Source organism: Nonomuraea sp. NPDC048892 (assembly GCF_040649735.1).
GTDB lineage: Bacteria > Actinomycetota > Actinomycetes > Streptosporangiales > Streptosporangiaceae > Nonomuraea > Nonomuraea maheshkhaliensis.
On sequence record NZ_JBEZFZ010000006.1, the window covers coordinates 553,644 to 598,242 of the forward strand.

The 44,599-nt window shown below is 70.3% G+C and carries 51 protein-coding genes (1 of these 51 running past the window's edge); 24 read left to right on the forward strand and 27 right to left on the reverse strand.

All coding sequences use genetic code 11. From position 1 onward, the window contains the following. The 3 genes in view from AB0C28_RS23760 to AB0C28_RS23770 are tightly spaced (at most 31 nt apart) and all read left to right on the forward strand, a layout consistent with a single transcriptional unit that may run on beyond the window. Positions 1-39, forward strand: the end of a protein-coding gene (locus AB0C28_RS23760) for a family 2B encapsulin nanocompartment shell protein (RefSeq protein ID WP_357846525.1). The gene continues 1,371 nt to the left of window position 1, outside the view; the window shows 39 of its 1,410 coding nt (coding positions 1,372-1,410); the start codon falls outside the window, past its left edge; its stop codon occupies positions 37-39. A gap of 31 nt (positions 40-70) precedes the next feature. Then, on the forward strand, positions 71-1,447 hold the full coding sequence (locus tag AB0C28_RS23765; protein ID WP_358077301.1) for a family 2B encapsulin nanocompartment shell protein: 1,377 nt from the start codon (positions 71-73) through the stop codon (positions 1,445-1,447). Positions 1,448-1,466: 19 nt separating this feature from the next. Next, positions 1,467-3,707, forward strand: coding sequence for a terpene synthase family protein (locus AB0C28_RS23770; protein WP_358077304.1), 2,241 nt, complete (start codon positions 1,467-1,469; stop codon positions 3,705-3,707). On the opposite strand, the gene AB0C28_RS23775 is transcribed toward AB0C28_RS23770, so the two are convergent. Both AB0C28_RS23775 and AB0C28_RS23780 read right to left on the reverse strand, forming a co-directional pair. Then, on the reverse strand, positions 3,634-4,011 hold the full coding sequence (locus AB0C28_RS23775; protein ID WP_358077306.1) for an STAS domain-containing protein: 378 nt from the start codon (positions 4,009-4,011) through the stop codon (positions 3,634-3,636). The two genes, AB0C28_RS23770 and AB0C28_RS23775, sit on opposite strands and share 74 nt — an antisense overlap. Before the next feature lie 363 nt (positions 4,012-4,374). Further along, positions 4,375-4,641, reverse strand: a complete 267-nt coding sequence (locus tag AB0C28_RS23780; RefSeq protein WP_346100866.1) for a hypothetical protein — start codon at positions 4,639-4,641, stop codon at positions 4,375-4,377. A gap of 364 nt (positions 4,642-5,005) precedes the next feature. Here AB0C28_RS23780 and AB0C28_RS23785 point away from each other — a divergent pair, with 364 nt between their 5' ends. Further along, positions 5,006-5,569 carry a C40 family peptidase gene (locus AB0C28_RS23785; RefSeq protein ID WP_358077309.1) on the forward strand — a complete coding sequence of 188 codons (564 nt, stop codon included), beginning with the start codon at positions 5,006-5,008 and terminating at the stop codon, positions 5,567-5,569. A 303-nt stretch (positions 5,570-5,872) separates the two neighbouring features. On the opposite strand, the gene AB0C28_RS23790 is transcribed toward AB0C28_RS23785, so the two are convergent. Further along, positions 5,873-6,139, reverse strand: coding sequence for a hypothetical protein (locus AB0C28_RS23790; RefSeq protein WP_106246008.1), 267 nt, complete (start codon positions 6,137-6,139; stop codon positions 5,873-5,875). 414 nt (positions 6,140-6,553) lie between these two features. Here AB0C28_RS23790 and AB0C28_RS23795 point away from each other — a divergent pair, with 414 nt between their 5' ends. Beyond that, positions 6,554-7,054: a hypothetical protein gene (locus AB0C28_RS23795; protein WP_358077312.1), complete on the forward strand. Its 501-nt coding sequence runs from the start codon at positions 6,554-6,556 to the stop codon at positions 7,052-7,054. Here AB0C28_RS23795 and AB0C28_RS23800 read toward each other — a convergent pair. Beyond that, on the reverse strand, positions 7,019-7,465 hold the full coding sequence (locus AB0C28_RS23800) for a helix-turn-helix domain-containing protein (RefSeq protein WP_357846536.1): 447 nt from the start codon (positions 7,463-7,465) through the stop codon (positions 7,019-7,021). The genes AB0C28_RS23795 and AB0C28_RS23800 overlap by 36 nt on opposite strands. After that, positions 7,462-8,079, reverse strand: a complete 618-nt coding sequence (locus AB0C28_RS23805) for a DJ-1/PfpI family protein (protein WP_358077316.1) — start codon at positions 8,077-8,079, stop codon at positions 7,462-7,464. Before AB0C28_RS23805 ends, AB0C28_RS23800 begins: the two co-directional genes overlap by 4 nt. Before the next feature lie 61 nt (positions 8,080-8,140). Here AB0C28_RS23805 and AB0C28_RS23810 point away from each other — a divergent pair, with 61 nt between their 5' ends. After that, positions 8,141-9,493: an NERD domain-containing protein kinase family protein gene (locus AB0C28_RS23810; RefSeq protein ID WP_346100861.1), complete on the forward strand. Its 1,353-nt coding sequence runs from the start codon at positions 8,141-8,143 to the stop codon at positions 9,491-9,493. A gap of 79 nt (positions 9,494-9,572) precedes the next feature. On the opposite strand, the gene AB0C28_RS23815 is transcribed toward AB0C28_RS23810, so the two are convergent. Then, the gene (locus AB0C28_RS23815) at positions 9,573-10,376 is read right to left on the reverse strand and encodes an FKBP-type peptidyl-prolyl cis-trans isomerase (protein ID WP_357846542.1); all 804 of its coding nucleotides are present in this window, start codon (positions 10,374-10,376) and stop codon (positions 9,573-9,575) included. Between the two features lie 145 nt (positions 10,377-10,521). Here AB0C28_RS23815 and AB0C28_RS23820 point away from each other — a divergent pair, with 145 nt between their 5' ends. From AB0C28_RS23820 to AB0C28_RS23835, 4 genes are all read left to right on the forward strand, one after another. Next, positions 10,522-11,565, forward strand: coding sequence for a DUF2293 domain-containing protein (locus tag AB0C28_RS23820; protein ID WP_357846544.1), 1,044 nt, complete (start codon positions 10,522-10,524; stop codon positions 11,563-11,565). Between the two features lie 10 nt (positions 11,566-11,575). Further along, positions 11,576-11,947 (forward strand): MmcQ/YjbR family DNA-binding protein, encoded by a 372-nt coding sequence (locus tag AB0C28_RS23825; RefSeq protein ID WP_346100858.1) that lies wholly within the window; start codon positions 11,576-11,578, stop codon positions 11,945-11,947. Positions 11,948-12,028: 81 nt separating this feature from the next. Next, positions 12,029-13,132 carry a serine hydrolase domain-containing protein gene (locus AB0C28_RS23830; RefSeq protein WP_358077319.1) on the forward strand — a complete coding sequence of 368 codons (1,104 nt, stop codon included), beginning with the start codon at positions 12,029-12,031 and terminating at the stop codon, positions 13,130-13,132. 128 nt (positions 13,133-13,260) lie between these two features. Then, entirely contained in the window at positions 13,261-13,794 is a 534-nt protein-coding gene (locus tag AB0C28_RS23835; RefSeq protein WP_358077322.1) for a pyridoxamine 5'-phosphate oxidase family protein, read from the forward strand. A gap of 25 nt (positions 13,795-13,819) precedes the next feature. Here the strand turns inward: AB0C28_RS23835 and AB0C28_RS23840 are convergent, their stop codons facing one another. Genes AB0C28_RS23840 through AB0C28_RS23865 form a run of 6 tightly spaced genes read right to left on the reverse strand, consistent with a single transcriptional unit; the run spans position 13,820 to position 19,263 of the window. Next, a complete protein-coding gene (locus AB0C28_RS23840; protein WP_357846550.1) occupies positions 13,820-15,109 on the reverse strand; it encodes an aminotransferase class V-fold PLP-dependent enzyme in 1,290 nt (429 codons plus the stop codon). Between the two features lie 32 nt (positions 15,110-15,141). Then, the gene (locus AB0C28_RS23845) at positions 15,142-16,119 is read right to left on the reverse strand and encodes an amidohydrolase family protein (RefSeq protein ID WP_358077325.1); all 978 of its coding nucleotides are present in this window, start codon (positions 16,117-16,119) and stop codon (positions 15,142-15,144) included. Between the two features lie 10 nt (positions 16,120-16,129). Further along, a complete protein-coding gene (locus AB0C28_RS23850; protein ID WP_358077328.1) occupies positions 16,130-16,645 on the reverse strand; it encodes a 3-hydroxyanthranilate 3,4-dioxygenase in 516 nt (171 codons plus the stop codon). Then, complete coding sequence (locus tag AB0C28_RS23855) at positions 16,642-17,067, reverse strand: RidA family protein (protein WP_357846556.1); 426 nt, start codon at positions 17,065-17,067, stop codon at positions 16,642-16,644. Before AB0C28_RS23855 ends, AB0C28_RS23850 begins: the two co-directional genes overlap by 4 nt. After that, on the reverse strand, positions 17,064-17,861 hold the full coding sequence (locus AB0C28_RS23860) for a fumarylacetoacetate hydrolase family protein (RefSeq protein WP_357846558.1): 798 nt from the start codon (positions 17,859-17,861) through the stop codon (positions 17,064-17,066). The genes AB0C28_RS23855 and AB0C28_RS23860 overlap by 4 nt, the downstream gene beginning before the upstream one ends. Beyond that, positions 17,854-19,263 carry an aldehyde dehydrogenase family protein gene (locus tag AB0C28_RS23865; RefSeq protein WP_357846560.1) on the reverse strand — a complete coding sequence of 470 codons (1,410 nt, stop codon included), beginning with the start codon at positions 19,261-19,263 and terminating at the stop codon, positions 17,854-17,856. Before AB0C28_RS23865 ends, AB0C28_RS23860 begins: the two co-directional genes overlap by 8 nt. Positions 19,264-19,404: 141 nt before the next feature. Here AB0C28_RS23865 and AB0C28_RS23870 point away from each other — a divergent pair, with 141 nt between their 5' ends. From AB0C28_RS23870 to AB0C28_RS23885, 4 genes are all read left to right on the forward strand, one after another. Next, on the forward strand, positions 19,405-20,109 hold the full coding sequence (locus tag AB0C28_RS23870; protein WP_357846562.1) for a dienelactone hydrolase family protein: 705 nt from the start codon (positions 19,405-19,407) through the stop codon (positions 20,107-20,109). A 56-nt stretch (positions 20,110-20,165) separates the two neighbouring features. After that, entirely contained in the window at positions 20,166-20,708 is a 543-nt protein-coding gene (locus AB0C28_RS23875; protein WP_358077331.1) for a VanZ family protein, read from the forward strand. Between the two features lie 152 nt (positions 20,709-20,860). Beyond that, positions 20,861-21,613, forward strand: a complete 753-nt coding sequence (locus AB0C28_RS23880) for a GntR family transcriptional regulator (protein ID WP_357846566.1) — start codon at positions 20,861-20,863, stop codon at positions 21,611-21,613. Positions 21,614-21,736: 123 nt separating this feature from the next. Continuing rightward, positions 21,737-21,979: a hypothetical protein gene (locus AB0C28_RS23885; RefSeq protein ID WP_357846568.1), complete on the forward strand. Its 243-nt coding sequence runs from the start codon at positions 21,737-21,739 to the stop codon at positions 21,977-21,979. A 189-nt stretch (positions 21,980-22,168) separates the two neighbouring features. Here the strand turns inward: AB0C28_RS23885 and AB0C28_RS23890 are convergent, their stop codons facing one another. Beyond that, a complete protein-coding gene (locus AB0C28_RS23890) occupies positions 22,169-23,272 on the reverse strand; it encodes a hypothetical protein (protein WP_358077334.1) in 1,104 nt (367 codons plus the stop codon). Between the two features lie 141 nt (positions 23,273-23,413). Here AB0C28_RS23890 and AB0C28_RS23895 point away from each other — a divergent pair, with 141 nt between their 5' ends. Further along, the gene (locus tag AB0C28_RS23895) at positions 23,414-23,944 is read left to right on the forward strand and encodes a gamma carbonic anhydrase family protein (protein WP_346100845.1); all 531 of its coding nucleotides are present in this window, start codon (positions 23,414-23,416) and stop codon (positions 23,942-23,944) included. On the opposite strand, the gene AB0C28_RS23900 is transcribed toward AB0C28_RS23895, so the two are convergent. Beyond that, positions 23,916-24,680, reverse strand: coding sequence for a hypothetical protein (locus tag AB0C28_RS23900; RefSeq protein WP_358077337.1), 765 nt, complete (start codon positions 24,678-24,680; stop codon positions 23,916-23,918). The genes AB0C28_RS23895 and AB0C28_RS23900 overlap by 29 nt on opposite strands. Before the next feature lie 194 nt (positions 24,681-24,874). On the opposite strand from AB0C28_RS23900, the gene AB0C28_RS23905 reads away from it, so the two are divergent. Further along, a complete protein-coding gene (locus tag AB0C28_RS23905; RefSeq protein WP_358077340.1) occupies positions 24,875-26,320 on the forward strand; it encodes a hypothetical protein in 1,446 nt (481 codons plus the stop codon). Positions 26,321-26,826: 506 nt separating this feature from the next. Here the strand turns inward: AB0C28_RS23905 and AB0C28_RS23910 are convergent. The 7 genes from AB0C28_RS23910 to AB0C28_RS23940 all read right to left on the reverse strand — a co-directional run bounded on the left by AB0C28_RS23910 (position 26,827) and on the right by AB0C28_RS23940 (position 33,686). Further along, positions 26,827-27,108 (reverse strand): metal-sensitive transcriptional regulator, encoded by a 282-nt coding sequence (locus AB0C28_RS23910; RefSeq protein ID WP_080044376.1) that lies wholly within the window; start codon positions 27,106-27,108, stop codon positions 26,827-26,829. A 29-nt stretch (positions 27,109-27,137) separates the two neighbouring features. After that, positions 27,138-28,217, reverse strand: a complete 1,080-nt coding sequence (locus AB0C28_RS23915; protein ID WP_358077343.1) for a glycosyltransferase — start codon at positions 28,215-28,217, stop codon at positions 27,138-27,140. Next, positions 28,214-29,017 carry a hypothetical protein gene (locus AB0C28_RS23920; RefSeq protein ID WP_358077346.1) on the reverse strand — a complete coding sequence of 268 codons (804 nt, stop codon included), beginning with the start codon at positions 29,015-29,017 and terminating at the stop codon, positions 28,214-28,216. Before AB0C28_RS23920 ends, AB0C28_RS23915 begins: the two co-directional genes overlap by 4 nt. Before the next feature lie 148 nt (positions 29,018-29,165). Next, positions 29,166-31,271 carry a (Fe-S)-binding protein gene (locus tag AB0C28_RS23925; RefSeq protein WP_358077349.1) on the reverse strand — a complete coding sequence of 702 codons (2,106 nt, stop codon included), beginning with the start codon at positions 31,269-31,271 and terminating at the stop codon, positions 29,166-29,168. A 138-nt stretch (positions 31,272-31,409) separates the two neighbouring features. Further along, positions 31,410-32,012: a TetR family transcriptional regulator gene (locus tag AB0C28_RS23930; RefSeq protein ID WP_357846583.1), complete on the reverse strand. Its 603-nt coding sequence runs from the start codon at positions 32,010-32,012 to the stop codon at positions 31,410-31,412. After that, positions 32,009-32,842, reverse strand: coding sequence for a class I SAM-dependent methyltransferase (locus AB0C28_RS23935; protein ID WP_358077352.1), 834 nt, complete (start codon positions 32,840-32,842; stop codon positions 32,009-32,011). The genes AB0C28_RS23930 and AB0C28_RS23935 overlap by 4 nt, the downstream gene beginning before the upstream one ends. A gap of 34 nt (positions 32,843-32,876) precedes the next feature. After that, positions 32,877-33,686, reverse strand: a complete 810-nt coding sequence (locus AB0C28_RS23940; RefSeq protein ID WP_346100837.1) for a sugar phosphate isomerase/epimerase — start codon at positions 33,684-33,686, stop codon at positions 32,877-32,879. Positions 33,687-33,892: 206 nt separating this feature from the next. On the opposite strand from AB0C28_RS23940, the gene AB0C28_RS23945 reads away from it, so the two are divergent. The 5 genes from AB0C28_RS23945 to disA all read left to right on the forward strand — a co-directional run bounded on the left by AB0C28_RS23945 (position 33,893) and on the right by disA (position 37,934). Next, complete coding sequence (locus AB0C28_RS23945) at positions 33,893-34,591, forward strand: class I SAM-dependent methyltransferase (RefSeq protein ID WP_357846588.1); 699 nt, start codon at positions 33,893-33,895, stop codon at positions 34,589-34,591. Between the two features lie 66 nt (positions 34,592-34,657). Next, positions 34,658-35,026, forward strand: a complete 369-nt coding sequence (locus AB0C28_RS23950) for a MerR family transcriptional regulator (protein WP_346100835.1) — start codon at positions 34,658-34,660, stop codon at positions 35,024-35,026. 2 nt (positions 35,027-35,028) lie between these two features. Next, positions 35,029-35,334: a thioredoxin gene (gene trxA, locus AB0C28_RS23955; protein ID WP_357846590.1), complete on the forward strand. Its 306-nt coding sequence runs from the start codon at positions 35,029-35,031 to the stop codon at positions 35,332-35,334. 76 nt (positions 35,335-35,410) lie between these two features. Then, complete coding sequence (gene radA / locus AB0C28_RS23960; protein ID WP_357846592.1) at positions 35,411-36,817, forward strand: DNA repair protein RadA; 1,407 nt, start codon at positions 35,411-35,413, stop codon at positions 36,815-36,817. A gap of 40 nt (positions 36,818-36,857) precedes the next feature. After that, complete coding sequence (disA, locus tag AB0C28_RS23965) at positions 36,858-37,934, forward strand: DNA integrity scanning diadenylate cyclase DisA (protein ID WP_357846594.1); 1,077 nt, start codon at positions 36,858-36,860, stop codon at positions 37,932-37,934. Positions 37,935-37,951: 17 nt separating this feature from the next. On the opposite strand, the gene AB0C28_RS23970 is transcribed toward disA, so the two are convergent. Further along, on the reverse strand, positions 37,952-38,635 hold the full coding sequence (locus AB0C28_RS23970; protein ID WP_357846596.1) for a hypothetical protein: 684 nt from the start codon (positions 38,633-38,635) through the stop codon (positions 37,952-37,954). A 79-nt stretch (positions 38,636-38,714) separates the two neighbouring features. On the opposite strand from AB0C28_RS23970, the gene AB0C28_RS23975 reads away from it, so the two are divergent. Continuing rightward, on the forward strand, positions 38,715-39,590 hold the full coding sequence (locus AB0C28_RS23975; protein ID WP_357846598.1) for an A/G-specific adenine glycosylase: 876 nt from the start codon (positions 38,715-38,717) through the stop codon (positions 39,588-39,590). A 49-nt stretch (positions 39,591-39,639) separates the two neighbouring features. On the opposite strand, the gene AB0C28_RS23980 is transcribed toward AB0C28_RS23975, so the two are convergent. Further along, positions 39,640-39,789 (reverse strand): hypothetical protein, encoded by a 150-nt coding sequence (locus AB0C28_RS23980; protein ID WP_358077355.1) that lies wholly within the window; start codon positions 39,787-39,789, stop codon positions 39,640-39,642. Then, positions 39,786-40,163: a cupin domain-containing protein gene (locus tag AB0C28_RS23985; RefSeq protein ID WP_346100830.1), complete on the reverse strand. Its 378-nt coding sequence runs from the start codon at positions 40,161-40,163 to the stop codon at positions 39,786-39,788. Before AB0C28_RS23985 ends, AB0C28_RS23980 begins: the two co-directional genes overlap by 4 nt. A gap of 60 nt (positions 40,164-40,223) precedes the next feature. Between AB0C28_RS23985 and AB0C28_RS23990 the strand changes: the two genes are divergently transcribed. After that, a complete protein-coding gene (locus AB0C28_RS23990; protein WP_358077357.1) occupies positions 40,224-40,688 on the forward strand; it encodes a MarR family transcriptional regulator in 465 nt (154 codons plus the stop codon). A gap of 35 nt (positions 40,689-40,723) precedes the next feature. Here the strand turns inward: AB0C28_RS23990 and AB0C28_RS23995 are convergent, their stop codons facing one another. The 3 genes from AB0C28_RS23995 to AB0C28_RS24005 all read right to left on the reverse strand — a co-directional run bounded on the left by AB0C28_RS23995 (position 40,724) and on the right by AB0C28_RS24005 (position 43,468). After that, the gene (locus AB0C28_RS23995) at positions 40,724-41,764 is read right to left on the reverse strand and encodes an ABC transporter ATP-binding protein (protein ID WP_358077360.1); all 1,041 of its coding nucleotides are present in this window, start codon (positions 41,762-41,764) and stop codon (positions 40,724-40,726) included. A gap of 92 nt (positions 41,765-41,856) precedes the next feature. Continuing rightward, a complete protein-coding gene (locus AB0C28_RS24000; RefSeq protein WP_357846606.1) occupies positions 41,857-42,558 on the reverse strand; it encodes an ABC transporter permease in 702 nt (233 codons plus the stop codon). Positions 42,559-42,580: 22 nt separating this feature from the next. Continuing rightward, a complete protein-coding gene (locus AB0C28_RS24005; RefSeq protein WP_358077363.1) occupies positions 42,581-43,468 on the reverse strand; it encodes a substrate-binding domain-containing protein in 888 nt (295 codons plus the stop codon). A gap of 55 nt (positions 43,469-43,523) precedes the next feature. Between AB0C28_RS24005 and AB0C28_RS24010 the strand changes: the two genes are divergently transcribed. Next, on the forward strand, positions 43,524-44,599 hold a 1,076-nt coding region (locus AB0C28_RS24010; RefSeq protein ID WP_358077366.1), incomplete at its 3' end, for a substrate-binding domain-containing protein.

Here is a 44,599-nt window from a genome sequence, read left to right on the forward strand (position 1 = left end):
GGCGTGCTGGAGGACGTCGAGCTCGGCAGGAACGGCTAACCGCTCTCATTTCTCGTCAGGAGTTGGTGTGATGACAGCGGAGCCCGGCCAGAGGTCGAGCCTTGACACCTCGGCGGCGCGCAACCTGGCCACGACGACCAAGACGTCACCCCAGATGCGGGAGATCTCCCCGCGCTGGCTGCTGCGGGTGCTCCCGTGGGTGGACGTCGCGGGCGGGGTCTACCGGGTGAACCGGCGGCTCACCTATCCGGTGGGCGGCGGCCGGGTGAGCTTCGCCAACACCGGGGCCAGGATCCACGTCGTCCCACCGACCCTGGCCGAGCTGCCGCCGCTGCACGGCCTGGCAGGCGACCAGGTGCTCGACCTGGTCGCCGAGCGGTTCGAGCAGCGCGAGTACGAGCCTGGCGACACGATCGTGCGGGCCGGGCGGCCGGCGGACGAGCTGGTCGTCGTCGCGCGCGGGCGGGTGCGGAGGTTCCGGGCGGGCGCGTACGGCGCCCGGACCTTCGCCGGTGTCCTGGCCGGCGGCGACCACGCCAGCGCCGACGAGCCCGCCCAGGGCGAGCCGTGGGACTGCACGCTGGCGGCCGACACCGCCTGCACGGTGCTGTTCCTGCGCTGGGAGGAGCTCCACGCGCTGGCCGAGCGGTCACCGGCGCTGCGCGACCGGCTCGCCGCCCACCGCGCGAGCAGGGCCGCGCCGCAGAACAAGCAGGGCGAGGCCGAGATCGCCACCGCCGCCGGGCACCGCGGCGAGGTGACGCTGCCCGGCACGTTCGCCGACTACGACCCGGGGCCGCGCGAGTACGAGCTGAGCGTGTCGCAGACCGTGCTGCGCGTCCACAACCGGGTCACCGACCTGTACAACCAGCCGATGGACCAGAAGGAGGAGCAGCTGCGCCTGACCATCCAGGCGGTACGCGAGTCGCAGGAGCGCGAGATGATCGTCAACCGCGACTTCGGGCTGCTCCACCAGGCCCACCCCGGCCAGCGCGTGCACACCCGCACCGGCCCGCCCACCCCCGACGACCTCGACGAGCTGCTGTGCCGCAGGAAGAAGTCCCGCTTCTACCTGGCCCATCCGCGCGCCGTCGCCGCCTTCCACCGCGAGTGCACCGCCAGGGGTCTCTATCCCGACAGCGTCGAGATCGACGGCGCGCGCATGACCGCGTGGCGCGGCGTGCCCATCCTGCCCTGCGACAAGATCCCGATCAGCGGGCAGGGCACGACCTCGATCCTCGTCCTGCGCACCGGCGAGGAGGATCAGGGCGTCGTCGGCCTCCACCGCCGCGGCGTCCCCGGCGAGCGCGAGCCGGGGCTGAGCGTGCGCTTCACCGGCATCGACGCCAGAGCCATCGCGTCCTACCAGGTCAGCGCCTACTACTCGGTCGCCGTCCTGGTGCCTGACGCGCTCGGCGTGCTGGAGAACGTCGAGGTGACGCGCTGACCGTTCACGTGAAGGAGCGATGATGTCCCAGCCGTTCGAACTGCCGGACTTCTACCAGCCGTATCCGGCCCGGCTCAACCCGCACCTCGACGAGGCCCGCGCGCACTCCACGCAGTGGGCGCGCGACATGGGCATGCTCGAGGGCTCGGGCGTCTGGGAGGAGGCCGACCTCGACGCCCACGACTATCCGCTGATGTGCGCCTACACCCATCCCGACTGCGACGGCGCCGAGCTGAGTCTGATCACCGACTGGTACGTGTGGGTCTTCTTCTTCGACGATCACTTCCTGGAGGTCTTCAAGCGCACGGGTGACCTCAAGGGCGGCAAGCGGTATCTCGACCGGCTGGCCGCCTTCATGCCGATGGGCCTGGACCTGACGGTGCCCGAGCCGGCCGGTCCGGTGGAGGCCGGGCTGGCCGACCTGTGGCCGCGTACGGTGCCGGGCATGTCCGCCGACTGGCGGGCGCGGTTCGCGGAGAGCACTCGCAACCTGCTCGACGAGTCTTTGTGGGAGCTGGCCAACATCAACAGGGGCCGGGTGGCCAACCCGGTCGAGTACATCGAGATGCGGCGCAAGGTCGGCGGCGCCCCCTGGTCGGCCGGGCTGGTCGAGCACGCGGTGGCGGCCGAGGTGCCGGCCAGGATCGCGGCCTCGCGGCCGATGCGGGTGCTGCGCGACTCCTTCTCCGACGCCGTGCACCTGCGTAACGACCTGTTCTCCTATGAGCGTGAGGTCCGTGACGAGGGCGAGCTGAGCAACGGCGTGCTGGTGCTGGAGACGTTCCTCGGCTGCGGCACGCAGGAGGCCGCCGAGGCGGTCAACGATCTGCTGACCTCGCGGATGCAGCAGTTCGAGCACACGGCGGCGTTCGAGCTGGGGCCGCTGTTCGCGGAGCACGCCATCGACCCGATCGGCGCGGCCGAGGTGCTGGCGTACGTGAAGGGGCTGCAGGACTGGCAGTCGGGCGGGCACGAGTGGCACCTGCGCTCCAGCCGCTACATGAACGCGCGGGCCAGGGCGAGCCGGCCGCTCGGCATGTCGTCGGCGATCGACGTGCTGGGCGCCAAGCGGCTGCGGAACTTCGCGCACGTGCCGTACCCGCGCGTGGGTCCTTCGCGCATTCCCGACCTGTACGTGCCCTTCGACCTGAGGCTGTCGCCGCACCTCGACCGGTCACGCCGCCACACCGTGGACTGGTGCCGGGAGACGGGCATGCTGGAGCCGCAGAACGGGGTGGTCGGCACGGCGGTGTGGGACGAGGCGAAGGTGATCGACTACGACCTGCCGTTGTGCGCGGCGGGCCTGCATCCGGACGCCGCACCGGAGGAGCTCGACCTGGCCTCGTTCTGGCTGGCCTGGGGCACGTACGGCGACGACTACTTCCCCGCCGTGTTCGGCAGGACCCGTAACCTGTCGGCGGCCAAGGTGTGCGTGGACCGGCTCAAGGAGCTCATGCCGCTCGACTGCTCCGCCCCGCCGCCGCCGGTCGGCGCGCTGGAGCGGGGGCTGGCCGACATCTGGGCCAGGACGGCCGGGCCGATGCCGGTCGAGGACCGCCGGGAGCTGCGCGTGTCGGTCGAGGACATGTGCGCGTCCTGGCTCTGGGAGCTGGCCGGCGAGATCGCCCACCACATTCCCGACCCGGTGGACTACCTGGAGATGCGCCGGCACACCTTCGGCTCGAAGCTGACGATGAGCCTGTGCCGGTTGCGGCGCTCGAAGGCGATCCCGAGGGAGCTCTACGCGACCGGCCCGATGGTGGCGCTGCAGAACGCGATCATGGACGCCGGGATGCTGATCAACGACGTCTTCTCGTACCAGAAGGAGATCGAGTTCGACGGCGAGGTGCACAACGGCGTCCTGGTAGTGCAGAACTTCTTCGACTGCGACTACCCGGCCGCGCTGGAGATCGTCAACGATCTGATGGCCTCGCGGGTGCGGCAGTTCGAGCACATCGTGGCGCATGAGTTGCCGATCGTCTGCGCCGACTTCGGCCTCGACGCCGACGCGCGGCAGGACCTCGACGCCTTCGTGGCCGAGCTCCGCGACTGGCTGGCGGGCGTCGCCCACTGGCACCGCCAGTGCTCGCGCTACGACGAGCCGTCGCTCCTCCGCCACCACCGCGCGACGCAGTGGCGGATCGGCGGGCCCACGGGGCTGGGCACCTCGGCCGCGCTGATCGAGCTCACAGGGGCGCGTGGACCGTGGGCTGGTAGTACCACCCCATCATGCGCAGGAGCCGCCGCTGAGCCGGCGTGACGTTGTGCAATCGGATCCAGCGCTGCCCTGCGGGCAGCGCGGGCATGACCAGCACCCGCAGTCCTGAGACGTCGATGAAGGTCAGCGCCCCGGTGTCGACGTCGACGTAAGGGCAGGGGTCAGGTCGGACGACGGCGTTCTCGCCGGTGTTCTGGCGGCAACTCGCCAGGACGCCGGCCAGCGCCGGACTGTTGGTGGCGTCGATCTCGCCGGTCAGTGTGACGACCGGAGCCGCGGACGCCATCACCACGGTGATGCTCAGCTGCTCGTCCTGATAGAGCAGTCGCTGCTGGACGCTACACACTCCCCGCACCCCCCAACACACACTCTGGGGGTCATATTGCCGAATTTCCTGAAATACAGGCTACACGAGGAATTAATTAATAGGTATTCTTCGCCGTGTTATGACCGTTTTTAGGGTGAATGTTGGCAGGCAGCGCTTTCCGAACAGGCGGGCCGTACCCGCGCCGGCTGCGGGCTTGACGGACACCTGCCTGTTCGGATGCGCGATCTACCGAGGACGGTGACCGGCCGCGCCCGGCTCCGCGTACGCGACCGGCGGGGAGACACTCCGGCAAGGTGCCGCCACGAGGGGTTCGTGGCTGCCGGAGCGCCGTCACACCGGGGAACGCGGACCTGGGCGTCGAGCCGCCCCGCCCTCGGGCGATCAGTTGTTGTCGCCCACGTTCTCCAGGTTGCTGAGAGCGTTGAGGTCGATGTCCTGCAGGTGCAGGAAGGTGCCGAGGTCGATGTACTTCACGGAGTCGTTGAGGACGTCGTTGGCCACCGTGGCGTCGTCGAGGATGCTCAGCTGGCTGAGGATCTGCTTGCCCTTGTTGAACGCGTTGGGACCGACGTCGGCCGAGGCGCTCGTGGCCGACATCCCGAACATGCAGCCCGCGATCGCTGCACCAGCGAGAATGCGACGGATCATTTGTTTGTTTCTCCTTCGTCGGAATCGGCGCGGGATGCGCGTCATCGTGAATCACTCGCACAGCGCTGTGAGATTCGCTGAATAACAATCTCGCGACCTGTCGGCGCGCCGCAACCCGGCCACGCTAAGTCGAAGTCAAATACGCGCACCAATTCCTTGGCTGCCGATCATCCCCAGTCGGGATATGTGCCGAGTGGTCCCGCTTTGCCCCGGGCGGCATGACGGCAATATTTCATCTTATGGCCATACGCGCACCCCACCTGACCAAAGGGCGTTTTATCCGCATAGGCAGGGCGGAATGTTAACGGCAGAACGCCGTGACCACGGGCTCGGCATAAACGAGTCGAGGAGCGCTGAACATGCCATGAACGGAATAAGGACGGCGCTGTCGGCGGTGCTGGCGGGCACACTTGTCAACGCGTTTCCCGCCACTGCCGCGGCGGCCGTCGACGGCTGTCCCGCGCAAATATGCCGGCCCGTCTCGGCGCTGCGCTCAGGGGCCGGGGCCATCGCGGCGCGGGCGGCGATGGAGATGATCGGAATTCCTTATTCGTGGGGTGGCGGCGGGGTGCGCGGGCCCGGATTCGGGATCGGGAAAGGCGCCAGGACGCTCGGTTTCGACTGCTCGGGCCTGACGGAGTACGCCTGGGCGCGGGCGGGGGTGCTCATCGGCACGACCACGCACGAGCAGTGGCGCTCGGGGATCCGCGTGGCCAAGGAGCAGGTGGAGCCGGGGGATCTGGTCTTCTACGACAACGACCCCGGCAGTCCAGGGCCCGAGCACGTCGCCGTGGCGGTGGACGCGACGCGGATGGTGCACGCGCCGCAGACCGGGCAGTTCGTCCGGGTGGATCCGCTGGATCGGCCGACCTTCATGGGAGTCGTACGGCCGAGCGAGACCGCGGCGAACCTCGATCCGCCGGCGTGAGGCGGGGCGCCGGCAGGTGCGACCGGCGGGCGCCGGTCGGGCAGCCGGTCGGGCAGCCGGTCGGGCAGCGTGCGTCCGGTGGAAACGACGATCGCGCGGCCCGGGGTCGTCCTGCAGTGATCGACCCGGACCGCGCGATGCGCGTAGCTCGGTGCGCACCAAGCCAGTGCCGTGGTCGCGATGTCCACGGCCCGTACATTCGGCCTACCTCAAGGCACCAGAAAGACGATCTTGGCCGGGCGGGCTCTCCGCATGTTCGGAAAGTCGCCGATCACCTTCCTGCCTACGCCATGTGAGGAGTCGTCAGTTGTTGTCGCCGGAGTTCTCCACGTTGCTCAGGACGTCGGCGTCGATGTCCTGCAGGTGGGCGATGGTCAGCACGTCCACGTACTTGACGGAGTCGTTGAGGACGTCGTTCAGCGCGGTCAGGTCGTCCAGGATGCTGAACTGGCTCAGAATGCTCTGCCCGCTGTTGTGCGGGTTGGGGCCGACGTCGGCCGAGGCCGCGGACGCGGAGAAACCGAGTGCGACGGCCGCGATTGCGGCACCGGCGAGAATGCGACGGATCATGTGTGCTTTCCTCCATGGATCGGCGCGGAAATCCCGACGCCATAGTCGTTTGTGCAGGGCTGTGAGGTGCCGCCAATAACAATCGCGGCAGGCGGCGAGAACCGCAACTCGTTTGGCCCTGCTGGGAGTCAAGCCGGAACCTCTGTTTCTTGGCACGGTGTTTTCACGCCCGTCGACCGCGCCCGGCATTTACGCTCCATCAGAAGGCCGGAAATCGGCATCCGTTTTGGCTCTCCGCGAGAATACCCGCGTATTAGTTCACCACCGGTTAGACAAGGATCGCCCGAAACTTGAATATCGCGTACGCCCGGTGGCGTATCCGGGCGTGCGCCCGAGGGGGGACGTCGTGGCCGGACGGAACGGTGAGGATGGCCGCCTGGGCAGGGAAAGGAGGCGGGTGAGATGCGACCACGAATGAGGAAGACGATCGTGGTAATCCACGTCATCGCTTCGGTCGCGCTGGTCGGGGAGGTGTGGGGCCTGGTCGTGCTGAATACGGCGGCGAGGCTGGCAAAGGATCCCGCGCTGACCCACTCGGCCTATCAGCTGATGGCGCCACTGGTGTTCGCGGGCGGGATACCGCTCAGCCTCATCGCATTGATCAGCGGCATAACACTGGGCCTGACCAGCCATTGGGGGCTGTTTCGCCATTACTGGGTGGCGGCCAAGCTGGTGCTGCTGCTGGCCGTGGTCGGCGTGGGCATGTTCCTGGTCGATCCGGAGGGAATGGCCGCCGCCACCTCGGGCGGCCGGTCCGTGACGGAGGCACGGCAGTGGGCTCAGGTGGCGGCGCTGGGCCTCCAGATCGCCATGCTGATGACGGCCACGGCGCTGTCGGTCTTCAAACCGCGCCGCGGAATTCGCGCCGCGACGTGGCCGTCAGGGGTGGTCGCCGATCCGGTCGAGAGCCGCTGACAGACGGTGGAGTGCCTCCAGGCAGTCACGGGCCGTCTCGACCCCCAGCTCGCCCACGAGCCGGTCGGCGAACTCCTGATGGCCGGGGGTGATCTCGTCGATGGCCGCCCGCCCCTCGGCCGTGGGCCGCAGCAGCTTGGCCCGCCGGTGCGCGGGGTTGGGCCGGTATTCGGCCAGCCCCCGCTCGACCAGCAGGTCCGCGATCCGCTGCACGCCCTGCCTGGTCATCCCCATGACGCGGGCGATCCCGGCGACGGGCAGAGGCTCGGCGAGTACGGCTCCGAGCACCTGCCACCACGCCGCCGTCATCCCCGCAGGGCGGGCCAGTTCCTCGGCCACGTGCAGGAACTGCCCGTTGAGCCGGAACGACCCCAGAGCCATTCCGGACAGCAGCTCGGCGCTCTCGCTCATGCGGCCGCCAGCACCTCGAACGCCGTGGCGTCGCTGTGCGCGAACAGCCGGAACCAGGCGTCCAACACCTCCGGCCGGTAGACGTCGAGCCGCCGGAAGATCTCCCTGGCGAAGGCCACCGGCTCGGTCGGCCCGGCCGTGATGAGGTCGCCCCCGAGCACCGCGTCCCGGTCGAGGTAGCGCCCGGCTCCCGTGTAACCCGGCTGCGCCTGGAGGTAGTGCACCACGGCGCTGGTGTGGTCGCGTTCGTCGAGCAGCCCTTCGCGGGCCAACCCGGCCGTGGCGCCGCAGATGGCCGCCACCGGCACGCCCGCGTCGAGGAACTCCCCCGCCTTGCGTGCGAACGGCGCGAGCTCGTCGCCCGCGTCCCACAGGTCGGCGCCGGGCAGGATGAGCAGCGCGCTTTCGGCCGGCGACAGGTCGGCGAGCGCGAGGTCGGGCGTGAGACGCACGCCGCCCATGGTGACGACGGGGTCGCGGGTCAGGCCGACCGTGACGATCTCGTAGCCCTCAGGCTCGCGCATGTAGCGGCCGTTGCGCAGGTGCGCGGTCGCGTGACCGGTCTCCCAGTCGGCGAGGGTGTCGTAGACGGCGTGGTGTGCGATTCGCTTCATGACAACATCTTGTCATTTCGACAGTATGTTGTCAATGCGATCCCATGCGAGGATAGTGGTCATGGCAGAGATCGTCGGCGGCGGACGCCCGGTGAACGACGCGGAGCGGCGTGTGATCGCCTATCTGCGCGACCACGCGCCCGGCGACTGGCTGCTGCTGCACAACGTCGAGGTCCCGCGCGGCCACGACGTGTTCGAGGTCGACCTGATCGTGCTGACCGGCCACTCGCTCGTCGTGGTCGACGTCAAGGGCACCAGGGGCCGCATCGAGGTGTCGGGCACTCGCTGGTTCCCACCCCGCAGGGAGGCGTTCGGCTCGCCCGTGGCCAAGCTGCGCGGCACCGCGAAGGCGCTCAAGGGCCTGCTGGTGTCCAGGGCCACCCAGCTCGAACGGGTCTACGTCGACAGCCTGGTCGTGCTCACCTCGCCCGACGCCGAGCTGATCGACCCGGCCGGGCGCGACGCGGTCAACGTCACCGACCTGCCGGGCCTGCTGGCCACGCTGAGCGACGTCTCGCGGGTCAGGCGCGGGTGCAGCCCCGACGCGAAGCCGTACCTGACGGCGATCCTCGACGCGCTCAACCAGACCGTGCGCCGCAGCACCGCGCCGCCCAGGTTCGGCAACTGGGAGGTCGAGGAGCAGCTCGGCGGCGACGCCAAGGTCACCGAATACCGCGCGTTCAACGCCACGCTGCCGGGCAGCGAGACCGTGCTGCTGCGGGTCTACCAGGCCGATCCGCTGGCCGACCACGAGGCGCGGGCGGCCGAGCGGCAGCGCATCGCCAACGCCTACCAGTCGCTGGCCCGCATCCCGCCCCACCCGTGCGTGGTGCGCTCGCGCGACTTCTTCGCCATCGACGACGAGAGCCGGTTCGTGCTGGTGCTCGACGACGTCCACGGCCAGGCGCTGCACCTGGCGATGGGCAAGGGCGCCGCCCCGATGGCGGTGATCCAGGACCTGCTGCGCGGGCTGGCGCACGCCCACGCCAACGGCGTCGTGCACCGTGCCCTGACCCCGGCCTCGCTCCTGGTCACCGACGCCGGGCACGCCGTGCTGACCGGGTTCGACTACGCCAAGCCAGGGCCGCGCAACTACACCGTGGCCCACGAGCTGGGCAACGTGCTCGACGCCCACTACGTGGCGCCCGAGTGCCAGGAGCGGCCCGACCAGATGACGACCGCCTCCGACGTCTACGCGGCCGGCGCCATCGCCTACCAGGTCCTCACCGGCCAGCTGCCGACCAGCGCCGACGCCCACGGCGGCCCCGAGGTGCCCGAGGTGGTCCGCCGGATGCTCGACCACTCGCCCGCCAAGCGGCCCACGGCCGAGCAGGCGCTGGAGGCACTGCGCAGCACGCCGCAGCAGGGCTCGAAGATCAGGCGTCTCGTCCGCCGCATCGTCTCCGGCTCCTGACGACCGGCCCCGGCCGTGCCTGCGCCGTGCCCCCGCCGTCCCCCCGCCGGGCCTGCGGCGGCTCCGCGGCGGCTCCTGGCTAGGCGGTGGTGATCATGTCGAGGATGTCGATCACGTACAGCATGGGCAGCTCGCCCGGCGACGGCACCGCCACTCGGCTGCCGACGTGCTGCCCGGTGAGCGCGTTCACCCAGGACATGGGCGCGGCGCCGGCCTCCAGCGTGTACGCGCTCGGCCCGCCCCGCCGGTAGGAGGAGTCCACCACGGTCCGCGACGGCCAGGACGCGGCCACGTACTGGACGACCACCTTCGCGCCGGGCTCGACCCGGGGCCCCGACCCGTCGATGAGCGTACGGGCGGGCTCCGAGGGCGTGAGGTCGGCCGGGACCACCGGCAGCGCGCGCCCGACGAGCCGGGCGTCGGGCGGGTAGCCGCCCAGGATGTCGAAGACGAGCACCAGCGTGTCGGCGGGCGACAGGCCGCCCAGCGGCACGTTCGGGCCCTTCGCCTCGCCGGCCGGGCTGACCAGCATGACCCGGCTGCCCGCCGGCCGCCCGATGAGGGCCTGCCGCCAGGTCTCCGACACCTGCCTGCCGTCGAAGACGACCGTGGTGGGCTGGTTGCCGTCCCAGGTGCTCAGGTAGGGACGGTTGCCCGACCAGCGCCGGATGTCCACGTCGGCGAGCACCACGTCACCGGGCACCGTACGCCGCCCGCTGCCCGTCGACAGCACCGTGATCCGCGGCGTGCGCCCCGGCTGGCCCAGGGGTATGGAGACGTTCGGCTTGCTGCCGAACCGACCCGTGACGACGGGTTGCGTGCCCTCTTCCGCCACCCCGCACGTGGTGGCGAGCATGAGGAGAGCAGGCCAGAACAGACGCACGATTTTCCTCCCGGACCAGATCCGAAGGAGTACTTGCCGTAAGTGTTCAAAGGAAAGCTTCGGGGCGCACCATCTCACGACAAACTTGGGACCGTGGGACGACGAGACGCGACGGCCCGCGTTCGGGTCGGCGTAAGGAGAGCATGTGAGCAAGCCCAACCTCGCGCGGCGGGTCGCCGAGGCGGCCGAGATCGCGTTGACCACCCGTAAGTACGTGACGTTCATCGACGTGGTGACCGCGCTGCGCTGGCTGCACTCCCGGCACGTGGACACCTGGCGGCAGGGCAGGGTGGCCACGCTGGCCGAGCTGGCGGCGGTCGACGAGGACCGCCTGCTGACCACGGCCGGGCTGCTGCGCGACTGGGCGCGGGCCAAGGGGCTCAAACCGGTCGACACCCCGTACGTCGCGGGCACGCGCGATCGCCGCGAGCTGCGCTTCACCACCGCGCACGCGCAGGAGCCGTTCCGGGTGCACTGGTTGTCGCCCGACCTCAGCGAAGCCAGGGTGCGCCGGCTCACCGAGGCGCAGAGCAAGGCGCCCGACCTGGTGGCGGTGGCCCCGCTCGACGAGTGGACGTGCGCGTCCTGCGCCGGCACCGGCCCCTACCTGATCATGGAGGACGACGCGCCGCACTGCCTGACCTGCGCGGACATGGACCACCTGGTGTTCCTGCCGTCGGGGAACGCCGCGCTCAGCCGCCGCGCCAAGCAGGAGAGCGGCCTGTCGGCGGTGGTGGTCCGCTACAACCGGCGGCGCCGGCTCTACCAGCGCCAGGGCCTGCTGGTGGAGGAGGCCGCGCTGGCCGCGGCCGAGGACCGGTGCCTGGCCGACGAGGAGGTACGGCTGCGCCGCCGCGAGCGCGACCGCGAGCGCAGGGCGGATCAGGACGTCGAGTTCCAGGCGCGGATGGCGGCCGAGATCGCCCGGCTGTTCCCCGGCTGCCCGGAGGAGCGGGCGCGGGAGATCGCCGAGCACGCGGGCCTGCGCGGCAGCGGCCGGGTCGGCAGGTCGGCGGCGGCCAGGGCGCTCGACGAGAACGCCATCACGCTCGCCGTCATCGCCTCGGTCCGGCACCTCGACACCGACTACGACAGCCTGCTCATGTCCGGCGTGCCGCGGATGGAGGCCCGCGAGCGGATCAGAGGGGCCATCGAGCGCAAGCTCGAAGAGTTCCGCGCCCCGCGCTAATGTCGAAAACATGAGCGATTGGCACGACGTGAGGCAGGAGCTGCGCGCGTTCGCGCTCGGTCTGCCCGAGAGCCACGAGGATCATCCCTGGGGCGAGACGGTCATCAAGGTCAACAAGAAGGTCTTCCTGTTTCTCGGGATCGACGAGCAGACCGAGAAGTGGGATCCGACCTTCGGGGTGAAGCTGCTGTCGGAGGCCCACGGCCACGCGCTGACCGTCGAGGGGGCCGGGCCGAGCGGTTACGGGCTGGGCAAGGCCGGGTGGGTGACCGTGCCGTTCCTGTCCGCGCTGCCCGAGACCGAGGTGCTGCTCGACTGGGTCGAGGAGAGCTACCGCGCCATCGCGCCCAAGCGCGCGGTCAAGGAACTCGACCTCAGGTGACGCCCGCGCATGCCGATGAGCCCCAGGTGACGCCCGGACGGAGCCGCAACACGGGGCCGGAGACAGGGGCCGGGAACCGCGATGAGTGATCTACAGGACCGGATCCAGCGTCACCTCGACGCGCTCGTCGGCGGCGGCTTGGAGGCCGGGCTGCAGGTCGCCGTCTACCAGAACGGCGCGCTGATCGTGGACGTGGTGGCCGGCCCGGCCGATCCGGCCACCGGGCGGCCGCTCACGTCCGGCACACCGATCTTCGGCTTCTCCACCGGCAAGAACATCGCCGCGACGCTCGCGCACATGCTCGTCGCGCGGGGGTTCCTCGGCTACGACAGCCTGGTCACGGACCATTGGCCCGAGTACGGGGTACGCGGCAAGGCCACGACGACGCTGCGCCACGTACTGACCCACACGACCGGCCTGCCTGCCATGCCGCGCGAGATCACTCCGGCCGAGCTGCCCGACTGGTCCAGGGTGTGCGCGGCGCTGGCGGCGGCCGAGCCGCGCCGGCCGCCCGGCGCCGCCATGGGTTATCACGCCTACACCTTCGGCTATCTGGTCGGTGAGCTGGCCCGCCGTACGACCGGGCGGCCGATGCGCGAGCTGCTGCGTGAGTGGATCACCGCGCCGCTCGGCATCGAGCGGCAGCTCTACTTCGCCGCCCCGCCGGAGTCGCTGCCGGGGCTGGCCCGGCTGGAGCAGCGGGCGGAGCAGTGGCCCGCCGTCCCGGCCTCCGGTGACGCGATCCTCGCGCCGTGGGAGAGCGGGCCTCGGGCGGATTTCGGCAACGACCGAGAGATCCTGTGTGCCGACATCCCGTCGGTGGGCATCGCCACCGCGCGCGGCCTCGCCGCGATGTTCGACGCCCTGCTGCGGGGCGAGCTCGTGGGCTCCGCCCGGGTGGGGGAACTGTCCGCGCTCGCGTACGAGGGCGTGGACCAGGTCTTCGGCACTCCGGCGCGGATGGCGCTGGGCTTCCCGCTCGGCCGGATCGGCGCGCCCCCCAAAGACAACGCCGAAGAGAGCTCTTTGGCGTTCGGGTGGCCGGGCGGGGGCGGAAGCTACGCCTACGCGGACCCCGCACGCGGGATCGCCTTCGCGCTGACGAAGACCCGGCTCGTCCCGAACTTCGACACCGCGCTCTCGGTCACCACGATTCTGTCGGACCACCTCGCCAGAATGGCCTGAGCCGTCCACACCCGAGCACGCACCCGCCCGAGCCACCCGTCTCCGAGCTGTCCCTGTCTGTGTGCCGGGGTCCGTGTGCCGGGGTCCGTGTGCCGGGGCCGGATCCACCACGATCACCAGGAGAGATCATGTCCACTCCCACCACCGGCGAGCCGGCCACGCCGCAGACGAGCCTGGGCCCTTTCTCCGCACCAGGCGCCAGCCCGACGCCGTGGGAGGAGACGGAGTGGGCCCTGCGCCGGATCCAGAAGTTCCAGCTCTGCACGGTGCGCAGGGACGGCCGCCCACACGTGACACCGCTGCTGGCGATCTGGGCGTTCGGCGCGATGTGGTTCATCACCGGCGAGAACGAGCAGAAGGCCGTCAATCTCAGCACCAACCAGCACTGCGCACTGACCGGCGGCACCGACACCCTGACCGGCACCGACTACGTCATCGAAGGCACGGCGAGCCTGGTCACCGACGAGGCCACCCGGCATTCCGTGACGACCGCGTTCGAGCAGGCCTATGGCTGGCAGTTCACCCGTGAAGACGGAACCTGGCACCAGGTGGGCGACGCCGTCAGGTCCGGAACCGTCCACCTCTACCGGGTCCAGCCGGACAAGGCGTTCGCCTTCGCCGGCGGGACCCGGTCGTCCCAGACGCGTTACCTGTGGCGGTGAGCGCTCTCCCGGGCTGCCGGCGAGCTCAGGTGACGGCCAGGCGGGTGACGTAGGCGGGGTCGCGCCAGAGCTCCTTGTCCAGCACCTCCAGCAGGGTCGTGGCTGCGTCGTGCACGTCGGCGTAGCCGATGTAGAGCGGCGCGAAGCCGAACCTGAGGATGTCGGGCGCGCGGAAGTCCCCGTGCACGCCGCGGTCGATCAGCGCCCGCATCACCGGGTAGCCGTCAGGGTGGCGCAGGCTGACCTGGCTGCCCCGTTCCCTGGGGTCCGCCGGTGAGACCAGCTCCAGCGCGTCGCCGACCAGATCGATGAAGAGCGAGGTCAGCGCCATGCTCTTGGCCCGCACCTGGGCCAGGTCCACCCGCTCCCAGATGTCCAGCGTCGCCTCAAGCGCGGCGAACGACAGCACGTGCGGGGTGCTCACCGCGAACCGCCTGATGCCCTCGGCCGGCCGGAAGTCCTCCTCGAACGCGAACGGCTCGGCGTGACCGTGCCAGCCGGACAGCACGTTCTCGGCGTCGGCCTGGTGCCGCGGGCTGACGTAGAGGAACGCGGGCGCACCGGGACCGGCGTTCAGGTACTTGTACGTACATCCCACCGCGAAGTCGGCTCCTGCGAAGTCGGCTCCAGCGAAATCGGCCCCATTGGCCCCGGCGCCCCCGAAGTCGGCCCCAGCGGCGCCCACGCCCGAGACGTCCACCTCCATCGCGCCCACGCTGTGGCACAGGTCCCACACGATGAGCGCCCCCGCCGCGTGCGCCTCGGCGGTGATCGATCGCATGTCGCGCCGGGCGCCGGTGCGGTAGTCCACTTCCGACAGCAGCACCACGGCCGCGTCGTCGAAGCGTCCCTCGGCCAGGTCGCGCACCTCGTAACGATCATCGCCCAGCAGCCGGGTCAGCCCCTGCACGATGTAGTGGTCAGTCGGGAAGTTCCGCACCTCGGAGACGATCACCCGGCGTTCAGGACGCAGTCTCAGCGCCGCCGCCACCGCCTGGAAGATGGCGATCGAGGTCGTGTTGCCCACCACGACCTGCCCCGGCCCGGCGCCGATCAGGGGTGCCAGCCGGTCGCCGGTGGTCAGGGGCTGGGCGTACCAGCCGGCGTGGTTCCAGCCGCCGACGAGCTGCGCGCCCCACTCGTCCTCGACCGCCTGCCGCATCCGCTCGGAGGTGCGCCGGGGCAGCGCGCCGAGCGAGTTGCCGACGAGGTAGATCACACCGTCCGGCAGCACGAACTCGTCCTTGAAGGCCCGCAGCGGATCCTCGGCGTCGAGGGCGAGACACTGGTCGCGGTCCACGGCCACTCCTGTCATGACGAAATAGTGAATATCACCCTATTTCGCCATTATGGGACCAGACCCAGGAACGCCTCCGCGTTACCCCCGAGCAGCTTCGCGCGGGCCGTACCGGACAGGAAGCCGGCCCGCCTGATCAGGGCGCCCGACGGCGACTCCCCCAGCGGATAGGGAAAATCGCTGCCGAGCAGCACTCCGTCCTCCCCGAACGTGTCGACGAGCAGGCGCAGCGCCCGCTCGTCGAAGACGGCGGAGTCGACGGCGAACCTGCCGAGATAGCGGGACGGCGGCCGCTCGGAGCCGCCAACCACGTCGTGCCTGCGGTGCCAGGCGTTCTCCACCCGCCCGAGCCAGAAGGCGAACGAGCCGCCCCCGTGCGCGAAGCAGATCCGCAGCGTGTCCGGCACCCGGTCGAACACGCCGCCGAGGATCATCGCCAGGATGGACAGGTGGGTCTCGGCCGGCATCCCGACCAGCCACTGCGCCATCCAGCGGGCCACCCGAGGGCCCGCCGGCAGGTCCCACGGGTGCGCGAAGACGGGCACGTCCCGATGGGCGCAGTGCCGCAGGAACTCCACCACGCCGGGATCGTCGAGGTCGCGGTCGCCGACGTGGTTGCCGATCTCGACGCCCCGGTGACCGGCGGCCAGGCAACGATCGAGCTCGGCGCAGGCCAGCTCGGGGTCCTGCAGCGGCACCTGACAGAACGGGATCAACCGCTCGTCGGAGCAGATCTCCAGCGCCAGGTCGTTGAAGATCCGCGCGATCCGCACGCCCTGCGCGGCCGGCCGGTCGTAGCCGAAGAAGACCGGCGTGGGCGAGACGACCTGAAGGTCCACGCCGTCCGCGTCCATGCGCTCCAGCCGGACCCGCGGGTCCCAGCAGTCGTCCTGGACCGTGCGGAAACTGCGGTCGCCGACGAGGATCGTCGCCTCGCGCTCCGAGTCGATCCGGAGCCGGGGCGCCCCGGGCCAGCCCAGGTCGGGCCAGCCCTTGGGCACGTGGTGCGTGTGGACGTCGATGACCATGGAGGACCGGCTACCCCTTGCCCGGATGCAGGGCGCCGCACCGGCCGCAGGTGCGGGCCCGCTCGTTGGCGTAGTACGCCTCGAAGACCGGCGGCAGGTCCTTGACGATGTCGCGTACCTGCAGCTCGACCTCGTGGACGAGGCCGCCGCAGCGCTCGCAGTACCACTGGAACCTCTCCGGTTCGCCCTCGGGGCGGATGCGCTCCACCACCAGCCCGACCGACCCGGCCTCCGGCCGCTGCGGCGAGTGCGGCACGCGCGGCGGCAGCAGCCACATCTGCCCCTCGCGGATGTGCACGGTCTCGGGGCCGTCCGCGGTGACGACGTTGACGTGCATGTTTCCGCGGATCTGGTAGAAGAGCTCCTCGTACGGGTCCACGTGGAAGTCAGTCCTGGAATTGGGCCCGCCGACCACCATCACGATGAAGTCGTTCGCCTCCTCGAAGACCACCTTGTTGCCGACCGGCGGCTTGAGCAGGTGGGCGTGCTCGTCGATCCACTTCGTGAAGTCGATGGGGACGATCATGATCGCTCCTGTGGATGGTAGGCGACGGCCTGCATCTCGATGAGGAGGTGGGGGTGCGGGAGCTGGTGCACCGCGACCGTGGTCCTGGTGGGCCCCTCCTCGTCGAAGAACTCCGCGTAGACCTCGTTGTAACCCCTGAAGTCGTTCATGTTGACCAGGTACGTGGTGATCTGCACGAGGTCGGCCAGGGATCCGCCGGCGGCCTTGAGGATGTCGCCGATGTTCTCGATGACCGCCCTGGTCTGGGCCCTGATGTCGAGGTTCGTCGTGCCGTGCTTGTCCACCTCCACGCCCACGAACGTGTCGTCGAGGCGCCGGCAGCTCGTGCCGGAGACGTACAGGAAGTCACCCGCCCTCTTGACGTGCGGGAACCTGCCTCGCGGCGCGGCCTTGCCCGGAACGCGGATGGCCTTGGGCCTCACTTCCCGAACACCGCCCGCACCGATCCCAGCCCCTCGACGCTCGCCTCGAACACGTCTCCGGGCCCGATGGACACCACGGGGCCGAGGGCGCCGGTCAGCACCACGTCGCCGGCCCGCAGCGCGTAGCCGGTGCGGCCGAGCCGGGTGGCCAGCCAGACGGCGGCGTTGAGCGGGTGGCCCAGGCACGACTCGCCCGACCCCGTCGAGACCTCTTCGCCGCCGCGCGTCATCGTCATCTTGGCCGCCCGCAGGTCCAGCCCCATGAGCGAGACGGGCGTGCTGCCCAGCACGAACGCGCCGGCCGAGGCGTTGTCGGCGACCGTGTCGGCCAGCGTGATGTCCCAGTCGGCGATCCGGGAGTCGGCGATCTCGATCGCCGGCAGCACGAAGTCGACCGCCCTGATCACGTCGGCCACCGTGAAGGGGCCGCCCTCCAGGTCCGCGCCGAGCACCAGCGCGACCTCCGCCTCGGCCTTGGGCTGCAGGAACGGCTCCAGCGGGATCGGCAGCCCGTCGCGGTGGTACATGTCCGCGAACAACATGCCGAAGTCGGGCTGGTCGATGCCGAACTGCTGCTGCAGCAGCGGGTTGGTGACGCCGATCTTCCGGCCGATCAGCCGCCGCCCTGCGGCCAGCGCCCGCTTCGTGCCGATCTCCTGTACGGCGTACGCGTCGGCGGCGGTGCTGACCAGGTCCCTGATCGGCGCACAGGGCTTGCCGGAGAGTGCGGCCTCGGCCAGCCGGTCGGCGGCCTGGGCGTGCGCGTTCACTGCCTGGGACCATTCGTCATGCATCGGACTGCTCCAGTTTGATGGTGATCGTGGTGGGTTCGGAGTAGAAGTCGAGCGATCGGGTGCCGCCCTCGCGGCCGATGCCCGACAGCTTCACGCCGCCGAACGGCGTCCGCAGGTCGCGCAGGTACCAGGTGTTCACCCAGACGAGCCCCGCCTCCAGGCGCTGCGCCACCCGGTGCGCGCGGTCGAGACTGGTGGTCCACAGCGTGGCGGCCAGGCCGTAGTCGCTGCCGTTGGCCAGGTCGATCGCCTCGGCCTCGCTGTCGAAGGGGGCGACGTGACACACGGGGCCGAAGATCTCCTCCCTGTTGAACCTTGACCATTCCGACAAGCCTGTCACTACCGTCGGTTCCACGAAATATCCGGAATCGCGGTGGTCGCCGAACAGGGGGACACCGCCTCCCGCCAGCACCTTGGCTCCCTCCGAGCGGGCCAGGGCGTAGTAGGAGAGCACCTTCTCGCGATGTTCGGCCGAGATCATCGGCTGGAGATCGACCTCCTGGGCGCGCACGGCCAGCCGGGCGCAGAACTCCTCGAAGATCGAGCGTTGCACGTAGAGCCGCTCGGTGCACAGGCAGACCTGGCCGCCGTTGGTGAAGACCGACTTCACCGCGCCCTCGACCGCCCGGTCGAGATCGCAGTCCTCGAAGATCAGCCCGGCGTTCTTGCCGCCCAGCTCGAACGAGATCGGCTTGACCCGCTCGGCCGCCGTGATCATGATCGCCGTGCCGGTCCTGGTGGACCCGGTGAACGTCACCCCGTTCACGCCCGGATGCTCGACCAGCAGTTGCCCGACAGGCCCGTGCCCGAAGATGATGTTGACCACGCCCGGCGGCAGCCCGGTGTCGGCGCAGATCTCGGCGAACACCGCCGCCGAGCCGGGCGTCTGCTCCGACGGCTTGACCACCACGGTGTTGCCCGAGACGAGGGCGGGGGCGAGCTTCCAGGTCATGAGCAGGAACGGCAGGTTCCACGGCACGATCACCCCGACCACGCCGAGCGGTCTGCGTACGGTGTAGCTGAGCGTCCCCGACAGGTGGAAGGCGTCGTCGGGACGCTGGGCCGCGATCTCGGCGAACGCGCGGAAGTTCGCGATGCCGCGCGGGATGTCGAGCGTGCGGGTCTGGTCGAACGACTTGCCCGTGTCGGCGATCTCCGCGGCCACCAGGTCGTCGAAGCGCGCCTCGACGCCCTCGGCCAGGCGCCGCATCCATCCGGCGCGCTCGCCGACGGGCAGCGCAGCCCAGTCGCGGGCCGCCTCCCTGGCCGCGCGCACCGCCCGGTCGACGACCTCGGGATCGGCCTCGTGCACCTGCCTGACCACCGCGCCCGTCACCGGATCGTGCACGGGGAACGCCTTGCCCGCGGCCACCGGCTCGCCACCGATGAAATGGGTCAGCACAACACTCTCCTCATCTCTCCCTCGCCTTTCGGTCTGGACGGATGTGCGGCTCGTGGACCTTCGAGCGTCCCGGGGACACGGAACCTCTGATCGCATCGTCTCGCCGGATCGCGGCGCGCGCTATGAGCGATGCTGGTGAACATGCAGATCCGAACAGACAGCATCGCCGCCCATGACGGCTCCTTCGACGTACGCGTGTGGCTTCCCGACGGCGGGAGCGGCCCGGGGATCCTGCTCGTCCAGGAGATCTACGGCGTCGGCCCCTACATCGAGAAGGTCGCCGCCGACCTGGCTTCACGCGGTTACGTGGTGGCCGCGCCCGATCTGTTCTGGCGGTTGCAGCCGCACTGGGTCGGCGAGCACACGCCCGAGGGCACGCAGACCTCCATCGCGCTGGCCGAGGGGTTCGACTTCGCCCAGGGCGTGGCCGACTGCGCGCTCACGGTCGCCCATCTGGCCGCGCTGCCCGAGGTGCGCGGCGGCGTCGGCGCGGTCGGGTTCTGCCTGGGCGGCTCGCTCGCGTACATGCTGGCCACCCAGGTCGAGCTGGCCGCGGTGCTGTCGTTCTACGGCTCGGCCGTGCCCGAGGGCACCGGCCTGATGGAGCGCATCCAGGCGCCGCTCCTGCTGGTCTTCGGCGGTGCAGACCCCTTCATCGCCCGCGAGCGGGTGGCCGTGGTCGAGAAGGCCGCGGAGTCCAGGCCGAACGTGACCATGCATGTGGAGGAGGAGGCCGGCCACGCCTTCCACAACAGCGAGGCGCCGATGTTCTACCGGCCGGAGGCGGCGGAGCGTACGTGGGGGGTCGCCATGGCCTTCCTCGACGAGCATCTGCCCGCCCGATGAGACCTGTCCAGATGGACATCTTCCGGTACCCCTAGATCAATCGCCATGATGGTCGGATGGCGCGGACGTGGGAATTGTGGGGAAACGTCATTATTGCTGGTACGTTTGCACTCCCTGTCGCCTTGCTAGCAATCTTGGTTCTCCGCCGCCACCGCGCTCGCGCCGGCCGTCCGGCACCCCTGCGCACCTCGATCGCCAACGTCGGCATCGTGGCCCGGACCGCACCCTGGATCTGGATGATCCTCACGCCCTCCGACGGCGAGCCGGGAGTCGGGCTCGTCCCGTTCGCCGACCTCGCGGACCTGGTGACGGCACCGTGGGAAGCGGTGTCGGTGCAGGTGGGAGGCAATCTGCTGGTTTTCGCCGCGCTGGGCGCGCTGCTGCCGGTACGCAGCGCGGCGATGTCCTCTCCCGCCCGCGTTGCGGCCGTCGCGGCGGCATTTTCGGTCCTGGTCGAGGTGCTCCAGTACGTGCTGCGACTGGGGCGTTTCTCGTCCGTGGACGACGTCATCCTCAATACGGCCGGCGCCGTGATCTTCTCTTTGGTTACTCGCCGCTGGTGGGCCGATCGAATACCGGCCGGGACCGTTCCACACTAACGGTCCGCTAAAACATCGCGGAATTCACCACACGGGCACGATCCTCTCAAAATCAGCCCGCGACCAAGCCCTGCATCTGTGCGATCGTGGACAAGACGGGGCAAGTTCTCTGGAGACGCCACTACCCGGTTGGTGACAGAGGGTGATCAAAGTTGTCTGAATCCCCGGTACCCCACGAGCCCCCTATCTATCGACGCATCGCCGACGGCCTCCGCGCCCGGATTCTGTCCGGCGAACTGCGCGACGGGGACCGACTACCGGGCGAGAACGCGCTGATGGCCGAATACGCAATCGCACGAGCCACCGCCAGGCAGGCGCTTGCCGTACTGATCAACGAAGGGCTGGCGGTGCCCAAACGAGGCTCGGGGGTTTACGTGCGGCTGTTCAAACCGATCCGCAGGCACGGCTCGCGCCGCCTGTCACGAGAGCAGTGGGGTCAGGGACGGGCCATCTGGGACGCCGACGCGCGGGGGCGGCCGTTCACCGTCGACCGGGTGGAGGTGGCGCTGGAGCGCGCCACCGAGGAGGTGGCCGGGGTACTCGAAAGCGTCGAGGTGTGGGTACGGCGGCGGCGCTACTCGGTCGACGCCAGACCCGTGCAACTGGCCACGTCCTACTTCCCCGCCCACCTGGTCCAGGGAAGCGCGATCACCCTCGCGGACACCGGCCCCGGCGGCGTCTACGCCCGGCTGGGCGATCTGGGGCTGCCTCCGGTCCACTTCACCGAGGAGGTGCGCGCCCGCATGCCAGGACCGCGCGAGAGCGGGCTGCTCGACCTGCCCGGTGGCACGCCCGTGATCGTCATCTCGCGGACCGCGTACACGTCGGGAGGGCTGCCGATCGAGCTCAACGAGATGGTGCTGGACTCGGCGGCTTATGTACTCCAGTACGACTTCGACGCGTGATTCAAGGCGATCTGTCAAGCGATAGGTTGACCTGACCGTCACGATCATAGAAATTCTCTAGAGAAGTGGCGCATCGTGTAGAGAGATGGAACCTCGCCTGGGGCCCGGGAAAGGCGGACGGAGATGTCCTTTGACCGACATCTTGCCGACATCGCCCGGGAGTACCCCCACTGGACCATCTGGCGGAGCGACGCGGGCCGCTGGTGGGCCACGAGACACCATCCGCTCAGCGTGGCGCAGCGCGATGCCGGATGTGCGATGACCATCGACGCGGACGACCCGGAGGGACTGCGCGACCATCTCCGGGACCAGGAGAGGCGGGCCGGTGAGCACCAGACGTGGCGGGCCGGCCCCGCACCTCCTTGACGCGGGCCGTGGAGCGTTCCCCGGCCCGCGCACACGAGCAGCCCGGTGCCGGGTTCAGCGTCTCGGCGGCCCCGGTACCGGGCCCCCAAACAGGAGGGGCCACGAACGCGGAAGCCTCCGACCCTATCGGGGGCGGGGGCTTCCGCTTACGACCTGCTCGTGGACCTATCCGGGGTGCCGCCTTGTGGCCTACTTGTGGGCCTCTGACAGCCGGACGATGTTGACGTCCGTATCGTCCGAGATGCCGTCTTCCCGGGCCTGAGGCCGCTGCTCGGCCGCGTCCTTGTCGATGACGACCTCAACCGTCTCCTCGGGGTCGAGGACCACGCGTACGTCCTCCTGGACGCCCTCCTGGGCGACCTCCTGAGCGTCATGGACGGCCGGCTGCGCCGCCGGCGGGGCGATTGCTTCCGGCACCAGCGGGCCGGCGTTCGCCTCCGCCCGCATGAGGTCGCCGAGCACCGCGCTGACCTCCGTGAGCCGGCGCACGACCTCCGAATGGGTGTTGCTCAGGTAGTCGACCCGCCGCCCGGCCTGCTCGTCCAGCGCGGCGGTGCGCTGCCGCGCCTGCTCCAGCATGGAGTCGGCCTCGCTGCGCGCGCTGGTGACGATCTGCTCGGCCTGCGCGTTGGCGGACTGCACCGTCTGCTCGGCCTGCGCCTGGGCGTTCGCGATGGCCTGCTCCGCCTCGGCCCTGGCGCTGGTGATGGCCTGGTCGGCCTCGGTACGAGCGCCCGTGACGAGCCGCTCGGCCTCGGCCCTGGCCACCTTCAGCGTCTCATCGGCCTCGGTGCGGGCGGAGGTGAGCTGCTCCTCCGCGTCGCTGCCCGCCTGGGCGAGCATGTTCTCGGCCGCCTGGGTGGCCTCGCTCACCCGCCGCTCCGCCTCGGCCTGCGAAGAGGTGAGGATCTTGTCGGCGGTCTCGCGCGAGCTGCTGAGCAGCCGTTCGGACTCGGCCTTGGCCGACTCGCGCACGCTGGCGGCCTCGGCCTCGGCGTCCTCGCGCTTGGACGCGGCCTCCTCCTCGCCGAGCCGGAGGATCTGCGCGAGCCGGGGGCTGAGGTCCTCGTAGCTCTGCGGCGTCTCGACCATGCGCCGGCGGGCCTCCGCCAGCTCGATCCGGCCCTGCTCGGCCTGCTCGATGGCCCGTGCCAGCCGCTCTTCCAGGTCCCTTATCTGGTTACGGGTTCGCATCATGTAGTCGTGGACCTGGCGGCGGTTGTAGCCGCGCATCACGACCTCGAACGTGTCCTCTTGCATCAGATCGGGAATGCTCTCGTGCTGGTGTGTCATGGGGGTTACCTAAGGGTGGTTTGCGTGAGGCGGGGGAAAACTGCGGGTTGTGAGGGTCTGGCAACGGGACGTCAGGAAACGACTTTCCTGCCATCTGCCCACGTCCGCAACCCGAACGCCATACCCCGAGCTGGAATTACGATGTCTCGAATGTACATAGCAGCGTTGGACAACGGAGCAGTGCCCGACATACACCCCGATGCGTACATCGCCCACGGCGCCGTCGTGGTCGGCGCCGTACGTGTGGGCCGGGCATCCAGCATCTGGTACGGCTCCGTTCTCCGGGGGGACGACGAGCGGATCGAGGTCGGCGAGGAGTGCAACGTACAGGATCTGTCCTGTCTCCACTCCGACCCGGGTGAGCCCGCGATCCTGGAGGACCGCGTGAGCCTGGGCCACAAGGCCATGGTCCACGGCGCCCACGTCGAGTCGGGCTCGTTGATCGGCATCGGCGCCATCGTGCTGGGCGGCGCCAGGATCGGCGCGGGCACGCTCGTGGCCGCCGGAGCGCTCGTCGGCCCCGGCAAGAAGATCCCCGCGGGCGTGCTGGTCGCCGGCGTGCCCGGCAAGATCGTGCGCGAGCTCACCGACGACGACCGCGACTCCTTCGCCAGGACTCCTGACAACTACATGGCCAAGGCGATCAGGCACCGGCAGGCGTCATCGCTTTGATGAGCACCTCGTCCGACACCGAGGCGGTGTTGAGCGGGTCGGCGTACTCGGGCAGCTCGGGCCGCAGGAAGCGGACGAAGTCGACCGTGAGCTTGAGGTCTGGCGTGCCCGTGACCTGCTTGGCGTTGCCCTTGGTGGCGTCCTTCTTGAGCAGGCTGTAGCTGTCCCAGTCGGTGTAGGCCGTCACCCCCCACTGGAGCACGTCGGGGAGGGTGGACGGCCAGCGCCGGCCCACCTTCCACGCGCCGCCGTCCTCCTTGTAGAGGGCGACGAAGACCCGGCCCACCCTGGCCAGCGCGAGGTCGACCCAGCCGCTCTTCACGGCCAGCTCCTGCGGCTTGGAGCTGCCGTCCTGGGTGTACTTCACCTCGACCTGGCCGCTCTTCTCGCCCGTGCCCACGGCGACCGACACCCAGTTGGGCTTGGCGTACGAGCCGGGCTGGCGCGCCATCAGCCCGCCGAGCGAGAACTTGCGCTTCGGCCACCCGCTGCCGCTCCTGCCCGTGACCTTGACCCGGGCGTGCATGACGATGTCGCCGGCCAGGTCCTGGTAGACGAAGGGCCCGCGGAAGCCGTCGAACCAGGCCGAGGTCTTCGGCTCTAAGTACATCGAGCCCTTCACGGTCTTGTTGACGTCGTACTTGGCGATGCGGTCGACGTCCTTCTCGGTCTCGCTCAGCTTGGTCCACGCCGACAGGTCGGCGGCGTCGTCGAACTCCGTCGATGCCTCACCCACCTCCCCGCCGGACGCCGGCGGACTGGCGTTCTGTAACGTGAGGATGCCGGGACCCGTGAGCGTCGGCTGCGGTGCCGCTGTGGTCCCGCAACCGGAGAGCACACAAACGACCACCGACAACCCTGCTACCTTCGCCCTCATAGCGGACATTGTGCCGTGAAAAGCCGATGGATGATCCGAGTACCACCAGTACGATGACCGCCGTGCCACCCTGGGATGCGTTCACCGCCGCGGAGGCGGAGGTCCGTGCCATGGTCGCGGACCCACGCTGGCAGCGTCTTCCCCTACCCGATCGTGCTCACGTCCTGGCCGCCAGAATTCTTGTGACCCCAGATGGCGATCGGTGGCTCTTCGGCGCCCACGCGCGCTGGCACCTGCTCGACCCGGCCGACGGCCGCTGGCACCTCGCCCCGCCGGCCAGACGCGTACGCGCGCGCCAGGTGGGGCACGCGACGACGACCCTGCCCGACGCCGTGGTGCCGCAGGGCTACGACTTCCACGCCGAGCCCGCTTCCACGCAGGCGTTCGTCGGCCCCGACGTGCCCGAGACCCTCACCGAGCAGCTCAGGGTGCTCCTTCGCGCGAGCGGGCGCAAGTCGGAGCTGGACTACCCGCTGACGGCGTTCGGCGAGATCTTCGCCTCCGACGTGCCCAGCACGGTGGCGGCCGTCTGGGGCACGATCATGTGGTGCGCCTACGCGCCGGCCTTCGACGGCAACGAGCGGCTGATCACGGTGTTCGGCGAATACCTGCGCCGCCCCCTGCCCGGCGACGAGTGGGTGCGCTGGCTGCCCGCGCCGCCGCTGCTCGACCTCGTCACGCTCGTGGCCGAGCGGCTGCGGGCCGGGCGCTCGCGGGCGGCGCTACGGCTGGCCGCCGTGATGGCGGACGCGGCGCAGATCCTGCTGCTCGACACCCGGTTCAGGCCGCGGGCGCTGGCGCTGCTCACGATGGTCGAGCCGATGCTGCGCACGGCCAGGCCTGAGGACTTCCGCGGCGAGTTCACCAGCGGGCTGCACAGCGCGTACCAGGACGCTGCGGGGAACGGCTCATTGACGGGCCCGCACAGCCGGTCGCAGGACTCCCGGCCGGACTTCCAGGGGGAGGACGCGGCGCTGCGTGAGGCGTGGCTGGAGCGGGTGCCCGCGCGGCTGTGCCGGGCGCTGCTGGTGGAGAACGACCTCGAGGCGCACTTCTCGCACACCGTGTACGACCTCGTCGACGCGCTGTCCTTCATGCCGGACCCGCCGGCGGCCGCGGCCACGTTCCTGGCCGATCTGTCCGACTCCAGGCGGATGCTGCCGGGGCGGCTGGATCATCGGCTGCGGATGGCGTACGAGGAGCTGGCCCGCGCGGGGCGGGTCGGGACGTCCGCGGCCGACTCGACGGAGCCCGACGGCTTCCCGGTCCGTACGGGCGGACTCACTGGCGGGCTCACGGGCGGGCCCGAGCCGGTGCTGGAGGTGACGCCGCCGGACCGGGCGAGCGCGGCGGCGGTGCTGGGGGCGGCCTACGCCATGGGGCTCGCGTGGGGGCGGCTGACGGGAGCCAGGGTGCCCGAGCGGGGGCTGGCAAGTCAGTCGGCACTCGTACGAAAGATCGTCCATCAACGCGACGACCATCACACAGGTCACATCTAAACCACAAATACCGATATTTCCACCTTACCTCCCCTATATCGTTCTAACACTTCCGATAACAGTTAATTAGCTGAATTGTGATCTCGGCCTCGGGAAATGATCCCCGAGGGGCCCCCGCGGCGCTGAAAGGAATGACTCCGATGGGCCATGTCGCCCGCAGAGTCTCCGCCGTAACCTCGTAGAGGGTGTGGGCTGCGGAAGGAAGGACGACGCGGTGGGGCACGATGACCTGGACTCTCGGGTCCACGACCGTGTCGCGTTGGACGAGATTGCGCTCTACGCCGAGGTGCTCACGGCCGTGGCTGTCAGCGAGCGGCGGCTGACCTTGGACGAACTCGACGACGCGCTCGGATTGCGGACTTCGGCGAGCCGCTGAAGGACCAACGATTACTAGCCCCGGGGACCTAGTTCCCGGCTCCAATGGGGTCGGGAACACCGGTTTCCGGGGTTTCACATAACTAGTCAATCCACCGCCGGTCGATCCGACTTTCGGACGAGAGGCGCACCTACGAGCGGACGAGCCGGGCGATCGCCGCCGAGGCCTCCTTGACCTTCGCCTCGGCCTCCGGCCCGCCGGTGTTGATCGCGTCGGCCACGCAGTGGGAGATGTGCTCCTCCAGCAGCCCGAGCGCCACCGCTTGCAGGGCCCTGGTCGCCGCGGAGACCTGGGTGAGCACGTCGATGCAGTAGGCGTCGTCGTCGACCATGCGCTGCAGACCTCTGATCTGCCCCTCGATCCGTCGCAGGCGAGTCAGATATGCCTGCTTGTCCCCGCTGTACCCATGCATGCTTCTACGGTACCCGGAGAAGGTATCGCTCAGCGGAGCCCGTCGATCAGCTTCTCCCGCTGCTCGGCCACTTCGTCGGCCGAGTGACGCACCGCGGTGTCGAGCGCCCCCGCCGCGAGCGAGCGCCGCCTGCGCTCGTCGTCGATCAGCGCCAGCAGCGCCCCTGCGAAGAGCTGCTGGTCGCTCTCGGACTCGGGCACCAGCACCCCGTTGTAGCCCGTCGCGACGAACTCCCTGGGCCCCCTGGCCCCGTCGAAGGCCACCACGGGCACCCCGCACCCCATGGCCTCCAGGACCGTCATGCCCAGGTCCTCGCCGCGCGAGGGGTTGGCCACGATCGACGCCTTGGCGAACTCGCCAGCGAGGTCGGGGGTGGTGCCCATGAAGTAGACGTGGTTGTGCAGGTGCAGCTCGCGCACCAGCGCACGCAGCCTGCGCTCCTCGGGGCCGCCGCCGTACAGCCGCAGCCGCCAGTCGGGGCGCTTGTCGGCGACGATCGCGAACGCTCTGATCAGCCGGTCGTACGCCTTCACCGGCACCCACCGCCCGCCGGCGGCGACGATCCTGTTGTCCATCCGCGAGCGCGGCCACGGGCCGCGCGGCAGCGCGTCCAGCACGCTGTGCACCACAGGCCCGCCGCCGCCTGGCACGTCGAGCAGCCTGACCCAGTCCTCCTGGGCCGACTCCGTGGCCGTCACGACGGCGTTCAGGCGCGGGTAGAGGCGTTGCACGGGCCCGGGCACCGACGGCCTGCCCCACTCACGGGCGATCTTGATGGTCTCGCGCGGCGCGTGCCTGGCCGCCTGGACGCTCAGCCCCGGCCTGGTCGTGATCAGCACGTCGCACTTGAGGTTGCGCAGCATCCGCCACAGCGCCACCTCGGTACGGACCTGGCCGCGCGGCAGCAGGTGCCTGACCCCCGGCCTGGCGTCCACGACGCTGCGCATGGCCACCTTGGGCCCGACGGGGAAGAACGGCTTCTCCTTCTGCCGCCTGATGCTGATGACCTCGACCTCGTGCCGCTCCGCGAGCGCGGTGGCCAGGTTGAGCGTGGCGCGCACGTCGCCGCGCATGGCGTACGCGGAGGTGAGGACGAGGCTGACCTTCATCCGCCGACCTCGATCCGCAGCTCGTCGTCGGCGGTGTAGCAGGGTCTGATGAGCACGCCGTCCACCCGGGAGGACGGATAGTGCAGGCGGCGCCGTTTGCCGTCCACGTCGTCGAGCCTGGCCCCGAGGCGCAGCGGCGTGGGCACGCCCTCGACCTCCAGCGCCGGCTCCCACGTGCCCGAGCCTTCGGCCTCCTCGTGGCCGGCCGCCAGCACGTCGACCAGCGACACGGCCGCGTGGAAGCGCACGCCCTGGACCGTGGCCGTGGCCGACAGGTGGGCCCCGGTCAGGCGGCGGTCGAGCGTCAGCGTGGCCTCGTGGCGGGTGTCGTCGTCCTCCAGCCCCGTGTAGGCCAGCAGGCCCATCACCTCGAAACGGCCCTCCCTGAACCAGATGGAGCGCACCTCGGCCACCGGCTCGGCGTCGGAGATCTTCAGCGCCAGGAAGCCGTTGCGGGTGCGGTAGGAGCGGTAGGCGAGGGTGCGCTTGCACAGCGCGTACGCGTCGAGGTGGTCGAGCGAGAAGCCGGGATCGACGCTGCGCAGCCTGCTGCGTTTGCCGTCACGGCGCAGATAGGCGTCCCAGCGCCCGGTGCTGAGGTCCAGTGGCTCCAGCGAGATCGACAGCGTGGCCTCGCGCGCCCGAGCGCGTGACGTTCGGAGCAGCACGTCGCGTTCCACCCCCGTGGTGCGATGCCTGAGAACGAGTTCGGTGCCGTCTTCCAGAGGTTCGTCGATGGCTAGCCGCAGGGAGAGTACGTCGGCCAGGGTGACTTCGGCGTCCGTGACGACGACGCCCATCACTAGCCCCCTCCCCGTCGAATAGAGCCATGCGACGTTGAGGTTACCGTGATTTTCCCGTTATGTGGATGCTGGATTTCTCCCAGCCACACCCGTTGACATGCGAAACTCCTCCACAACTGGTGTGGAGGAGTCCGACTGACGACGGTCAGGAAGTGCCTTTGACCGACTTGATCAAGAGCTGGGCGACGTCCACGACTTCGAGCGTCTCCTTGGCTTCGCCGTTGTTCTTCTTCTCGTTGATCGCGTCTCCGAGCATCACCATGCAGAACGGGCACGCGGTCGAGACCGTGTCAGGATTCGTGGTCAGCGCCTCGTCCACCCGCTCGGTGTTGATGCGCTTGCCGATGCGCTCCTCCATCCACATGCGCGCGCCGCCGGCGCCGCAGCAGAAGCCGCGGTCCTTGTGGCGGTGCATCTCCTGGGTCTGCACGCCGGGCACCTTCGCCATGATGTCGCGGGGCTGGGAGTAAACCTTGTTGTGGCGGCCGAGGAAGCACGGGTCGTGGTAAGTGATCTTCTCCTCGATCGGCGTGACCGGGGTGAGCAGCCCCTCGTCCACCAGCTTCGACAGCAACTGGGTGTGGTGCACGACCTCGTACGTGCCGCCGAGTTGCGGATATTCGTTGGCCAGGGTGTTGAAGCAGTGGGGGCAGGTGGCCACGATCTTCTTCACGCCCGCCTCGTTGAGCGTCTCGATGTTCTGCTGAGCGAGCATGTTGAACAGGTATTCCATGCCCAGCCGCCGCGCCGGGTCGCCGGAGCACGCCTCCATCGGGCCGAGCACCGCGAACTTCACGCCCGCGATGTGCAGCAGCTCCGCGACCGCCTTGGTGGTCCTCTTGGCCCGGTCTTCGAGCGCGCCCGCGCAGCCCACCCAGAACAGGTATTCGGCGTCCTCGGGCATCTTGTCCTCGACCATCGGCACTTCGAAGTCGAGTTCCTCGATCCAGTCGGCCCGCTTCATCTCGGACATGCCCCACGGGTTGCCCTTGTTCTCCAGGTTCTTCACCATCACGCCCGCCTCGGACGGGAACGACGACTCCACCATCACCTGGTAGCGGCGCATGTCGAGGATGTGGTCGATGTGCTCGATGTCCACCGGGCACTGCTCGACGCAGGCGCCGCAGTTGGTGCAGGACCAGAGCACGTCGGGGTGGATCACGCCCTCCTCGCCGACCAGCGGCTTTTCCAGCAGGGCGAGCACGTCGGTGTCCTTGTGCTCGACGCCGTTGGCCGCCGCCAGCAGGTAGGGGGCCACCGCGAAGGCGTGGTCGCGCTGGTCGAGGATGAGCATCTTCGGCGACAGGGGCTTGTCGGTGTTCCACGCCGGGCACTGGGACTGGCAGCGGCCGCACTCCGTACAGGAGTAGAAGTCGAGGAAGCCCTTCCAGGTGGTGTCGGCGATCTTGCCGCGCCCGAGCCGCTCGGGGTCGAGGTCCTCGTCCTCGAAGTCGACCGCCTTGCCGTCCACGCGCATCTCGGGCGCGCCGCCCATTCCGTCGGGGCGGCGGGAGAAGAGCACGTTGATCGGCGCGGTGAAGATGTGCAGGTGCTTGGAGTTGACCACGATGACCAGGAACACCAGCATGAAGCCGATGTGCAGGAGCAGCGCGATCTCCTCGAGCAGCGAGCTGGCCGGCAGCGCGTCGCCGAGCGCGAGCGAGACGAACGCGCCGGAGGAGTAGGGGAAGTTCCCGTTGGCCGCGGCCGCGCCTCTGGCCAGGAACAACGTCCAGATGATGTTGAAGATCATGAACAGGACGAGCCAGGCGCCGCCGAGGTGCGAGCCGGAGAAGCGGGATTCGCGGCCGAGCGTCTTGGGCGAGTTCTTGATCCGGATGGCGGCGAAGGCGATCAGGCCGAGCACGCACGCCACCGCGATGAAGTCCTGGAGGAAGCCGAGCACGCCCCAGGTGCCGATGAGCGGGATGTGGAAGTCGGGGGTGCCGGTGATCGCGCCCTGGACGATGGCGCCGTACGCCTCGATGTAGACGGTCAGCAGGATGAAGAACGCCCACATGACGAAGAAGTGAGCCACGCCCGACGGCGTCCACTTGAGCAGCTTGCGCTGCCCGAACACCTCGACGAGCTGGGCCTTGATCTCGTCGCCCGCGTGCGCCTTGGCGTAGTCGATCCGCTCGGGAGCGGGTGGGCCCACGGTCGCGAGCCGGTAGAGGAACATCACTCTGCGGCCGGCCACGGCCACCGCCAGGATGGTCATGACGAGCCCGACGATGGCTACCCAGAGCACGGGATCCTCCCACAGACGACGTTGGCTGTCAGCGTACGGTGACCCGCCGATCAGGCGTTCAACCCGATCCTACCCGTGAGTAACTTCAGCGGGTCACGTGACATACCCTAAGGTCATCGCCGCCTCCAGAACAATGCTCTAATCTGGCCCTTCGGGCGCGAAGTAGCGCTGGAGGGTCGGGCCGAGCAGCGCCACCAGCTCGTCATGGGTGGCGCTGGCCATGGGCTCCAGCCTGAGCACGTAACGCGCCATGATCACGCCGAACATCTGCGCGAAGCCCGCCTCGACCCGCAGGTGCGGCACCTGGAGCCGGTCGGCCACCTGGTAGAGCAGGGCGTTGGAGATGAACTCGCGGAACATCGCGGCCGCCTGCTCGTTCGTCATCGCCGAGCGGATCAGCGCCACCATCGGCTCGCGGGTCTCGGCCGAGGCGGTGACGCGCAGGATCATGCGCACCAGCCGCTCGCCGATCTCCGTACGCGGGCCGTCGAGCAGCAGCGGGATGACGTCCTGAGGGGTGATCGGCAGCTGCATCGCCGCGGTGAAGATGCCCTCTTTGGTGTCGAAGTAGTGGTGCACGAGGGCCGGGTCGACCTGGGCCTCCCTGGCGATGCCGCGTACGGTCGCCTTGTCGAAGCCCTTCTCGGCGAACACCCTCCTGGCCGCCGTGAGGATCTCGCCGCGCGTGTCGGCCGAGCCCGGCCTGCGCCCCGGCCGCCGTTTCGCCGGCGTACCGCTCACCGGCCCACCGCCAGGTAGACCCGCATCGGCACGGACAGCACACCCTCGGGGAACGCCGCGCGCAGCTCCACCCGCTGCCGGTCGACCAGCTCGTCGGCCCGCTCCTTGGACAGCGCTGCCATGTAGGAGTGGGAGCGCAGGTCGAGCAGGAAGTGCTCGATGCCGACCAGCCTGGTCCAGGGGATCCAGCGCTCCTCGACCACCTCGAAGGCCGAGGCGATCGGCGGCACCGACCACTCCTCGACCGCCGGCCCCCAGTAGGTCGGAACCGCCTCGGCCAGCCGGGCCTCATAGGCGGCCAGCCACTCGGCCTGGGAGGCGTGGTGGAAGTTCCAGCAGCCCGCGATCGCGCCACCGGGCCGCAGCACCCGCCGCGCCTCGTTGATCGACAGCACGGGGTCCAGCCAGTGCCACGACTGGGCGTACATCACGAGCTGGGCCGTCTCGCCGGCCAGGGGCAGCACGTTGCCGTCGGCCAGCACGGCGGCCACGGGCGCGCCTTCGCCTGCTCGCTCGCCTGCTCGCTCACCTGCTCGCTCGCCTGCTCGCTCACCGGCCTGCTCGTCGGCACGGCTCCTGGACACCAGGCGCGCCAGCATCGGCTCGCCCGGGTCGACCGCCACCACCCGGGCGCCGCGCGCCCTCAGGCCGCGCGTCATGATGCCGGTGCCCGCGCCGACGTCGACCACGGTCGCGCCGTCGAGGTCGACGCCGCTGACCTCGCCCAGCGCGCGGTAGACCTCGTCGGGGTAGCCGGGCCTGCCCTCGTCGTACGCGTCCGCCACCCGGTCGAAGGTCCTGCCCAGGTCCTTGATCGGCCCTGCGTTCATGTGGATGCCGCGTTCATGGAGGTTGCCACCAGGATCATCTAGAAGCCGCCAGGTGCAACCTGGCGAAGGCCAGCCCTTCCGCCAGATCGTCGATCCGTTCGGTGCGGCTGGCCGCCTTCCGGGTGTTGATCTCCAGGACCACGAGCCCCGAGTAGCCGTTGCCGGCCAGCCGCTCCAGCATCGGCGCGCACGGCTGGTTGCCCCTGCCGGGCACCAGGTGCTCGTCCTTGTTCGTCACGCCGAGACCGTCGGCGAGATGGAGGTGCGCGAGCCTGTCGCCGAGCTTGACCGCCATCTCCATGGCGTCGGAGCCCGAGACCGCCGTGTGTGACAGGTCCAGCGTGACCTGGGGGAAGTCGTAGTCGATCGGATTCCAGTCGGGTGAATAGGGCACCACGTCGTTGGCCCTGGCCCGCAAAGGGAACATGTTCTCCACCGCGAACGCGACATCCGTCTCATCCCGCATCCTGGCCAGCCCGGTCTCGAAGTCACGGGCGTAGTCACGCTGCCAGCGGAACGGCGGATGGACCACGACCGTGGAGGCGCCCAGCCGTTCGGCCGCCTTCTGCGCCTTGACGAGCTTTGCCCACGGGTCACGGCCCCAAACCCGCTGGGTCACCAGCAGACAGGGCGCGTGGATGGCCAGCACGGGCACCTGGTAGTGCTCGGACAGCCGCTCGATCACGTCGATGTCCTGGCTCACCGGGTCGGCGCCGACCATGATCTCTACGCCGTCGTATCCCAGGCGCGCGGCCAGCTCGAACGCATCGGGAGTGCGTTCCGGATATACCGAAGCGGTGCTCAGCGCGATCTTCGCGCTGGGCACGCGGATGACATCAGCCACATTGCCAGCCTAAGCCGGAGAAGGCGATCTGGCGCGCGGCCACCCGTGGTGAGCCGTGTCTCAGCGTCTCGTCGGGGACGGCGGCACGCTCGTGACCTCGGCCCCGGCGCCGAACGCGGCCCTTCCCTTGCGGCGACACATCGGGGTCCGCGGGCGCGTCCGAGGCCGCGGCTTTTCCTGGGCGGAGGTGCCTCTACCGTGGTGGCATGTCCCGGATAGCGAAAGGTGCGATCCCCAGCCCCAACATCTGGAACACCCCCCAGACCTACGAGCTGGAGAACCGCGCCGTCGACCCCGACGGCGCGGCCGACGCGGCGATGCGCGCCCTGCGCCCCTGGGGCGGCGCCACCGTCCTCGACATCGGCTGCGGCACCGGCTACCACCTGCCGGTCCTGGCCGCCGAGGCCGCCAGGGTGATCGGCGTGGAGCCGCACGGAGACCTGGCCGCCCTGGCCCGCCGCCGCTGCGCGGACCTGCCCAACGTCAGCGTGCACGCCGCGGCGGCCCAGGACCTGCCGCTGCCCGACGCGGGGGTGGACGTGGCCATCGCGCGGTGGGCGTACTTCTTCGGGCCAGGCTGCGAGCCTGGCCTGCGCGAGCTGTCCCGGGTCGTCCGCCGTGGCGGAGCCGCCTTCGTCCTCGACCTCGACGCGGCGCGGGGGTCGTTCGGCCGCTGGTTCTCCCGTACGGTGCCCACCTACTCCGTCCGCGAGGTCGAGGCGTTCTGGGACCGGCAGGGCTGGCAGCGCCGGCCGCTCGACCTGCGGATGACGTTCCGGCGGCGGGCGGACCTGGAGGCGGTGCTGCGCATCGAGTTCACGCCCGAGGTGGCGGAGCAGGCCATCGCCGAGACGACCGGGCTGGAGCTGGCCTACCCGAACGTCCTGCGCTGGCGCTACTTCTGACCACGACCGCGACGTCGTACTTCACCGCTTGACCTTGACACAGGCGTCAACGTTTACCGTGGACGCATGCGCATCGGTGAGCTGGCGGAACGCACCGGAGTGAGCACCCGCTCGCTCCGCTACTACGAGCAGCACGGGCTCCTCCGCGCCCGCCGCGGCTCCAACGGCTACCGCGACTACGCCGAGGACGACGTCCGGCTGGTGTCCGAGATCCGGGCCCTGCTCCAGATCGGCTTCACGCTGGAGGAGACCAGGCCGTTCGTCGACTGCCTGCGCCGGGGACACAGCACCGGCGGCTCGTGCGCCGAGTCGGTCGAGGTCTACGAGCGCAAGCTGACCGAGATCGACCAGGAGATCCGGGTCCTGCTCGCCCGCCGCGCCGAGGTGGCCGCCCAGCTCGCCCAGTCCTGCCCAGGTTGCTTTGTGAGGGGATGAAGATGATCACGTTGACCACGGACAACTACGAGGAGCAGGTGCTCAGGAGCGACAAGCCGGTGCTGGTCGAGTTCTGGGCCGAGTGGTGCGGGCCGTGCCGGATGGTCGGGCCCGTGCTGGAGCAGATCGAGGCCGAGCACGGCCTGACGATCGGCAAGCTCAACACCGACGAGAACCCCGAGATCATGGCCAGGTACGGGGTGATGGCCGTGCCGACGATGCTGCTGTTCGAGAACGGCGAGCCGGTCAAGCAGATCGTGGGCGCCAAGCCGAAGCGCATGCTCGTCGCGGAGCTGGGCCTGGCGTAGGCCGCCGCGTGCCCGACATGGCCGCGCGGATCCGCTCTCTCGAAGATTGTCGGCCCGAGCCGCTAGCCTGCTCGGCATGGCCAAGACAGCCCAGAAGCCCGGATACCGCTGTGCCGAGTGCGGGTGGCGCACCACGAAGTGGGTCGGCAGGTGCGGCGAGTGCCAGGCGTGGGGCACGGTCGACGAGGAGGGCGCCCGCGCCGGGGTCAACGTCGTCCAGGCGGGCGCGACGACCGCGCCCGCGCTGCCGATCGGCCAGGTCAAGGCCGAGCTGGCGACCGCCCGCACGACCGGCGTGGCCGAGCTCGACCGGGTGCTCGGCGGCGGGCTGGTGCCGGGCGCGGTCGTGCTGCTGGCCGGCGAGCCCGGCATCGGCAAGTCCACCCTCCTGCTGGAGGCCGCGGCCCGCATCGCCGAGCGCGACACCGTCCTCTACGTGACAGGCGAGGAATCCGCGGCCCAGGTGCGCTTGCGGGCCGACCGCATCGGCGCGATCCAGGACCGGCTCTACCTCGCCGCCGAGACCGAGCTGTCGGCCCTGGTGACCCACGTGGAGAAGGTGGAGCCCCGGCTGCTGGTGGTCGACTCGGTCCAGACGATCGGCTCCGCGCAGGCCACCGGCGTGCCGGGCGGGGTGACGCAGGTGCGCGAGGTGGCGGCCAACCTGGTCCGGATGGCCAAGGAGCGCAACATGGCCACCGTCCTGGTGGGCCACGTCACCAAGGAGGGCTCCATCGCCGGCCCCCGCACCCTTGAGCACCTCGTCGACGTGGTGCTCAGCTTCGAGGGCGACCGCCACTCCCGGCTGCGCATGGTGCGCGCGATCAAAAACCGGTTCGGCCCGATCGAGGAGGTCGGCTGCTTCGATCTGCACGAGCGCGGCATCGAGGGCATCACCGACCCGAGCGGGCTGTTCGTCTCCCGGCGCAGCGAGCCGGTCCCCGGCACCTGCGTCACCGTCACCGTCGAGGGCACGCGTCCGCTGCCCGCCGAGGTGCAGGCGCTCGTCGCCCGCACCGACGCCCAGCAGCCCCGGCGCACCTCATCCGGCCTCGACACCTATCGCGTGCAGATGATCCTGGCGGTGCTGGAGCGCCGGCTCAACGCCCGGCTCGGCGGCTGCGACGTGTTCACCGCGACGGTCGGCGGCATCAAACTGTCCGATCCTGCGGTCGATCTGTCCGTCATGCTCGCCGTGGCCAGCGCCGCCGGCGACAAGCCGCTGCCGTCCGGCCTGGTGGCGCTGGGCGAGGTGGGGCTGGCGGGCGAGTTGCGCCCGGTCAAGGACGTGCGCAGGCGGCTGACGGAGGCCGCGCGCCTGGGTTTCAAGCGCGCCCTCGTGCCCGCCGGATCCCTCGAAGAGGCCGGTCGCAGACGTGGCGGGCAGCGAGCTCTGGTGCCGGTGGGGCCGGTGGCGTTCGCGCCCGGGTTCGAGGTGGTCCAGGCGGAGAACGTCTGGGACGCACTCACACACGTCACATGAGCACGGCTAAGCTGAGGTGACCGATCGACACGGGGGTCAGGTGGACAGGAGTCTTGACGACCGCCGTCGCGAAGCCTTGGCCGCTGTGGCGCCGGGCACACCTCTGCGCGACGGCCTGGAGCGAATCCTGCGCGGACAGACCGGCGGGCTGATCGTCCTCGGCTACAACGAGGTCGTCGAAGAGGTCTGCAGCGGCGGCTTCCTGCTCGACGTCGACTTCTCGGCCACCCGGCTGCGCGAGCTGGCCAAGATGGACGGCGCCATCGTGGTGAGCGGTGACCACAAGATCGTCCGCGCGGCCGTGCACCTCGTGCCCGACCCCGCCATCCCCACCGACGAGTCCGGCACCCGCCACCGCACCGCGCAGCGCGTCGCCCTGCAGACGGGCCTGCCGATCATCGCCATCAGCAAGTCGATGCGCATCATCGCCCTCTACCTCGACGGCATCCGCTACGTCCTGGAGGAGTCGGCGGCCATCCTGTCCAAGGCCAACCAGGCCCTGGCCACGCTCGAACGCTACAAGCACCGCCTCGACGAGGTCTCCGGCACCCTGTCGGCCCTGGAGATCGAAGACCTGGTCACGGTCAGAGACGTGGCCGCCGTGGCGCAGCGCCTGGAGATGGTCCGCCGCATCTCCGACGAGATCAAGGGCTACGTGGTCGAGCTCGGCACCGACGGCCGGCTGCTCTCCCTGCAGCTCGACGAGCTCGTGGCCGGCGTCGACTCCGAGCGCGAGCTGGTCATCCGCGACTACCTCCCCGCCCCCGCCGGCCGCCGCCAGCGCCGGCTGCTCGAAGCCCTGCACGAGCTGGACAAGTTGTCGGGCAACGAGCTCCTCGACCTCTCGGTCGTCGCCCGCGTCCTCGGCCACACCGGCAGCGACCAGCTGGAGAGCCCGGTCAGCCCGCGCGGCTTCCGCCTGCTGGCCAAGGTCCCACGGCTGCCCGCGACGGTGGTCGACCGGCTGGTCAACCACTTCGGCGGCCTGCAGAAGCTGCTGGCCGCCAGCATCGACGACCTCCAGGCGGTCGGCGGCGTCGGGGAGTCCAGGGCTCGCAGCGTCCGCGAGGGCCTGTCCCGCCTCGCCGAGTCCTCCATCCTCGAACGCTACGTCTGACTCCCCCTTCCGCCTGCTCAGCGGAGGTGGAAGACCCCCTTGGTGCTGCGCATCCTCCCCATCCGCACCGTCGCCACGTACGTCCCCGGCAAGGCCACCGACGGGGTCGCGCGGCAGTCGGAGCTCGACCGCCGCCGATCCCACTCCAGCGACCGCACGTACGGAACTCCCCGCTGCAGTTGCCTGACCTCCGTGCCCTCACCGCTCACACAGTCGGCCGTGGACCAGATGCGGTCGGCGCCCGAGGTGATGCGGATCTCCATCGCCCGCGGCCCCACGTCGGCGGTGCACATGACCGTGCCCGTGTTCACCAGCGTGACCATGAAGCTGGGACGGGAGTCGCCCGGGTAGATCTGCTCCTTGCCGCCCTGGAGGCTGAGCACCAGGTCCTGCTCGGGGCACGGCTCCCCCGGCCGCCTGGGCCGCTGGGTGGGCGTCGCCTTCGGGGTGGGGGTGGCGGGCGTGGGACTGGCCGTGCCCATGGCGAGCGTACGCAGCCCCGCGAGCAGCGGGTCGACGGAGGGCGTGGCGCTGACGCTCGCGCTCGGCGAGGTCTGCGCGCTGGACGAGCGCTCAGGGCCGCTGCCGCTTGAGCACGCCCACGCCACAACGGCCACCACGACGAGCACCGCCACCAGAAGGCTCATCCGGCGCCGCCAGTAGATGTCACCGCCGTCGCCACGCATCGTATCCGGGTCCATACACCAAGTCTGGTGACGGGTCAGCGACGGTGAGTGACGACACGCCGAGTCTTGGCCATCACGGAATACGCTTGACCGCGTGGTCGAGCCGAACCTCCTGCACACCGCCGTTCTGGACTGGTACGCGGACAACGCCCGCGATCTCCCCTGGCGTGCCCCCGACGCGACGCCGTGGGGGGTGCTGGTGAGCGAGATCATGCTCCAGCAGACCCCGGTCGTCCGCGTCCTGCCCATCTGGCACGAGTGGATGGAACGCTGGCCCACCCCGAAGGCACTCGCGGCCGAGCAACCCGGCGAGGCCGTCCGCCATTGGGGCCGCCTCGGCTACCCGCGCCGGGCCCTGCGCCTGCACGCCTGCGCCAAGGCCATCACCGACGAACACGGGGGCGAGGTGCCGTCCGACCACGAGACCCTGCTGGCGCTGCCCGGCATCGGCGAATACACCGCCGCCGCGGTCGCCAGCTTCGCCTACGGGGGCCGGCACGCCGTGCTCGACACCAACGTGCGGCGGGTGTTCGCCAGGGCGGTGCGCGCGGAGGAATACCCGCCGACCGCCACCTCGGCGGCCGAACGGCGGCTGGCCGAAGCGCTGCTGCCCGAGCTGGGCGCGGCCCGGTGGGGGGTGGCCGTGATGGAGCTGGGCGCCCTGGTGTGCACGGCCCGCGCGCCCCGCTGCGCCGACTGCCCGATCACCCACGTGTGCGCGTGGCGGCTGGCCGGCAAACCACCGCACGCGGGCCCGCCGCGCAAGGGCCAGACGTACGCGGGCACCGACCGCCAGTGCCGCGGCCGCCTGCTCGAAGTGCTGCGCAACGCGCACGGCCCGGTCCCGAAGGCGGCGCTCGACGCGGTGTGGGACGACGCCCCGCAACGCGAACGCGCTCTGGACGGTTTGATCGCGGACGGCCTGGCCGAAGTCCTCCCCGACGACACTTACCGCCTCCCCCACACCTGACCCACAGCCCCACCGATTCACGAACCACCACCGCACCCCAGGAGGCCGTTCACCGCACCCAGAGCGGGACCAGGCGTTCGGTGTCCCTGGGGGCCAGGGCGCAGGCGTCCGGCTCCGACACGCCGCTCGGGTCGCAGACCCGAGCCCCGGCCGGCGCGACCACGACCGACACGAACCCGTGCTCGGCGACTCCTCTCACGCGATCCACGGCGGCACGCCGTACTCGGTGCCGTCGGCGGTGAACGCCCTGGCCCCGGCCGCAGCCGTAACTACGGCCGTGTAGCCGGTCGCGGGGTCGGCGAGGACTCGCCGCACCGTACGAGCGGGCATGACGACCGTGTCACCGGCCGTCACCTCGAAACGCTCCCCACCCAGCTCGACCGTCGCCGCCCCGGCGACCCAGCTCCACACCTGCTCCACGTCGAAGTCGTGCACGGGCCCCTCGGCGCCCGGCTTGGCCTCGACCTTCCACAGGGCCCTTGAGGCCCCTCCCTGTGTCGGCGAGGCGAGCGTCGTCATGACCCCGCCAGGAGTCTCCGACCGCCGCGCCTCAGCCGCATGGATGACGGCCATGCCACATACCCCCTAAGATAGGCAACCACGTTGTCCATATAGTTAACCAGGTTGTCTATCGTGTCAAGCCATGGCTTCGAACTGCCGCTACGCCTGCTGCTCGCGTTCCGGATGCTGATCGACGAGCTGCACGCCGAGCTCGCCCGGCAGGGTCATCCCGACATCAGGCCCATGCACGGCTTCGTCATGCAGGCGATCGGCCCGGACGGCACCACCGCCGTCGAGCTGGGCCGTACGCTGGGCGTCTCCAAACAGGCCGCGGGCAAGACCATCGACACCCTGGAACGCATCGGCTACGTCGACCGCACCACGGACGCCCGCGACACCAGACGCAAGATCGTCCGCCTCACCCCGTACGGCATGGACGCCCTCAACCGCTCAGCCCGCATCTTCGACACCCTGCGCGCCCGCTGGGCCGACGAACTGGGCGAAGACCGCCTGAACGCCCTGGAAGCCGACCTGCGCACGATGACGCCGGGCAACCCGTGGCGCCTGGACACCCCCGGCTGGTTCGGCAACCTCTGACCCACCTCCACACCGAGGCCCCCTCCTCGGCCTCCTTACCCAGGGCGACGCCTGGTCTCAGGATCAGACCTGACGCCCTCCATCCACCCGTTCCCATCGGCGACGGCCAGCGCCCGTGCCTGCCGCACCTGTACGCGAACGTCACCCCCGACCGGAGGAACCGAGGTGCCGAGCAGATCTCCGGGATGCAGGCAGGTCAACGGGCCGCTCGCGGTGTCGACGTCCACCCGGGTGGCGATGCCGAGCGCGACAGTACGACGCAGCGTTCCGGCCACCGGCCGTACGTCATCATCGCCCTGACCCGCGACGAAGTCGGACGAGTCGAGGATGAGATGCGTGTGCTCGGGCCGGGCCACGAGCGGATGGGGGCGGCCGGTGAGCGCCGGCGGGAGCAGGTTCGTGTACCCGAGCAGCCGGGCCGTGTCGGCGTCACTGGGATGGTCGAGCACCTCGGCGGTCGGGCCGTGCTGGCGGATGCGGCCGCCGATCAGCAGCGCGGTGTCCTCGGCCAGGGCGAGCGCCTCCTGCCGGTCGTGGGTGACCATGATCGTGGCGGTGGGCTGCCCGCTCAGCGCGGCACGCAGGTCGGCGATCAGGTCGGCGCGGATGGTGCTGTCCAGCCCGGTGAACGGCTCGTCGAGCAACAGCACCTTGGGCCCGACCGCGAGCGCGCGGGTGATGCTGACCCGCTGGGCCTCGCCGATCGACAGACCGCGAACGTCCCGGTCGGCGAACGGCACGAGGCCGAGCGCCTCCATCCACGGCCACGCGCGCAGCCGGGCCTCACGCCGGCTCATCCCACGGAACCGCAGCCCGCTGATCACGTTGGCGGCGACCGTGCCACGGCGCAGGATCGGCCGTTGCAGCACGGCCGCGATGGCGTGGCGCATCAGCGGCCGGGTCGCGGGCCGGCCGTCGAGCAGGATCCGCCCGCTGACACGGTGACTGCTGAGCAGGCCCAGCGCACGCAGCAGGGTCGACTTGCCGGCTCCGTTCGGACCGAGCACGGCCAGCGTGCGTCCTGACGCGACGTCCAGCTCAGGCACGCTGAGCAGTTCGCGGTCGCCGGCACGCACACACAGGTCCCGGCAGCCAATCCCCGCACTCAGGCCGCTCACCGCATCCCCGACATCCCGGCCGCCCACCGCGCCCCCGGCGCTCGGGCCGCTCATCGCGGCTCTGCCCGCTGCTGCTGGACGAGGGTCAGTGTCAGGTTCACGCCGAACGCGATCACCAGCAGAATGAGCCCGAACGCGATCGCGAGCGAAAACTGCCCCCGGCTCGTGGCCAGAACCGCGGCAGTGGTGAGCACCCGGGTCTGCCCGACCAGGTTCCCCCCGACCATCTGCGCGGCCCCGACCTCGCTCACCACCGCCCCGAAAGCGGCCATCGTCCCGGCGAACAGCGGCAGCCTGGCCTCTCCGAGCAGCGCCGCGAACGCCCGCACCTGGTTCGCTCCCAAAGCCTGCATCTGTACGCGGAAGTCGGGATCGACCTGTTGCAGCGCGGCCGCGACCAGCGCGATCACGACGGGAGTGGCGATGGCGGCCTGGGCGATGATCATCGCGGTCGGCGTGTAGAGCAGCCCGAGCCCGCCCAGCGGCCCGCTGCGCCACAGCAGCACGGTCACGAACAGGCCGACCACCACCGGCGGCATGCCCATCCCCGTGTTGGCCGCCGCCAGCAGCACCCGCCGGCCGGGAAAGCGGGCCAGCGCCACGATCGCGCCCAGCGGCAGCCCCACCAGCAGGGCGATCGCGGTCGCCGTCAACGAGACGCGCAGCGTCAGCGCGATGATCGACCAGCTGTCCTCGTCCCCCGACAGCAGCAGCTTGATCGCGTCCACGAACCCGTCGAACAGCACGTCCATCAAGCGACCTCCCGGACGGTGCTCACTCGCCCAGCTTCGCTTCGTCCTTGCCGGCGTCCGGAGTGAACAGCGGCTGGCCGAACTTCGCCCGCCCGAACTCGCCGATGAGCCGCTGCGCGGCCGGAGCGACGATCCAGTCCGCGAACGCCTTGGCGCCGTCGGCCCGCACCCTGCCGCCGGCCTTCTGAGTCATCTCGATGACGTGGTAGAGGTTCAGCAGACCCGGGTCGCCCTCGCTGAGCACCTCCAGCTCCAGGGACTCGCGCTGGCTGAGGTACGTGGCCCGATCCGACAGGGTGTAGCCGGCCTTCTCACCGGCGACCCGCAGCGTCGCACCCATGCCCTGGCCGGTGGACTGGTACCAGGAGCCGCCCGGGGTCACGCCGGCCTGGGACCAGAGGCCCTTCTCCTTGGCATGCGTGCCCGACTCGTCGCCCCGCGAGACGAAGACCGCCTTGGTGTCAGCGATCTTCTTCATCGCGTCCGCGCTGCTCGTTCCCCGTACGCCGGCGGGGTCGGCCTTCGGGCCGAGCAGGACGAAGTCGTTGTGCATCACCAGCCGCCGGGCGCCGGCGCTGCCCTCGGCGACGAACTTCTCCTCCGCCTCCGGCGAATGCACCAGCAGCGCGTCCGCCTCCCCGCGCCGCCCCAGCTCGATGGCCTGCCCGCTGCCGACCGCCACGGTCTTGACCTGCCAGCCGCTCTCGCGGGTGAACACCGGCAGCAGCTCGTCGAGCAGGCCGCTGTCCTGGGTGCTGGTCGTGGTGGCCAGGATGAGCGACTTCTCCGCCGGAGCCGCCGGAGCCGCCGACGCGCTCGCGGAGGGCCCGCCGGCGGAGGGGGTGGTCCCGCATCCGGCCAGGAGAACCGCCACGATCCAGGCGATACCGATCAGGATCCCTCTACGCATGGCTGTGACCCTATCTGCGCTACTTCAGAGTAGTGCAAGGGTAAGTTATTGCGACGTGACCCGATATCGGGAGATCTGCAGCGACCTCGCCCACCAGATAAGCGCCGGCACCCTCCACCCCGGCGACGAACTGCCGGGGGTGCGCGAGCTCGCCCAGCAGTGGCGTACCACCGCCTCCACCGTCAGCCGCGCCCAGCGGCGGCTGGCCGACGCCGGGGTGCTCGAACTCGCCGAACGCCGCCGCGCCCGCGTGGCGCCCGGCGCCGCGCTCGCCGCCCGGCGTTTCCTGCACGAGGACCAGGTCTTCACCCTGGCCGGCAGTGACGACCCCGCGCTCGACCTCCTCGCAGGAATGTTGTCCGGCCAGTTGAAGATCACCCAGCGCGAGGGCAGCGTCTCCGGCCTCGCCGCGGTACGCGAGGGCCGCGCCGACGGGGCCGCGATCCATCTGCTGCACCACACCGGCGTCTACAACGCGCCCTTCGCGCGCGGCATGCTGCGCGGCCTCGAACCGCACCTGATCCACCTATGGCGACGCGAGCAGGGGCTGATCGTGCTACCGGGCAACCCGGGCCGCATCACCGGCATAGCCGACCTCGCGAACCGGCGCATCTCCACCCGCCGCCCCGGCACCGGAACCAGGATCCTGCTCGACCGCCTGCTCCTCGCCGCCGGCCTGGACCCGGACGACCTCAGGGGGCCGCAGGTCGGCACCCATCTGGAGGTCGCCCTGGCCGTGGCCACCGGCACAGTCGACGCCGGCCTCGGCATCCGCTCGGCCGCCATCGGCCTGGACCTCGACTTCGTCCCTCTGACGTGGGAGGACTTCGACATCGGGCTGGTCAGAAACGGCCTCGACCCGGCGGCCCACCTCATCGCCGCACTCCAGACCCCGGCCCTGCGCGAGAAGATCACCGCCCTCGGCGGCTACGACACGTCCCGCTCCGGCGAACTCACCGAACTCCCCGAACTCACCGAACTTGCCGAACTTGCCGACACAGAACGACCGGCGTCCGCGCAGCGCGGGGCGGACGCGGGGGTCCTCCCCGACGCGGCCAGGTGGAGACCCACGCGGGGCAGATTGTTAGGCGCCCAGGCCCGCACCGCGGCCAGCAGCGACACCACCCCCCC

Coding starts and splice junctions, on each gene's coding strand:
- AB0C28_RS23765 (WP_358077301.1), top strand. CDS start 71: ATGACAGCGGAGCCCGGCCAGAGGTCGAGCCTTGACACCTCGGCGGCG.
- AB0C28_RS23770 (WP_358077304.1), top strand. CDS start 1,467: ATGATGTCCCAGCCGTTCGAACTGCCGGACTTCTACCAGCCGTATCCG.
- AB0C28_RS23780 (WP_346100866.1), bottom strand. CDS start 4,641: ATGATCCGTCGCATTCTCGCTGGTGCAGCGATCGCGGGCTGCATGTTC.
- AB0C28_RS23785 (WP_358077309.1), top strand. CDS start 5,006: ATGAACGGAATAAGGACGGCGCTGTCGGCGGTGCTGGCGGGCACACTT.
- AB0C28_RS23790 (WP_106246008.1), bottom strand. CDS start 6,139: ATGATCCGTCGCATTCTCGCCGGTGCCGCAATCGCGGCCGTCGCACTC.
- AB0C28_RS23795 (WP_358077312.1), top strand. CDS start 6,554: ATGAGGAAGACGATCGTGGTAATCCACGTCATCGCTTCGGTCGCGCTG.
- AB0C28_RS23800 (WP_357846536.1), bottom strand. CDS start 7,465: ATGAGCGAGAGCGCCGAGCTGCTGTCCGGAATGGCTCTGGGGTCGTTC.
- AB0C28_RS23805 (WP_358077316.1), bottom strand. CDS start 8,079: ATGAAGCGAATCGCACACCACGCCGTCTACGACACCCTCGCCGACTGG.
- AB0C28_RS23810 (WP_346100861.1), top strand. CDS start 8,141: ATGGCAGAGATCGTCGGCGGCGGACGCCCGGTGAACGACGCGGAGCGG.
- AB0C28_RS23825 (WP_346100858.1), top strand. CDS start 11,576: ATGAGCGATTGGCACGACGTGAGGCAGGAGCTGCGCGCGTTCGCGCTC.
- AB0C28_RS23830 (WP_358077319.1), top strand. CDS start 12,029: ATGAGTGATCTACAGGACCGGATCCAGCGTCACCTCGACGCGCTCGTC.
- AB0C28_RS23835 (WP_358077322.1), top strand. CDS start 13,261: ATGTCCACTCCCACCACCGGCGAGCCGGCCACGCCGCAGACGAGCCTG.
- AB0C28_RS23840 (WP_357846550.1), bottom strand. CDS start 15,109: ATGACAGGAGTGGCCGTGGACCGCGACCAGTGTCTCGCCCTCGACGCC.
- AB0C28_RS23845 (WP_358077325.1), bottom strand. CDS start 16,119: ATGGTCATCGACGTCCACACGCACCACGTGCCCAAGGGCTGGCCCGAC.
- AB0C28_RS23850 (WP_358077328.1), bottom strand. CDS start 16,645: ATGATCGTCCCCATCGACTTCACGAAGTGGATCGACGAGCACGCCCAC.
- AB0C28_RS23860 (WP_357846558.1), bottom strand. CDS start 17,861: ATGCATGACGAATGGTCCCAGGCAGTGAACGCGCACGCCCAGGCCGCC.
- AB0C28_RS23870 (WP_357846562.1), top strand. CDS start 19,405: ATGCAGATCCGAACAGACAGCATCGCCGCCCATGACGGCTCCTTCGAC.
- AB0C28_RS23875 (WP_358077331.1), top strand. CDS start 20,166: ATGGCGCGGACGTGGGAATTGTGGGGAAACGTCATTATTGCTGGTACG.
- AB0C28_RS23885 (WP_357846568.1), top strand. CDS start 21,737: ATGTCCTTTGACCGACATCTTGCCGACATCGCCCGGGAGTACCCCCAC.
- AB0C28_RS23890 (WP_358077334.1), bottom strand. CDS start 23,272: ATGACACACCAGCACGAGAGCATTCCCGATCTGATGCAAGAGGACACG.
- AB0C28_RS23895 (WP_346100845.1), top strand. CDS start 23,414: ATGTCTCGAATGTACATAGCAGCGTTGGACAACGGAGCAGTGCCCGAC.
- AB0C28_RS23905 (WP_358077340.1), top strand. CDS start 24,875: ATGACCGCCGTGCCACCCTGGGATGCGTTCACCGCCGCGGAGGCGGAG.
- AB0C28_RS23910 (WP_080044376.1), bottom strand. CDS start 27,108: ATGCATGGGTACAGCGGGGACAAGCAGGCATATCTGACTCGCCTGCGA.
- AB0C28_RS23915 (WP_358077343.1), bottom strand. CDS start 28,217: ATGAAGGTCAGCCTCGTCCTCACCTCCGCGTACGCCATGCGCGGCGAC.
- AB0C28_RS23920 (WP_358077346.1), bottom strand. CDS start 29,017: ATGGGCGTCGTCGTCACGGACGCCGAAGTCACCCTGGCCGACGTACTC.
- AB0C28_RS23935 (WP_358077352.1), bottom strand. CDS start 32,842: ATGAACGCAGGGCCGATCAAGGACCTGGGCAGGACCTTCGACCGGGTG.
- AB0C28_RS23945 (WP_357846588.1), top strand. CDS start 33,893: ATGTCCCGGATAGCGAAAGGTGCGATCCCCAGCCCCAACATCTGGAAC.
- AB0C28_RS23950 (WP_346100835.1), top strand. CDS start 34,658: ATGCGCATCGGTGAGCTGGCGGAACGCACCGGAGTGAGCACCCGCTCG.
- trxA (WP_357846590.1), top strand. CDS start 35,029: ATGATCACGTTGACCACGGACAACTACGAGGAGCAGGTGCTCAGGAGC.
- radA (WP_357846592.1), top strand. CDS start 35,411: ATGGCCAAGACAGCCCAGAAGCCCGGATACCGCTGTGCCGAGTGCGGG.
- AB0C28_RS23970 (WP_357846596.1), bottom strand. CDS start 38,635: ATGGACCCGGATACGATGCGTGGCGACGGCGGTGACATCTACTGGCGG.
- AB0C28_RS23985 (WP_346100830.1), bottom strand. CDS start 40,163: ATGGCCGTCATCCATGCGGCTGAGGCGCGGCGGTCGGAGACTCCTGGC.
- AB0C28_RS24000 (WP_357846606.1), bottom strand. CDS start 42,558: ATGGACGTGCTGTTCGACGGGTTCGTGGACGCGATCAAGCTGCTGCTG.
- AB0C28_RS24005 (WP_358077363.1), bottom strand. CDS start 43,468: ATGCGTAGAGGGATCCTGATCGGTATCGCCTGGATCGTGGCGGTTCTC.